Source organism: Ochrobactrum sp. 19YEA23, from assembly GCF_029909865.1.
GTDB classification, from domain to species: domain Bacteria; phylum Pseudomonadota; class Alphaproteobacteria; order Rhizobiales; family Rhizobiaceae; genus Brucella; species Brucella gambitense.
This window is the reverse complement of the sequence record NZ_JASAMQ010000010.1, coordinates 1-57,671: the sequence shown is the minus strand read 5'-3', so window position 1 is coordinate 57,671 and position 57,671 is coordinate 1. Positions and strand designations below refer to the sequence as shown.

The window sequence follows — 57,671 nt, the reverse complement described above, 5'->3', positions numbered from 1 at the left end:
TGAGAGACAGGTCCACCACGATATTCGGATAGGCGCTGAGAAATTCCGGCAGCACCGGCTCCAGCCCCAGTGTGCCCAGCGCAACCGATGTGGTGATGCGCACCGTGCCGCCCGTGCTGGCCGAGCCTTGCGACAGTTCGCGCTCGATCTCGTCAAAGTCGTGCAGCAGCCCCTGACTGCGCTCATAATAGATGCGCCCTTCGGCGGTCAGCGACAGGCGGCGGGACGACCGCTCCAAAAGCCGCACGCCAAGCCGCGTCTCGATACGCGAAATCAGCTTGCTGATGGTGGATGGATTCATGCGCAAAAGGCGCGCAGCCTCCGAGAAGCTGCCCGCGTCCACGACCCGCAGGAACACCTGCATCTCACCGGCGCGATTATCCATCCATGACCCCATCTGTGAAATTGTTTCATAGATAATGTGGAACGACAGCGGATTTTCAAGTGGGAATGTTGGGCCTATCTCTTTGTGCATCACAGGATTCTAATGGATTCCTGACTGGAAGCGTTTGCCTCCCAAGCTTCGTGCGCCTCCGCGCGAAACGCGTCCAGCCAGTCAACAGGAGTTACAATGAAGATCGTCAACGCACACGGCGCGGCTATTCCCGCGCTTGGTTTCGGCGTTTTCCGTATGTCGGACGCCGAAGTGGAAGCCGTCATTCCAGCCGCACTGGAAGCAGGTTTCCGCCATTTCGATACCGCTCAGATCTATCAGAACGAAGCAGCCCTTGGCCAAGCCTTGCAGAAGGCTGGCGCACGTCGCGATGATCTGTTCCTGACCACCAAAGTCTGGGTCGATAATTATAGCGAAGAGAAGTTCGCTTCTTCCGTGAGCGAAAGCCTCGACAAGCTGCAAGTCGATCAGGTCGACCTCTTGCTGCTGCACTGGCCAGCCCACAAAGTGTCGATTGCCGAACAGGTCGACTTGCTGAATGCGGTTCAGGCTTCGGGCAAGACGCGCTTTATCGGCGTCAGCAACCAGAATATCGCGCAGATGAAAGAATCGATTGAACGCAGCCAAGCGCCAATCGTGACCAACCAGATCGAGGTTCACCCTTATCTCGACCAGAACGCGATTGCTGCTGCCGCCAAGGAAGCAGGCGTTGCCATTACCGCCTATTTCGGCATGGCCGATGGCGCGGTTCCGCGTGATCCGGCTTTGCAGGCCATCGGCGCGAAATACGGCAAGACCGCCGCACAGGTTGCGCTGCGCTGGCTCATCGAACGCGGTTTCATCGCACTGTCGAAGACCGCCAAGCCGGCGCGTGTCGCGGAAAACTTCGATCTGTTCGACTTTGAACTCAATTCTGAAGACATGGCGGCGATTGCAAAGCTCGCCCGCCCGGACGGACGTCTCGTCAGCCCTCCCGAGCTGTCGCCTGTCTGGGACAAGTAACACGGAGATTTCGCTATGAGTGCTTCAAACGCTCAGGATAGCGCAACCAAAGCGGCCGGTTTCAACTGGCCGCTTCTTGCGCTTGCAATCGGTGCCTTCGGCATCGGCACCACCGAATTTGCGCCGATGGGCCTGCTGCCGGTCATCGCCGATGGCGTGAATGTATCGATCCCGACCGCTGGCCTGCTGGTCAGCGCCTATGCGATTGGCGTCATGATCGGCGCGCCGATCATGACTTTGGCCTTTGGGCGTTTCGGCAAGCGCACCGCGCTGATGCTGCTGATGGCGATCTTCACCATCGGCAACATCCTGTCGGCCTTCGCACCGGATTACTGGACGCTTCTGGCTGCTCGTCTCGTGACGAGCCTCAACCACGGCGCGTTCTTCGGTCTCGGCTCCATCGTTGCGGCCAGTGTCGTGCCGCCGGAAAAGCGGGCCAGCGCCGTTGCGACCATGTTCATGGGTCTCACCATCGCCAATATTGGCGGCGTCCCGGCAGCAACCTGGATCGGCCAGCAGATCGGCTGGCGCATGTCGTTTGCGGGAACTGCGGTTCTCGGCCTCGTCGCCATTGCCGCCCTGTGGCTTTCACTGCCGCGCGGTGAAGCGGGCAAGATGCCCGATATCCGTAAGGAAGTGGGTGTTCTGTTGCGTCCAACCGTATTGAAGTCGCTGGCGACAACCGTGATGGGTGCAGGCGCAATGTTCACGCTCTACACCTATGTTGCCGCCGTTCTGGCTGACCGCACCGGTGCGTCGGAAGGTTTCGTGACGCTGGCACTCGTAATCATCGGCGTGGGCTTTACCATCGGCAACGCGCTGGGTGGCCGTCTGGCCGACTGGTCGCTGAATGGCGCAACGCGGATCTTCCTCGGCCTGCTCGCTGCCATCAGCTTCGTGCTGCCGCTCGCGCTCAACAGCCATGTTGGCGCGCTCATCAGCCTGCTGGCCTGGGGTGCTGCTGCATTTGCCATCGTGCCGCCGGTCCAGATGCGCGTCATGCAGGCCGCAGCCGAAGCACCGGGTCTGGCTTCGTCGATCAATATCGGCGCATTCAACCTTGGCAATGCAGTGGGCGCGGCTCTGGGTGGCGCTGTGTTGAGCGCGGGCTACGGCTATGCTGCCATCCCGGTGGCCGGTGGCCTTCTGGCCGCGGCGGGTCTGCTGTTCACGCTGTCACGCCGCCCGAAAGCGGAGCTTGCCCCTTCGGCTTGCTGATAAAACTTGCCCCGGCGCGCGCCTGATCAATCGAGCGTGCGCCGGAAGCGCAACAAAGCCATCGTGGCAAAAAGAACAACGAACAGAATCAGCGCATTCACCTCGCCTGCAATATCGGCAAGGGTTGCGCCTTTCAGCATAACGGCGCGCACAATACGCAGGAAATGCGTGAGCGGGAAAATCTCGCCCAAGGTCTGCGCCCAGTCGGGCATGCCCCTGAACGGGAACATGAAACCCGACAGCATCAGCGATGGCAGAAAAAAGAAGAAGGTCAGCTGCATGGCCTGCATCTGCGTCCGCGAGGCGGTCGAAATCGTATAGCCGAGCAACACCAGCGACAAAACGAAGATCAGCACGCAAGCCAGAAGCAGCGCCAGCGATCCGACAAACGGCACGCCGAACAAAAGCTTTGCCGCAACCAGCACGACCACCACCTGCACCGCCCCCACAGCGAGAAACGGCAGCACCTTACCCAGCATGATCTCGGCAGGCGTGGCGGGCATGGCGAGCAGGTTTTCCATGGTGCCGCGCTCGGTTTCACGGGTCAGCGCCATGGCCGTCATCATCACCATCGTCATTTGCAGGATGACACCCAGCAGGCCGGGAACGATATTATACTGCGACACGCCTTCCGGATTGTACCGACGATGCACGATCACCTGTAGCTGGCTGCGTGCGGCCTCCGTCGCTTCGGCCTGTTTGCCCTGCTCGCGCAACAGCGCTTGACTGGCCACAGTGCTGAGCGTCGAAATCGCCCCGCTTGCCACAGAAGGGTCGGTCGCATCGGCTTCGATGAGAATTTGCGGTGCATCGCCTGCATCCACCCGCCGTGCAAAGTCGGACGGGATGGTGACCACGAAGGAGACCGTGCCGTTGGCAATCAGCGCTTCGGCTTCGGCGGCGCTTTGAACCACATGATCGAAGCGATAATAACCGGTCGTTTCCAACGCCGATATCATCGCCCGGGTGTAATGATCCTGACTGGTGACGACCACGGCGCTTGGCAAGCTTTTCGGGTCATTGTTGATGGCAAAGCCGAACAGCAAAAGCTGCATCAGCGGCACCACCAGCATCATGGCGAAGGTGATGCGGTCGCGCCGCATCTGGATGAATTCCTTCATCAGCATTGCGCCAAGACGCTCGAATGAAAACCAGTTGCCGGTCATCCTTTGCTACTCCCGGCCTTGTTGCTCCCGGCGCTGGCCGCTTTCGACATATTGTCCTGCGCATTGGCCATGAACTGGATGAAGACATCCTCAAGGCTGGTTTCGCCCGCCTCGACGGTAATCCCGTCACGATGTCTGATCTTGTCGAGCGCAGTTTCAAGCTTGGCCCGGTCGGAGCCGACAACGTGCAGCGTCGCCCCGAATGGCGCCACTTGCTGAACGCCCGGCTCATTCTCCAGTTCGCGCGCAACATCGCCCAACCGCTGGCCGCTGACGATGAAAGTCGTAAGACCCGCCTCGGCGATCACATCCCTGACCGTTCCCGTTGCCAGAAGCTTGCCGTAGGAAATATAGCTGATGCGGTGGCAGCGCTCGGCCTCATCCATGTAGTGGGTTGAAACCAGCACCGTCAGGCCGCCATCGGCAAGGCGATGGATCTCGTCCCAGAAATCACGCCGCGCCTTGGGGTCAACACCGGCGGTTGGCTCGTCCAGCAGCAAGAGCTTTGGCTTGTGCATGATACAGGCGGCAAGTGCGAGCCGCTGTTTCCAGCCGCCGGAAAGCGTTCCGGCCAGCTGATTGCCGCGCGATGTAAGCCCAAGCTCTTCCAGCGTGCGCGCCACATGATCTTGCACCGGCTTCAGACGATAAAGCCGCGCCACAAATTCAAGATTTTCGGCGATGGTCAGGTCTTCGTAGAAGGAAAAGCGCTGCGTCATGTAACCGACCTCGCGCTTGATCTTCAGTCCTTCGGTGCGCAGGTCAAACCCCAGCACCTGCCCCTCGCCTTCGTCAGGCGTCAGCAGGCCACACATCATGCGGATGGTCGTGGTCTTGCCGGAACCGTTCGGACCCAGAAATCCGACAATCTCGCCCTCCGCCACCGACATGCTCACATGATCGACGACGGTTGCATCGCCAAACCGTTTCACCAGACCTTTGACATCAATGGCGTTTGACATGATCGCCTCCGCCTATCGGGCGGCCAGATCGACATCGACGATCTGGCCCGGCTGGAGCGGCGAAGCCGGATCGACCGGATGCGCCTCGACGAGATAGACAAGCTTCTGGCGCGTTTCGAGCGAATAGATCACCGGCGGAGTGAATTCCGGGTCGGGCGACACATAGCTCACCTTCGCCTTGAGGTCTGCCGCGCAGCCGTCGCAACGCACCGACAGCATGTCTCCAACCCGGACGGAGGAGAACTTGGCTTCAGGAATATAGACCTTCAGCTTCACCGCACCGTCCGGCAACATGGTCAGCACTGGCGCCGTCGGCCCGGCAGTATCGCCCGGATTGCGGATGACATCGGTGATCCGCCCGGCAGCGGGCGCAACGATGGTGCGCTTGGTCAGATGCCAGCGTGCGGAATCGAGCTGTGCGGCAGCGCTCTTGACCGCATTCTCGGCAGCCTTGATTTCTTCCGGGCGGGCGGGCAAACGCCCCACGGCCAGATTGGCCATGCTCTGATTGATGGACGCTTCGGCCACTTCCACACTGGTTTTGGCATCGTCCAGCTGGGCCTGCGTCATGACCCCGCGCTTTGTCAGGTCTTGCGTGCGCAAAAGCGTGCGCCGCGCATCGTCGGCCTGCGCATTGGCGGTACGCACCGACGCCTCCAGAACCGCAATTTCATCCGGGCGCTTGCCAACCTGCAAATCGGCAAGCTGCGCCTGAGCCTGCGCCAGCGCGGCTTCTGCCTGCGCAACCGCGATCTTCGCATCCGTATCTTCGGTGAGCGCAATCGGCTTGTCCGGTTCCACACGGTCGCCGCGCTTCACCATGACGGATTGCACCTGCGCAACTTCCAACGGGGCAAGCTGTACGAACTCGCCTTCAACATAGCCAACGGCCAGCGGCTGGCTGCTGCATGCCGCGAACAGATAGGATGCGAACGGAACGATACAGAGAAGGCTCATTGCACTGCGTCCTTATTATGCTGATCATCGCGGGCGGCGAGAATGGCAAACAGATTCTGCCGTGCGATGGCTGCAACCGCCCTGGCTTCATCGGGACCGAAAGCCACCCAGCCCATGCGCCGCTTCACCGCCTCCTGCCCGATCCGGAAATAGACGACCTGTCCAAGCAGCGTGAAAACGGTGAGGCGGGTTTGCTCGCTTTCCGCCGGTTCGCCCGTTGCTGCTTCCCACACGGCGCAAAGCCGTTTGTGGGTCGGCTCAAAGACGCCGGAATAGATGCGGTCGAGCGCCGCTGTCGGATGCGCCAGCTCGCGCAACAGAAACTGAACAATTTCGCCGGATGCCGGTTGCGCCACGATAAACTGAACCATCCGCTCCAGTGCGAAACCCAGCTGCTGACGCGCAGCTTCCTTCGTCGTCGCGGGCGCACCAATTGCCCCGTAATGGCCGAGCGCCTGACCGGCAACACCTTGTATCGTCTCGACAATATAGTCGGCAGCGGCAAGCCGCAGCCCTTCCTTGCCGCCGAAATGATAGGCGATAGAACCGATATTCGCCTTGGCAAAAGCCGCGATCTCGCGCGTCGAGGTGGCGTCGAAGCCTTTCGATCCGAACAGCTGCAAAGCCGCATGGATCAGCGCCATGCGCGTCTGGTCGCTGGACAGTAACGGCTCGCTTTGGGCGGCGTTGGCAGGGGTGCCAGTCTGGCGCGATTTTTTCATAATCTGATTTAATCAATCGATTGATTAAATGTCAAGTTAACGAAAACTGCGTGAGGAGATCGCGCAGTTTTCAGTCAGATTCGCTGGGGTTTTACGAAAGGCTCTCGCCTGTCATTTCGCGCTGGCGATAACTTTCTCCAGCCGCGTCTGGACGATCTTCGGCTTCTTGGCGGCAACGATCTGTTCGAGATTGGCCGGATTGTCGCCGACAGCAATCACCGCAACCATGCCCATGGCGAAGTGCGGCGTGCATTTGACAAGGTAAGCGCCGGGCTCCGTGACGGTCAGCACATAGTTCTCGTTCATCTTGCTTTTGAACGGGGCCACGCCTGCCGGGAGCATGTCCTTGACCGACTCGACATAATGCCCCTTGTCCACCGAGATGAAGGTTACCGTGTCGCCGGGCTTCGCCTTTATATAGGCAGGCTCGAACACCATGACGCCTTCAGCGCCCTTGTTCAGCATGTGAACTTCAATATTCTCAGCGAAAGCAGGTGCAGCAAGCAGGCCTAAGACACCGGCAGCAAGTCCCAACGCGGTCATACGCATTTTCATCTCGATCTCCATCACGAGCGCCGCGGCTGCCCAAGCGAACAGGCCGAAAGCGCCCAAACATTGCGGGCAAAGCAGCCCGCAATCGGAAATCTAGTCCCTTCGTTTCAGGTTTTCCTTGATTGCAATCAAGGAAGTGGGATGACAAGCAGGTTCAGTGCAGGCCGAGATAGGCTTTGCGCACCTCGGCATTGTCCAGAAGCGAAGCGCTGTCACCTGACAGATGAATGCGGCCATTGACCATGACATAGGCGCGCTGTGACAGTTTCAGCGCGTGATTGGCATTCTGCTCGACCAGAAAAATGGTCTTGCCCATCGCGGCAATCTCTCCCAGCACCTCGAAGACGCGCTTCACGACCAGCGGTGCCAGCCCCAGCGAAGGCTCATCGAACAGGATCAACTCGGGCCGCGCCATCATGGCGCGCGCAATGGCCAGCATCTGCTGCTCGCCACCGGACATGGTGCCTGCAACCTGATTGCGACGCTCTTTGAGGCGAGGAAACAGTTCGAACATGGTTGCGCGGTCGGCGTCGAAATGCTCCATGCCGACAGGCGTGGTGCCCATCATCATGTTCTCCTCGACCGACATTTCCTGATAGATCTGCCGCCCCTCCGGCACCAGCGCCACACCACGCCTGGAAATGCGATTTGTCGCCAGACGGGAAATGTCCTCGCCACGATGAACGATCCTGCCTTTCGATGCGCGCGGCGAGCCGAAGATCGTCGAAAGCAGCGTGGTCTTGCCTGCGCCATTCGCGCCGATCAGGCTGACAATCTCGCCCTTGGAAATATGCACATTGACGGAGCGCAGCGCTTCCACCGCGCCATAATGCGCGTGCACATCCACCAGCTCCAGAAGCTTGTCGGTTGCGCCCTGCCCGTTTGGTTCTGCCGCCTGGCTCACGATTGCACCTCTTCTTCACTGACACCGAGATAGGCAGCGATCACTGCCGGATCGTTGGCCACCTGTTCAGGCGTTCCATCGGCAATGACCTCGCCGTGATCCAGCACGACAATGTGGTTCGATATACGCATCACCAGCCCCATATCGTGCTCAATCACCAGCACAGTCAGTTCCTGTTCGGCGCAAAGCCGCTGGATGATCTGCGAAAGCTCATGTGTTTCGGATGGGTTCAGCCCCGCCGCCGGTTCGTCAAGGCAGATGAGCTGCGGCCCGGTACACATGGCGCGGGCGATCTCCAGCCGTCGCTGCCGACCATAGGGAAGTTCGCCAGCCAGCCGGTTGGCGTCTTCAAGCAGGTTCATCTGGCCAAGCCAGTAATAGGCGCGGTCCACCGCCTCCGTTTCGGCCTTGCGAAATGCCGAGGTCTTGAAAATGCCACCCAGCAACCCGTTGCGGGTGACAAGATGCTGGGCAACCAGCAGGTTCTCCACCACCGACATTTCCTTGAACAGCCGGATGTTCTGGAATGTGCGGGCGATGCCCGCCCGCGTCACCTGATGGGAGCCGCCGGTGATCGGCTTATCCATATAGGCGCCGATGTCGCGCGGGCCTTCCGGACCGTTGAGCACAATGCGGCCTTCGCTCGCGCGATAAAAGCCGGTGATGCAGTTGAACATCGTCGTCTTGCCAGCGCCGTTGGGACCGATCAGCGCGGTAATGCCGCCTTTCGCCACCGAGAAATTGACGCCGCGATTGGCGACGATGCCGCCAAAGCGCATGGTAACATTCTGAACCTCGAGAATAGGCGCGCTCATCGGCTGGCCTCCATGGTCAATTGGTCCGGCTTGGAGGAAAGCCCCGCCGAGACCACCGCCTCCGAGGACGGGAAGAACGCCGGACGCGTGACCCGCACCAGACCGCGCGGCTTCCAGATCATCATGACGACCATCAGCACGCCGAAAATGAAGACGCGATATTCTGCGAAGTCGCGCAGCAGTTCCGGCAGGATGGTCAGGACCAGCGCGGCCAGAATGACACCGACAGTCGAGCCAAGACCACCCAGCACCACGATGGCGAGGATGAGCGCGGATTCGAAGAAGGTGAAGGATGTCGGGTTCACGAAGCCCTGATGCGCCGCGAAGAACACGCCTGCAATCCCGCCTGTCGATGCGCCAAGCATAAAGGCTGAGAGCTTGATGAAGACGTGATTGACGCCAAGCGACCGGCAGGCAATCTCATCCTCGCGCAGCGCTTCCCACATGCGCCCCAGCGGCATCACGCGCAGGCGCTCTACCGTGTAGATCACCCCGCAGACGACGAGGAACAGCACGAAATACAGGAACCAGAACTTGTAATCGGAATTATAGGCGATGCCGAAGAAGTCGTGGAACGGCGTGCCGCCCTGCTTTGCGGTCCGGCTGAACTCCAAACCGAAGAGCGTGGGAGCGGGCGCGGGGGCGCCGTTCGGTCCTCCGGTGAAGTCCAGCCAGTTGTTGAGCACAAGGCGGATGATCTCGCCGAAACCCAGTGTCACGATAGCGAGGTAATCGCCATGCATCTTGAGCACCGGAAAGCCGAGGATCATGCCGCAAAGGCCTGCGAGAAACGGCGCGATAACCAGCGCGCTCCAGAAGCCCAACCCCAGATATTGCGAGCCGAGTGCCAGAAGATAGGCCCCCACCGCATAGAAGGCCACGAAGCCGAGATCGAGCAGGCCAGCCAGCCCGACGACGATGTTCAGCCCCAGACCCAGGAGGCAGTAGATCAGCGCCAGAATGGCGATGCCGAGGAAATATTTGTCGGCCACGAAAGGCAGCATCAACCCTGCCAGAAAAATCACCGCCAGCAGCGGGGCTGCGGATTTTTCCTTGCCCGTTCTGACGGTGACGCCGCCGCTATTGCTGGACAAAAGGGCTTTCAGCCTTGCGCCAAACGGGCTCATGCCGATCAGCGAAAATATCAGCCGTCCGGCTGTGACGATGGCGGCAAGCGTGACGGCCCGCATCAACTCATTGCGGAAGGAGAAGCCGTCCAGCACGAGACCGGAAATCGGCCCAAGCAGGATCAGCGAAATCGTGAAGGTCAGCAGCGCTTCCTTGAAAAGCGCAAGAAGACGGTCGTTCAGCATGGTTTCCGGCCCCCTCAGACTTTCTGGATTTCCGGACGACCGAGCAGGCCGTAGGGACGGAAGAACAGAAGAACAATCAGCAAGGCAAAGGCAAAGACGTCCTTGTAGTCCGTGCTGACATAGCCGGCGAACAGTGCTTCGGTGAGGCCGAGCAATATGCCGCCGAGCACTGCGCCCGGCAGAGAACCAATGCCGCCAAGTACTGCCGCCGTGAAGGCCTTGATGCCCATCACGAAGCCGATGAAGAAATTGAACGAACCATAGTTGAAGGTCACCAGCACGCCGCCGACGGCAGCCGTTGCTGCACCGATCACGAAGACCGTGGAGATGGTGCGGTCGGTATTGACGCCGAGGATCGCAGAAATGCGGATATTCTGCTGGGTCGCGCGGCACTCACGGCCAATGCGCGTATAGCCGATCACATAGGTCAGAATGCCCATGGCGACCAATGAGGCCAGCAGGATCACGGTCTGCATATAGGTGATCTGGGCGAAGTGCTGTTCGGTGCCGAACCGGAAAGCGCCCTGGATCAGCGTCGGCACACCCTGATCGCGCGCGCCTTGCGAAATCTGGACATAGCTTTGCAGCATCAGCGATATGCCGATCGCCGAAATCAGCGGCGCCAGTTTGGTGGAGCCGCGCAACGGCCTGTAGGCCACGCGCTCGATCACCCACCCATAGACCGCCGTGATGGCGCAGGTGATGATCAGGATCGAGATCAGCGCGAAAGGAACCGACTGAACGCCGAAGAAGCCCAGCACCGCAAGCGTGATCGCGGCAATATAGGCCGACACCATATAGACGTCGCCATGAGCGAAATTGATCATGCGGATGACCCCGTAGACCATCGTGTAGCCGACGGCGATCAGTCCGTAGATAGCGCCCAGCGTGATCCCATTGATCAGCTGCTGGGCCAGAATATAGAAGTCCATGGCAACCCCTTTTGCATTCAGAGCGACATGCGATCTGAACTCTTGGTCCGACGCATCCAGCCAACCAGCGTGACGGGCTGCGGATGCGGTTCAGGCAAGGAGGAACCAGCCAGACCGCAGGGTCTGGCTGGAGCTGGCAGAGCCTTAATTGACGAGAACTGGGGTTCCCTTGTCGTCGAAATTATAGAAGACGAACTTGAAGTCCTTGATGTCGCCCTTCTCGTCCCAGGTGATCTTGCCAATGGCGGAATCAACCGTGTTGTTACGCAGCCAGTTGGTCTGGGCCTTGATGTCGTCACCCGCCTTCAAAGCAGCCACGATGGCCTGCGCATTGGCATAGCCATAGAGCGTGTAGTTGGCTGGCGTGATATTCGCCTTCTTCAGCGCATCCTGAACGCCCTTGGTCGACGGATCGGCCAGCGGGTCCGGCGTTGCGGAATAATAGACGTTCTTGAGGTTGCCCGCGCCGCCGGCTGCCGCAATCAGCTCGGCCTGCGCGAAGGAATCGCCGCTCACCACAACCACATCCAGCCCCTGTTCCTTGATCTGGCGGATCAGCGGGCCGCCTTCCGGAATAAGACCGCCGAAATAAACAGCCGTTGCGCCAGAGCTCTTGATCTTGGTCACCAGCGCATTGAAGTCGCGTTCGCCGCGCGTCAGCCCTTCATAGAGAACCGGCTTGATGCCGCGCGCTTCGATGGTCTTCTTGACTGCATCGACCAGGCCCTGACCATAGGTGTCCTTGTCGTGGATCAGCGCGATCTTGTCCCGCTTCAACGTGTCGAGAATGAACGCACCGGCGACGACTGCCTGCTGATCGTCGCGTCCGCAACCGCGAAACACGGTTTCAAGACCACGCTCGGTCACCGTTGGATTGGTGGATGCAGGAGCCATCTCCAGAATGCCCGCATCATTGTAGATTTCAGAAGCGGGGATGGTGCTCGACGAGCAGAAATGGCCGATCACCGCCTGGACCTTGTCCTGATCGACAAAACGGTTGGCAACGGCAATCGCCTGCTTCGGTTCGCAGGCATCATCGCCCTTCACCAGTTCGATCTGCTTGCCATTGATGCCGCCGTTTGCGTTCACATCGTTCACATAAGCGGAAACGCCGCTGTAAACCTGTTCGCCGAATGTAGCGTTGGGGCCTGTCATCGGGCCTGCAACACCGATCTTGATCGTATCGGCGGCAAAGGCCTGCGACAGCAGGAGACCGGATGCGATGGCCGATCCGGCGAGAAGTCTTGCGATGGATTTCATGGAGTTTCCCTCTGGTTTTAACCGTTGTTCTTATCGAAGCGATTTCTGTTCCGATGGAAGTGTTCGAACCGCTCCAACTCTTTGCTTGCATGCATTTTCGGGGCAAAATCGCTCTATATTCTCACTGGAAAGGTTCAGGCCTCTTTCGGCCCTCGCCATTTCCTCGCGACTGGTCGCATCGCGCCAATCGTCTGATTTTGCTTGCCTATTACCTCCACCAAACAAAAACCGGCCAGCCGAACCGCCGTTTTTGCGGCTTGTTTTCATGTTGACACATATATGATAAGTGACGTATTTAAAGATCGTCAAGTGGAAATACGAATGAGCGTGGCCCGACACCATTAAGACGCATCAATTCCAGACCCCGACGGCCCGATCTTCCACCCGCCTCCATACGACCCAGCACAAAGAAACGCCGTGATCGGCGACACGCCAGGAACCACAGGCCAGGGAGCCCAGACATGAACATGATCGCGTTCGAAAGCCGGCGCGCGGCGACCATCAAATCCTCACCGTCGATGGCAGTTTCGATGGCGGCCAAGGCCATGCGCGCCAGAGGCGAAAACGTCCTCGACCTGTCGCTCGGCGAGCCGGATTTTGATACGCCGTCGCATATTGTCGAGGCGGCAATCGGCGCGATGCGCAGCGGCATCACGCGCTATACGGCACCTGACGGCCTGCCAGAGTTGCGCCAGGCCATTGTCGATAAGTTCAAGCGCGAGAACGGTCTCGACTATGCGCTGGACGAAATCTCGATCGGCAATGGCGCAAAGCAGATCCTGTTCAACGCCTTTCTCGGCACGCTGGAGCCCGGCGATGAGGTGATCGTCCCGGCCCCTTACTGGGTGTCCTATACCGATCTGGTGATCCTGCATGGCGGCCTGCCGAAAGTGATCGCCTGCGGTGTGGAAAACGATTTCAAGATCACGCCGGAGCGACTGGAAGCGGCGATTACTCCGAAAACCCGCTGGTTTCTGTTCAACTCGCCATCCAATCCAACCGGCGCGATCTATACGGCGCATGAATTGAAGGCGCTGGGCAAAGTGCTGGCGCGCCATCCGCGCGTCGCGATCATGTCGGATGAAATCTACGAACACATCGTCTGCGGCGACACGCCGTTTACGTCGTTCGCCATTGCCTGCCCCGATTTGCGCGACCGCACATTGATCATCAACGGCGTTTCCAAGGCCTATGCCATGACCGGCTGGCGTCTTGGCTATGCGGCAGGTCCGAAGGAACTGACCAAGGTGCTCAACAAGCTCCAGTCGCAGAGCACCACCTGCCCCTCCTCCATCACGCAGGTTGCGGCGGCAGCCGCTCTCAATGGCCCGCAGGATTTCGTGCGGACGGCGGTTGCGGAATACAAGGCCCGTGGCGAACTGGTGACAAAGGGCTTTGGCGCCATTGCGGGGCTTGAAGTGCGCGCGCCGGAAGGTGCATTCTATCTCTTCCCGAAATGCGCTGCCTATATCGGTAAAGTGACGCCGGACGGCACTCTGATTGCGAATGATACAATGCTCGCTTCCTATCTTCTGACCGAAGGCAAGGTCGCCACCGTTCCCGGCGCGGCTTTTGGCGTTGAGCCTTACATCCGCCTCTCTTTCGCGACCTCCCGGGAAAACCTGACCGCAGCCATCGAGCGCACGTCCGATGCCCTCGCAAAACTTCGCTAATTAGGACCTCTTCATGACCCACTTTCAAAGAACGCTGTTGACCGGTGCTGCCGGTCGCCTCGGATCGGAGCTGCGCAAATCGGGAACGCGGCTGGGCCAGATCGTGCGCTTGTCGGCGCTGGAACCGTGTCAGGATCTCGCGCCGCATGAAGAGGACTTCCCCGCCGATCTCGCGGACTTTGACGCGGTTTCGCGCGCTGTCGAAGGCTGCGACGCCATCATACATATGGGTGGGCAGTCGGTGGAAGCGCCCTGGAAGACCATCCTCGATTCCAACATTTCCGGCGGCTACAATATTTACGAGGCAGCCCGCCGCCATGGCGTAAAGCGCATCGTCTTTGCAAGCTCCGTCCACGCCATCGGCTATTACGAGCGGACGGATACCATCGACGGCACTGTTCAGACGCGACCGGACAGCCTTTACGGCGTCTCCAAAACCTTCGTGGAAAATCTGGCCCGGTATTATTTCGACAAGTTCGGCATCGAAACCGTCTGCGTGCGCATCGGCTCGTCCTTTCCAGAACCGACCGATCGCCGCCATCTGATCACCTGGCTGTCTTTCGAGGATTGCCGCCAGCTCGTTGAGAAGTGCCTGTCGGCACCGCGTGTCGGTTTCATGGTCGCCTATGGCATGTCGAACAACAGCGAATCCTTCTGGGACAACCGCACAGCCGCCGTGCTTGGCTACAAAGCCAAGGACAGCGCCGACGATTATCGCGATGCAGTTTTCGCCAAGACGCCGCAGGGCGATCCCAACGATCCGGCAGTCCGGTTTCAGGGTGGCAGCTTCTGCGCCGCCGGTCATTTCGAAGACGAAAACAAGTAGGCTTACAATGCAGGCTTCCAAGACTTCCTATGATGTCGTCATTGTCGGCGGCGCGGTTGTGGGCAGCGCGACTGCCTATTTTCTGGCGACCAACCCCGATTTCAGCGGCACCATACTGGTGATCGAAAAAGACTGGACCTATCAGCGCTCGGCAACGGCGCTGTCGTCCAGCTCCATCCGTCATCAGTTTTCCAACGCCATTAATGTGCAGGTTTCGCGCTTCGGCACGGAATTCATCCGCAATTTCCGCGAAAACGTGGCCGTCGATGACGACACGCCGGAAATCGGCTTTCACGAAGCAGGCTATCTGTTCCTCGCCGCCGATGACCGCGGCGATCAGGTTCTGCGACGCAATCATGAAACGCAGGTTTCCTGCAGCGCGGAAGTTTCGCTGCTGGATGTGGATGGCCTTGGCCAGCGCTTTCCCTGGCTCAATCTTGAGGGTCTGACGCTTGGCAGCACCGGCGAACGCGGCGAAGGCTGGTTCGACAGTTCCGCGCTCATGCAGGGTTTTCGCAAGAAGGCGCGCTCGCTTGGCGTCGAATATATCGAGGACGAGGTGGTGGCCGTCAATCGCGAGGGCGACCGCATTGTCTCCGTGACCACCAAGAGCGGGCAGACGATTGCCTGCGGCACGATGGTCAACACGTCCGGCACCAACGGCAAGAACGTCGCCCGCATGGCCGGGCTAGACATTCCGGTCGAACCACGCCGCCGTTCGCTGTTCGTCGTCGATTGCCGCACACCGCTGGAAGGCAAGGTGGGCCTCACCATCGACCCAAGCGGCGTGTTCTTCCGGCCTGAAGGCAAGTTCTATCTGATGGGCACCTATCCCAAGCACGACCCTGAAGTCGACCCGAACGATTTCGATGTCATGCATGACGAATTCGACGAGGAAATCTGGCCGACCTTGGCCAATCGCGTTCCGGCCTTCGAGGCGATCAAGGTCGTCAACTCATGGGCTGGCCATTACGACTATTGCACGCTGGATCACAATGTCATTCTGGGACCGCATACCGAGGTGAACAACTTCCTGTTCGCCAACGGGTTTTCCGGTCACGGATTGCAGCAGTCGCCAGCCATGGGGCGCGGCCTGAGCGAGCTGATCATCTATGGCGCGTTCAAGACGCTCGACCTCTCGCCCTTCGGCTTTGAGCGCGTGACGGCTAACCGTCCATTCCTGGAAGATGCCGTGATCTGACCGGCCTTCCGGACACAATCAAAAAGCCCGAAACCGTCACCGGTTCCGGGCTTTTCTTTTTATCTTCGCTGTTCAGTCCGTCAGCGCATCGCTGGCTGGTTCTTCCAGCAAGGAGCGATAACGATTGAGGCTTTCCTCCAGATGCGCGACCAGCGCATTGCGCGCCGCCTTTGCATCGCCCTGCGTGATAGCGGCAAGGATCATCGCATGTTCCTTGTTGATCTTCTTCAAATAGGACCGCGAAGCCCGCACGGGCTGGCGATGTTTCAGGAGAAGATCGAAGTTGATCTCGCCGATCACCGCTTCCAGAAAGCTCGGGAAATGCGGATTACGGGTTGCCCGCGCAATTGCAAGGTGGAAATCGAAATCGGCGCGTGCCTCGACTTCAGGATCGTCGGTTTCGAGATTTTCCAGATGATCGTAAGCGCGGGCGATTTCCGCCAGCGCCTCCGGCGTGCGGCGGGTGGCGGCAAGCGCCACCGACTGCATTTCCACGCCGAGCCGCAATTCGAGAATCTGCATTGCGGAGCGAATATCGTCGATCCGGCTGATCTCGTAATTGAGCGCCTTCACGTCCTTGTCGGTGACATAGACGCCCGCGCCCTGCCGCGTGGTGACACGTCCGGCCACCTTGAGCGAGGTCAGCGCCTCGCGGATGACAGTTCTGCTGACGCCAAACTCTTCACATAGCTGGGCGCTGGACGGCAACTTGTCGCCCGGACCATAGAGACCCGAGTCTATCCGGGTCGTCAGTTCCGCGACGACAATTTCCGCCAGATTTCCGCGTTGGGTAATGATTGACACGACATTTAACTCCAGCGCTGGTTATTTGATTTTATAAATCACGTGATGACTAACTATAGAGGCAGTACCATTTCATTGAGTATCTGAACAGGATGCCGGATGGACCGGCGTTCAATCGCCTTGACCTGAGAACGGCAAGAATAGCCGGTGGCCATGACTATATCCTCCTCACCGGACGATGCGAGAATACCATTCCAGCTCGCAGCGAACAGCTTTTCCGAAATCGGGCGATTGCGGACCTCGTGGCCGAAAGTGCCCGCCATGCCGCAACAGCCCGTTTCCGGCACATCCAGTTCCACGCCGATCTGCTGGAACACGGATTTCCATTGCTTCATTGATGATGGAACATTGCTGCGCTCCGTGCAGTGCCCCAGCAGACGCAGACGCTTTTCACGCGCCGCATTGTCGAGCCCGTGCAGACGGTCGCGATTGGCCTCCAGCCATTCCTGCACCAGATTGACCTCTGCTTTGATCTGCGTCGTCTCGACACCCTTATATTCGCTGCGATAGGTCAGCGTCATCGAAGGGTCGAGACCGACCAGCGCAATGCCCATCTCCGCCAGTTCATTGAGATAGCGGATCGACTTCGACGCGGTTTTCTCGAAAGCGCCCAGATAGCCGTGGACGTGCAGCGCCTTGCCATTCTGGTTGGGCGCGGCGAGATAGGGCGTGAAGCCCATCTTGCGGGCGAGTTGCAGAGCCGATAGCCCGACAGCCGGATCGAAATGGGCCGTGAAGGCATCCAGAACGAACACAACCGCCTCTTGTCGCTGCGCATCCGAAAGTTTGCGCATCCGCTCCGGCGTTGCTACAGCCACGCCCATGCGCTGCGCTTCACGTGTCAGCGACAGAGCGGGCATCTCCGGCAAGGCCGTCAGCCCGGCCCGGCGCATGGCAGCGCGACCCAGACCGGAGCGCACCCATGCATTGTAAGCAGGCTTCAGCCGCGCGAACAAAGGCAGCGTGTTCTCGATGCTCGCCACCATCATGTCCTTGATCGGGCGGGCATAGCGTCCGTAGTAAATCTCAAGGAACTTGGCCCGGAACGCCGGAACACTGACCTTCACCGGACATTGCCCGGCACAGGCCTTGCAGGCGAGGCAGCTATCCATCGCCTCGCGCACTTCATGCGAGAAATCGTTGCGATTGGCGGGGTTGATCGAGTTCCACAGCCGTGCAGGCAGCGTGCGAATGGCACCGGCGTTGCGGGCCTGTCCGGCTTCCTTGCGCGGGTCTTTTCCGCTCTCCGCCATCAGCCGCAACCATTCGCGCATCAGCGAAGCGCGGCCTTTCGGCGAATAACGACGGTCGCGCGTTGCCTTGTAGGAAGGGCACATCAGGCTGGCATCGTCGAAATCGAAACACGCGCCATTGCCGTTGCAATAGGCGGCGTTGTCGAAAGCCTCGCGGATTTCCAGACCGATGATCCGGTCGAACTGACCGCGCAGCGGCACTTCATCAATCTTCAACAGTGCATGCGAAGAGGGCGTCGCGATCTTGCCGGGATTGAGCCGGTTGCGCGGGTCGAACAGACCCTTGATTTCCTGCAGGCTCGGATAAAGCGCACCGAAGAATTCGGGCACATATTCCGAACGCACACCCTTGCCGTGTTCGCCCCACAGCACGCCGCCATATTTGCGCGTCAGCGCAACCACGCCGTCGCTGATCTTGCGTACCAGCGGCTCGTGATCGGTCCGCGTCAGATCAAGCGCCGGGCGCACATGCAACACGCCCGCATCAACATGGCCGAACATGCCGTAACTGAGGCCTTCCCCGTCCAGAAGCGCCCGGAATTCGCGAATATAGGCGGCAAGGTTTTCCGGCGGAACCGCCGTATCCTCGACAAAAGGCACCGGACGCACCGGCCCGTCGACATTGCCAAGCAGACCAACCGAGCGCTTGCGCATCGTCCAGATCGCCTCGATGTCCTTCGGATCGCGCGCAATGGTGTAAGGCTTGCCACCGCCGGACTGATCGGCATCGAGCGCGGCGATCACGTCGCGGAACTTGCTTTCCAGCTCATCTGCGTCATCGGCCACCAGCTCGACAATGTTGATACCATTGGTCGGGCTGCTGGCATCATCCGGGAAGAACCGAGCAATGCCCGGCCAGACAATATCCTTCTTGGCGAGACCCAGCACCTTCTCGTCGATGGTTTCGACCGAGGCGACCTTCAGCGCCACCAGCGCGCGGGCATGTTCCAGCGCTGTGTTGAAACTGTCGTAGCGGATATTGATCAGCAGCGCATGCGCCGGGATCGGCAGAAGATTGACCTCGATCTCCGCGATCATGGCCAGTGTGCCTTCCGACCCGCACAGAATGGCGTTGAGGTCGAAGCGACCATCCTCGCGCCACAGATGCTTCAGATCATAGCCCGTCATATAGCGGTTGAGATTGGGGAAAATCTCGTCGATCAGCGCCCGCTTCTCGGTGGCGATGCGTTCGACGGCGCGATAGATCTCACCGACACGGCCGGGCTTCGCCTGAGCTTGCGCCAGCGCCGGTCCGTCGAGCGGGCGGGACCACAATTCCTCACCATTGGTCAGGACGACATGCAGCCCCAGAATGTGATTGCTGGTCTTGCCATAAAGGCACGAGCCCTGCCCGCATGCATCGGTGCTGACCATGCCGCCAATGGTGGCGCGGTTGGAGGTGGAAAGCTCCGGCGCGAAAAACAGGCCATAAGGCTTCAATGCCTTGTTGAGCTGATCCTTCACCACACCGGATTGAACGCGGGCCACGCGCCTTTCCGTATCGATTTCCAGAATGCGGTTCATATGGCGCGAGCAGTCAACCACGATGCCGGAGGTCAGGGACTGGCCATTGGTGCCGGTGCCGCCGCCGCGCGGCGAAATCACCACGTCACGAAATGCAGGCTGTTCCAGAACCGTTGCAAGGATTTTCAGGTCGTCGGTTCCCTTGGGAAACACGATGCCGGTCGGCTCCACCTGATAGATGGAATTGTCGGTGGAATAGACGGTACGCGAGCTGTCACCCGCCTCCACTTCACCTTGAAAGCCCGCCTGGGCCAGGTGTTGCGAGAGTTCGAGTGTCAGGCCATTGAAGGGCTGTTTCCTGATCAGGGACGGAATCATGTGGGACTCAAAAAACCTCTTGCATCGCCTTCAACTTGGCATATAAGTGATAACATACAATTCTTCCCACGCAAGACCAATAAGAGGCGGAACGTGAAAGATCAGACCATTATCATTGTCGGCGGCGCTTCGGGACTGGGTTTGACGACAGCAAAGCTGATGGTGGAAAACGGAGCGGCCAAAATCGGCCTCATAGACCGCAATGCGGAACTACTCGCCAGCTCCGCGGAAACCTTGCGCGGACTGGGCGTTGAAGTCGCGACTTCGGTCGCAGATATTTCGCGAGCCGAATCTGCCCATAAGGGCTTCAACGACGTCGCCGGCAAGCTAGGCCGCGTGCATGCGCTCGTCAACAGCGCAGCCATCTATCCGCGCAAGCCAATCCTTGAAATCACAGATGAAGACTGGGATCTGGAAAACGCCATCAACGTCAAGGGCACCTATCACATGATGGTGGCCGCCGTTCTGCATATGCGGCAGTTCGTCGATGTGCCGCACGTCACGGGCCGCATCGTCAATGTCACCTCGGTTGACGCCTTCAAGGCGCATCCGCAAAACGCCCATTATGCAGCCACAAAGGCAGCCGTCGTCAGCCTGACCAAATCCTTCGCGCAGGAATGTGCCAAGGACCAGATTCTGGTCAATTCCGTTGCACCGGCGGGCTTTGCCACCGACCGCGCCAAAGAACTGGGTTTCCTGCCGGAACTGGCCAAGGCAAGCGCGCTTGGACGTGCCGCCGAGCCGGTGGAAATGGCTCAATGGATCGTCATGATGGCCTCCGGCCGCAATACCTATGCCACTGGCGAGAATGTGGTGGTCAGCGGAGGCTATATCTATGTCTGATCCCTACCGCGTTGCGCTTGTCACCGGCGCCACGAGCGGCATCGGCAAGGCCACCGTCGCACGGCTGCGCGAGCGCGGGCTGACCGTCTATGCCGTCGGTCGCAACAGTCAGGCGCTGGCAGCACTTGCCGCAGAAACTGGCGCGCTCACGGTTGAGGCCGATGTGCGCGACACGAAGGCAATCGAGGCAGCACTTTCTGGCGTCGAGGTCGACATCCTGATCAACAATGCGGGCATTCTTTCCACCCGCGCTTTGTTTCACGAGATTGACCCCGACGAGATCGACGCCATGGTCGATATCAATCTCAAAGCGCCGATGCATCTGACCCGCGCCTTTCTGCCCGGCATGGTGGCGCGCAAGCGCGGCCACCTCATCTATATCGGATCGAGCGGCGGTCAGGCGCCTTATCCGAATATGGGCGCATATGGTCCCTCGAAAGCAGGCTTGAGTCTGTTTTGCGACAATCTGCGTTGCGACCTTCTGGGCACGTCTGTTCGCGTCAGCGAAATCGTACCGGGCCGGGTGCAGACTGCGCTCTACCGGACATCAATCCCCGACAATCAGGCACAAGCCGTGCTTTACGATGGCTATCGCCCGATCCAGCCGGAAAACATTGCCCAGATCATCGGTCAGGTGATCGAACTGCCGGTCTTTGTCGATGTTTCCCGCGTCGAAGTCTTCCCGACCGATCAGGCGACCGGCGGCGGCTCCATGGTCAAATTTCAGGAAAACTAAGGCGAAGGCGACGCTCTGCGTCGCCTTTGTCGTTTCATCACCATCATACCGGGCATGGCTCGCAAGAGCCGCGCACCGAACAGCTATGCGCGCGCGAAAAGCCCACGTCATAGCCCTACCGATAGACAAGTAAAAATTGCCAATTGCCGGATTATCTTGATTTCGTGAAAACGCTCCGGCTGGCATGATCATTCACAAGGTGATTGCCGAAAAGGCGCACAGGAAGGAATCAGGGATGCGTAACGGAGGCCAGCTTCTCGTCGAAAGCCTCGTCGCTTTGGGAGTCAGAAAATCTTTCGGCGTGCCGGGAGAAAGCTATCTCGCCGTGCTCGACGCATTGCACGATACCAAGGGCGCGCTCGACTTCGTTCTGTGTCGCAACGAAGGTGGTGCTTCCTTCATGGCAGCAGCCTGGGGCAAACTCACCGGCGAACCGGGCCTCTGCTTCGTTACACGCGGCCCCGGCGTTACCAACGCTTCCATCGGCATTCACACCGCCATGCAGGATTCCGTGCCGATGCTGATCTTTGTCGGTCAGGTCGGAACCGATATGAGGGGCCGCGAAGCCTTTCAGGAAATCGATTACCGCGCAGTCTTCGGCACCATGGCCAAATGGGCGACCGAGATCGATGATATCGACCGTATTCCAGAAATTCTGGCCCGCGCCTGGGCGACGGCGACCACGGGACGCCCCGGGCCGGTGGTCATCGCCCTGCCGGAAGATATGCTGACCTCGGCAACAGATGCAGCCCCCCTTTCCGGCCCCGCAAAGATCAGCGAAGCCGCCCCTTCCGCCGCCGCTCTGGACGACGTGCAGACCTTGCTCGGCGCAGCCAGGCGGCCTGTCATCCTGATGGGCGGCATCAACTGGACTGAGGCCGGACGCGACGCCCTGCATAGCTTCGCCGAAGCCTCCGACATTCCGGTGGTCGCAGCCTTCCGCTATCAGGACCAGTTCGACAATTTCTCGCCCGCCTTCGTCGGCGAGGCCGGCGTCGGCATGCTGCCGCATGTCAAGGCGCTGATCCGCGATGCCGACCTGATCCTCGCGATCAATGTCCGTTTCGGCGAAATGACGACGGATGGCTATACGCTGCTTTCCGTGCCGGTTCCGGCGCAAAAGCTCATCCATGTCCACGGTTCGGACCGGGAAATCGGCAAGATCTACCAGCCCACACTCGGCATTCAGGCTGGCCCCAATGCTTTTGCTACGGCCTTGAAGCCAATCAAAGGCGACTGGAACAAGTGGCGGGCGGATGCCCGTGCCGCTTTCGAGGCGAGTTTTTCGGCGCCTTCGCAGCCCTCGCCAGTCGATATGGTGGTGGCCATGGAGCATGTCCGCGATGTGCTGCCCGAAGACGCCATTCTTACCAATGGCGCAGGCAATTTCACCGTCTGGCCCAACAAGTTCTTCAAATTCGGCAAGAAGAGCCGCCTGCTCGCACCGCAATCGGGCGCAATGGGCTATGGCCTCCCCGCGGCTGTCGCGGCGAAAGTGGCCTTTCCGGAACGCACCGTTGTCTGCTTTGCCGGTGACGGTGATTTCCAGATGAATTGCCAGGAGCTGGCGACCGCCAAGCAGGCTGGCGCGCAACCCATCGTGCTCATCCTCAACAACGGCATCTATGGCACGATCCGCGCCCATCAGGAGCGCAACTATCCGGGTCGTGTTTCCGGCACAACGATGGACAACCCCGATTTCGTGGCGCTTGCCAAAGCCTATGGCTTTCACGCAGAGCGCGTTGAGCGGACGGAAGACTTCCCTGCCGCTTTTGCCCGGGCCCGCGCATCGCGCAGCGGCGCAGTGCTCGATCTCGACATTTCGCCCGAAGCGCTGACACCGCGCCAGACGCTCAGCCAGATGCGCGCCGCAGCCCTCGCTAAAGTGCCGGTCTGATTGGATCAGATCAGCAATTTAGCTGCTTATTTTAACGCGCATCGTTTCCGAAAACCGTTTCGCACTTTTCGGGATGCGCACTAAAAAGGAACCAGCATGAGCCAGACCATCCGCCTTGGCGCTGATATCGGCGGCACCTTCACCGACATTGCGCTCGAATGCAAAGGTGCGCTCTATTCCACGAAGGTTCTGACCAATTACAGCGCGCCCGAACAGGCGATCCTCGACGGCATTGCCATTGTGACCCGCGATGCGGGGATCAGCCCTGCCGATCTCGACATTGTCATTCATGGCACCACACTGGCCACCAATGCTCTGATCGAACGGCGCGGCGCGCGTACCGCCTTTGTGACGACGGATGGTTTTCGCGATGTCATCGAAATGCGCACCGAAAGCCGCTTCGAGCAATATGATCTCAATCTGCGCCTGCCGAAGCCGCTGATCCCGCGTGAGGATCGCTTTGCGGTCAAAGGGCGCATCGGCGCACAGGGGCAGGAACTGCTGGCCCTCGACGAGGTGGCGCTGGAGGCCATTGCCGACACCATTGCCGCAGGCGGTTTCGGCGCGGTGGCAATTGGCTTCATCCACTCCTACATGAATCCGGACCATGAACGCCGCGCCCGCGATATCATCGCGCGCAAGGTTTCGGTTCCGGTCTCCATTTCCTCCGAAGTCTCGCCGCAGATGCGCGAGTTCGAGCGCTTCAACACCGTATGTGCCAATGCCTATGTGCGTCCGCAGATGGCCGATTATCTCTCCCGCTTGCAGGTGCGTCTGGCGGAGATGGGCGCGAAGTGCCCGGTCTTCCTCATCCACTCCGGCGGCGGGCTGATCACCGTCGAGACCGCATCCGAATTCCCCGTGCGTCTCGTTGAATCCGGACCGGCAGGCGGCGCAATCTTTGCTGCCGATGTGGCGCAGCGCTTTGGCCTCGACAGAGTGGTAAGCTATGACATGGGCGGCACCACCGCCAAGATCTGCCTGATCGAAGATTTTGCTCCCAAGACTGCCCGCACGTTCGAAGTGGCCCGCACCTATCGCTTCTGCAAGGGATCGGGCATGCCGATCTCCATTCCGGTGATCGAGATGATCGAGATTGGCGCGGGCGGCGGTTCAATCGCATGGGTAGACGCCATGGGCCGTATCCAGACCGGCCCGGAATCGGCAGCTTCCGAACCCGGCCCGGCCTCCTATCAGCGCGGCGGCGAACGCCCCGCCATCACCGATGCCGATCTGCTGCTCGGCAAGCTCGACCCGGACAATTTTGCCGGTGGCGCAATCCGGCTATCGGTGGAGAATGCCGCCAAAGCCGTGGCGCGCGATGTGGGAGACAAACTCAACATCGCCGTGGAGCCCGCCGCCTTCGGCATCTGCGAAGTGGTGGACGAGAACATGGCCAATGCCGCCCGCGTTCACGCGGTGGAAAACGGCAAGAACATTTCCGACAATATCATGATCGCCTTTGGCGGTGCTGCCCCCCTGCATGCGGCGCGCCTGTGCGAAAAACTCGGCATCGACCAGTGTCTGATCCCTGCTGGTGCAGGCGTCGGCTCGGCCATCGGCTTCCTCAAGGCGCCATTCGGCTATGAGGCGCTGGCCTCGAAGATCGTGCGCATGTCGGACTTCAAGGCTGCCAGCGTCAACACGCTTCTGGACGAATTGAAGACGACGGCGGAAGGCTTTGTCCGCGCAGGCACGAACGGTAAGGTGCTGCGTGAAATCACCGCTTTCATGCGCTATGTCGGCCAGGGTTGGGAAATCCCGGTGACGCTGCCCGACCGCAGCTTTACCGAAGCCGACGCAGAACTGATCCGCGACAGCTTCCGGCAAAACTATGCCCGTTTCTTCGGTCGCGCCATTGATGGGTTGGATGGTCTCGAAATCGAGATCGTGACCTGGTCGGTCAAGGCGCAGGACGAGCGCCCGGCACCGGAACGCCATGCGCTGACCTTCGGTCGCTCGACCATTGAAACGCCGGTTACCCGCGCCGTCTTCGACCCCGCACAGGCCGCCAATCTGACGACCGCCATTGTGGAGCGCCACACGCTTGCCCCCGGCGCGCGCGTCAGCGGCCCGGCCGTGATCGTCGAACGGGAAACCTCCACCGTCGTCACCTCGCCCTTCGATGTGGTCATGCAGGATGACGGCGCCCTTCTTCTCCTGCGCAAGGAAACAGCAGCATGAGCGACGCGACACAGGAAATTCGCATGCAGGTCATGTGGAACCGTCTGATCTCGGTTGTCGAGGAACAGGCGCTCACCCTTCTGCGCACGGCCTTCTCCACCTCGGTTCGCGAGGCGGGCGACCTGTCCGCCGGTGTGTTCGACCCGCAGGGACGCATGCTGGCGCAGGCCGTGACCGGCACGCCCGGACATGTGAACACCATGGCCGAGGCCGTGCTGCATTTCATGGCCGAAATTCCACGCGAGGAGATGTATCCCGGCGACACCTATGTCACCAATGATCCATGGAAGGGCACCGGTCATCTGCACGACATCACCATGGTGTCGCCATCCTTCCTCGGCGACACGCTGGTCGGTTTCTTTGCCTGTACGGCGCATGTGGTCGATGTTGGCGGGCGCGGCTTCGGCGCCGATGGCAAGTCGGTCTATGAAGAGGGCATCCAGATACCGATCATGAAGTTTGCCGAGCGTGGCGCGGTGAACAAGGATCTGGTGCGCATGCTGCGCGCCAACGTGCGCGAGCCCAATCAGGTTGTCGGCGATTTCTATTCGCTCGCGGCCTGTAACGATGTCGGCCATAACCGCCTCATCGACATGATGCAGGAAATCGGCCTGACATCGCTCGACACGCTGGGCGAATTCATCTTTGCGCGCACCCATGCCGCGACGCTGGAACGGATCCGCGCATTGCCGAAGGGCCAGTGGTCGAACGAGCTTGTGACCGATGGCTATGACAAGCCGATCAGCCTCGCAGCGAAGGTCGAGATTGAAGGCGATACGGTCAATGTCGATTTTGCGGGCAGCGATGCCGTCAGCCCCTGGGGCATCAATGTCCCAATCATCTACACCAAGGCCTATGCCTGCTATGCCCTGAAATGCGTGATCGCGCCGGATATTCCCAACAACTGGGCCTCGCTGGAACTGTTCACGATCTCCTCGCCGGTCAACATCCTCAATGCCGAGCGCCCGGCCCCGGTTTCGCTGCGCCACGTCATCGGCCATATGGTTCCAGACCTCGTTCTCGGTGCGCTGGCCAAGGCCCTGCCCGGCCAGATTTTGGCCGAAGGCGCTGCCGCATTGTGGAATATCCACATTTCGGCGCGTCCCGTGGCGGGCCAAACCGGACGCAAGGCCGAAATCCTGATGTTCAACTCCGGCGGCATGGGCGCACGTCCCGAACTTGACGGCCTGTCGGCAACCGCTTTCCCGTCCGGCGTGATGACCATGCCGATTGAGGCAACCGAACATACCGGCCCGATTGTCGTCTGGCGCAAGGAACTGCGTCCTGACTCCGGCGGCGACGGCGAATATCGCGGCGGCCTCGGTCAGACAATTGAAATCGAGGCCATTCCCGGCCACGAATTTGATTTTTCGGCGATGTTCGACCGCGTGCACCATCGCGCCAGAGGCCGCAATGGCGGCGGCGAGGGCGCGCCGGGGGTGGTGGCTCTGGATGACGGCACCAAGCTGAAGCCGAAAGGCTGGCAGCATGTCCCGTCAGGCCGCAGGCTGGTGCTGCAACTGCCGGGCGGCGGCGGTTATGGCGAGCCGCAGAACCGCGACCCGCAAGCTCGCGCCGAAGATATTTCGAAGGGCTATGTCTCGGCCAAGTGAAATAAAATGCAACATCGGCCCGAAATCAGTTCTGATCTTCGGGCCGATGACATAGAAAATAGCGTTTCCAGCAAAACCGAATAGATGACCAGCTGGCATTCGTGATGGAGCGATATGAGCGAGCGGACAATCAGACTGCCCCCTCTCAACGCGCTGCGTGTGTTTCACGCCGTGATGCGCCATCGCAGTTTTCGCAGCGCCGCCGACGATCTTCTGGTCAGCCCGCAAGCTGTCAGCCAGCAGATCAAGCAGCTTGAAGAAACGACCGGCGTTCAGCTCTTTGAGCGGAAGGGACGCACGGTCGAACCGACCGAGAATGCCATTCTGCTCGGTCATTATGTCCAGTCCGGCTTTGCTGAATTTGCCGAGGGTATCCGCCGCATCAGCAAGACCGGCCAGCGCGACCGGATCAATATCAATGCCAGCCCCTATTTTGCGACACGCTATCTGCTCGAAAAACTGGGGGGCTTTCGCGACATTGTGCCGGGCGCCGATCTGCGCCTGACGACCATGGTCGAGCTGCCGGATTTTGCCCGCGACGACGTGGATGTTGCCATACAATGGGGTTTTGGAGGCGATGTTCAGGGCAGCTGGAAAAGCTATGAGACCCGGCTGCTGACCCGCGATGTGAAGGTGATCTGCTGTACGCCCGATCTGGCGCGCCAGATCGCGTCACCCGCCGATCTTCTCCCTATGACGCTGCTGCATCCCGTGCTTTCGGGCGATCTGTGGGCCGATGTTCTGGATCATATGGGCGTCGCGTTCGATCCGGCGGCGGGCAATATGCGCCTTCAGGACGCCGCCACCATGCGCCGCGCAACCGTGGCGGGCCTGGGCGTCGGGCTGCTTTCCATCGCCGATGCGGAGGAAGACCTCAAGCTGGGGCGTCTCGTCGCGCCTTTTGGGCGCGAGATCATGAGCACCATGCCAGAAGCAAAAGTGCCGGGCTTTTATCTTGTCTTCCCGAAAGCGCATCTGCGGATTGCCGCCATTGCAGCTTTCTGCAAATGGCTGCAACAACAGGACTGGGATTCTAGAGCGGTTCCTGTTTCCACGGAATCGTAGGAACCGCTCTATCTTTTTTCACACATTATCCGACGCATCGAAGCGGGATGAGAAATCAGTCCAGTGGACTGATTTCCCCGCGTAGGCGCTGCGCACTTTTGCTGGAAATGCTCTAAACCCGTTCCAGTTTGATATGCGGCAGAGGCGGCAGCTCGACCTCAATCGGATCGTCGGCCCGCACATGCCCACCGGACAGAACGATGGTCATGACGCCCGTCTTGCGGATTACTTCCCCATCGGGCGTCTTGTCGAGCACAGCCGAGAGAAGCCCCTTCTGGAAGTTTTCGATCTGCGGGCACGGATTGCGCAGGCCTGTCACCTGCAACACCACATCCTTGCCGATTTTCAGCAATGCGTCCCTCGGCAGGCCCAGCAGATCAACGCCGCGCGTGGTGACATTCTCGCCAAGATCGGCAGGCGCAATGTGAAACCCTTTATCCGCCAGCTCGTCAAAAAGTTCGGCCTGAATGAGATGAACCTGTCGCAGATTGGGCTGGGTCGGATCCACTTTCACGCGCGAACGGTGCTTCACCGTTGTGCCCTGATGCGCATCGCCCTCGACACCCAGCCCGGTCAGGATATGGATTTCCGGCACGGACTGCTTGGAAAAGCGATGTTCGCCATCGCGTGCAACGGCCACGACAAATCCAGCACCCATGATCCTCATCCCATCTATCGCTTTGGTCGCCCTTTTGTTAGGGAGCCAATTATTGTTCAGGAGAATATTTCTCGAAGGGAAAAAACTCTCCTGGCCTGCTATCATAGGTTATAAGACATTTATGTGAATGCAGGCAGGACGAGGCGCAGATTGCAACAGAAAAACGCGGGAGACGAGTTCCGCTGGGGAATATGGGGAACAGGCGCCATTGCCAGCGCCTTTGCAGCCGATATTGCGGCAATTGACGGCATGCGCGTTTCCGCCGTGTGCTCGCGCACGCTGGAAGCAGCGGAGGCATTTGGCAACCGCATTGGCGCTGACAAGACCTTCAACGCTGTGGGCACATTTCTTGCCGACCCGGATATCGATGCGGTCTATGTCGCGACGCCCAGCGCCATGCATGTCGCCCAGACCTTGCAGGTCATCGCCGCAGGCAAGCCCTGCCTGACCGAAAAGCCGCTTGCGCTTGATGCAGCCGGGGCGGCGCGCCTTGCGGCGGCCAGCGAAATCAGCCGGACTTTCGTGATGGAAGCGATGTGGTCCCGGTTTCTGCCTGCCATACAGGCGGCGAAACGGCATATCGAGACCGGCACTATCGGCAAGGTCACGCGCATCGAAGCAGATCTCTCCTATCTTCGCGCCTATGACCGGCAGAGCCGCTTCTTCGATCCGGAACTTGGCGGCGGGGCGGCATTCGACCTCGGCGTCTACCCGGTCTCGCTGGCGCTGTTCTTCATGGGAGCGCCCGAGCGCTCGCAAGGTCGCTGCAAACGCGCGGACAATGGCGTCGACCTGCGCACGGAGATTGAACTGTTCTGGCCCGATGCAGAAGCCCGGCTTTCCTGCGGCTTCGACCGGGACGGCGACAATCGCATGCTGATCACGGGAACGAAGGGCGCTCTCTTGCTGCACGGACCCTTCCTGAAAGCCCAACGTCTGTCGATCTATTCCGCTGGTGCATTGAAATCGCCGTTCGGTCCGGGCAAAGGCTCCGGCCTGATCGGCAAGATCATCAACCGCCTGCCTCTGCCGGGCCGTAAAATCGAAAGCCACGCCTTCTCCGGCAACGGTCTTCGGTTTCAGGCGCTTGCCGTGCGCGATGCCGTGCGAAATGGCGCGATTTCAAGCCCCGTGATGCCGCTGGCGGACAGCACAGCTGTGGCTGGTATCCTGCATCGGATCGTATCGCGGGATTAGAAACTGCTCTTCATCCTGTATGGAACAGCGCTATCGCCAGCATTGTTGAGCGCCAATGCAATTTCGGTGATGTGCAGCGCCACGTTGCCGGAAAAGAACGCCGTCTCTCCCGTTTGGATGGCGCGCGCCTGATCGGCGATCCCACGCGCAAAATCGATCTGCGACGGAAAGGACGGCAAAGCAGCTTTGCTGCCCTTCGGATAGGGCAGCTTCTTGCCCGCGACGGGCTTCCACGACAGGAACTTGCCGATCCGCACTTCGAGAATGATGAACAGCCGCGCCCAGAACCGGGTATTTTCATCCGCCTTTTCAAGACGCACGGCAGAGCGATTGTCCCACAGATCGTCAACGCTGATCGAGCCCTTGTCGCCCACCACCGTCAGGCTGCGATCACGCGGCATGGCAAGACCCGATGTCAGCCGCGCCACGAGGCCCGACTTGAAACGCAGGCAACCGACCGAGAAATCAGGAGCCATCTGAAGATGCTCGGTGCCCGGCCCCTTGTCGGGAAAGGTGATCGCGGAAAACGCCGTCACGCTTTCCACCGGACCGAACAGCGAAACCAGCCATGACAGCGCATAGCCTGCATGTTCGAGCGTACAGCCGATTTCAAATTCATGTAGACCGGGCCAGACCGCGCCGGACTGCGAGCGCCATGTCGACCATTTGTCGCGAAACACAGGGCCGTCTTCCATCTGCGCATAGACGAGGCGCGGTGTGCCAACAGCGTCGATTGCGGACGAGACCAGCTGCTGCGCATCGCTGAGACCATTGGCAGGCGCGGCAGCCATTGTCAGGCCACGGCTCGCGGCAAAATCGACCAGCGCCTTGGCCTCATCGAAACTCATCGCAAGCGGCTTTTCGGAATAGACATGCTTGCCCGCTGCCAATGCCGCCCGCGATATCTCGTAGTGGCTCTCCGGCGTCGTCAGATTGACGACGATCTGTACCTCCGGATCGGCCAGCACGGCGTCGAAACTGTCATAGACCTGCGCGCCATAATGCGCTGCGAACGCCTTGAGCCGTTCCGGCGACCGATCATAGACACCGCGCAGCACAAGTTCGGGATAATTGCGCAAGGTGGTCATGTAATAATCGGCAACGAAACCTGTGCCGACAATCGCAATATTCATGAATGATCTCCGATAGAGGCGGCTCGCATTGTCAGTCCTGCTTTTTCGGTATGCTGACTCTGGATGTCAGACGCAGCCCGAAAATCCCGAACAGGGTGGTTAGCCAGACCGGATCGACACGCCGGAAGAAGAAACTCTCCATCATCGCGTTCAACGTGCAGAAGAACACGATCATCAGGAAGTAATCGGCAAGAAGCAGGTTCTCGCGTTGCGGCCTGCACCGGATGTAATTGACCAGCGGCATCACGATGATCACCGTCACGCCGCAGATCAGCCCCGGAATACCCATGGCCACCACCAGATCGAGATAGCCATTATGGGCATGGACCATGTTGCGCACGTCCCAGCCGAGATAATAGGGGCTGGCCGCTTCCAGCGCGATGGGCGACTTCCAGAAGCTTTCATAGCCGTAGCCCGTCCACCATCGGCCAGGCAGATTTTCGATGGCGAACTGCCAGATCGACACACGTCCGGTGAAAGTGGCATCGATACCGAGACCCTCGACAAAGATGCGGATCGGCTCGAACAGAACCGAGCCGAAGGTCAGCAGCGCGAACATGAACTGAATGGAAAAGATCGCCGCGACCGTCACAAATCGCAGGCCAAATGCACCCGGCACCATCACCAGAAGCATGGCCAGCGGCACCAGCGCCATGGTGGTTTTGGACCCGGTCTGCGCAACGAAGAACAAGGCCGACAGGCCGATCAGCAGGCCGCTTGCGCGCCAGCCGCGTCGCCAGAGATAGAGCCCTGAAAAGGCGAAAGCCGCCATGACCGGACCGGCGACATTTTTGTGGCTGAAAACACCGCGCCAGAGATAGGAATTCTGCGGTTCAATCGGGTCTGCCCCATGCGTGCCAAGCGATGGCAACAGCACGACACCGGCATAGGAAATGACCAGCACAACGGTGGCTACAGTCATCAAAAGCCGCGCATAGCCATCACCGTCTTGCGGCAGTGCGAGAACCGCGACGACACAGCAAACGCCGATCATCGTGAAAACGGCGCCGCGCATCACCACGCCGGGATAGATGCTCTGCATGAGCGACGCGAACAACAGAAGAAACATCAGCGACCAGCCGAAGCCGACGATCCGCGCCACTTTTCGCGGGTCGGCCAGCGTGACAAGCGCCGCCATGGCCCCAATGCCCAGAAGGCTGAAGCCGAGCTGATTGACGATATCGCCGCTGCCGCCGCCATCGCTTTCAGGCTCGGGCATGAAAGGACGAAACGAAATCATCAGGACGCACATGATGATCACAGCGACAACCAGCGCGACCTTGCGCATCTGCGCGCGGTGCGCTCCCGCAACCCCGGCGGCAACAGCACTGGGCGCGCGGTCGTCAGTTTTTGTCGGGGTTACGATACTGCTCATGCTCATATCCAAAATGCGCCATGACCCGGCCCAATCCGACATGGATATAATAGGCGCCGACGGAAACCGACCGCGCCTGTACTCCCTTGTACAAGGCCTTGACCGGCGAGAAGCCAAGCAGAAGCGCACTCTTCAGAAAAACCCGCGCTGCGCTGAACGGTTCGTCCTTGCGCTTGCGCCGCTCCATCATGGTTGAAATCATGCCGTTGCGCAAACCGCGCGCCCGGATCCAGTCGCCCTCCAGCCGCCGCGCCGGGACGGTTTCATGCACCGGGGCTTCCGCGCACCAGCCCGTTTTGAAACCCTTGGCAACCGAACGGCTGATGAAATCGGAATCGCCGCCGCCGGTGAAGTTGAACATCGGATCGAGAAACGGAAAACCCGCCGCTTCCAGTACAGGCCGGGCGACGGCCAGATTGCCCGACGAATAGAGCGTGGGCACCGGCCCGCTGCGCTGATAGGTCGGCAGGAACACCGGATGACGCGCCCAGTCCTCAGAGCCCGGGCGATCGAAGACCGGCACCTGCGGACCGCCAACGAGATCGACGCGATAGCGTTCTGCCGCCGCCATCATGTTTTCCAGCCATGACGGATCGGCCAGTTCGTCATCGTCGATCACCAGAACATGTTTCATGTTTGGGAAGTAACCGAGCGCGGTCAGCCAGGCGGCATTATAGGCGTTGCAATTGCCGCGCTGCGTTTCCACGATCACCAGACCACGATAGGTTCCAGCCGCGAAAAGTGGTGCTGCAACCTTGGCGCCCGCCTGTTCTTCCGCCTCGTTTTCGACAACGATGATAGCGAATTGCCGCCCGGTCACCTGCGCCTTCAGGCTCTCCAGCGTTCGCAGAAGATGCTCGGGGCGGCGAAATGTCGGCAGTGTCACCACCACCTCGACATCCGCAAAATCCAAATGGGGTGTTTGCGTGATGACTTGAACATGATCAGGAAGCTTCGGCGTCGTGTTGTCCATTATAATTTCAACCGCGCCCTATCATCCGATGCAAAACCAATTGGCACTTTTGCCGGAAATGCCCTAATTTTGACACGTAAACTTCCCTATGCCACATCAATTCTTCAATTGGTGCGGTTGTACTCAAAGACAGCGCCCAACTCGATACAAATAATTTATTTCAAGCCTTATTATCAGGCGAGCGTTTAAGGATCATTTACACCGCGCCGCTATGAATCATGGCATAGGAAATACGGCATATCCGCAGGAGTCGAATTGCTACCGTTGCGTCTTGTCTTCGTGACCTCCCTTGTACCCCACGAAGATGCTTCGACTGGATATGAAGTCGCCAACGCCGCCGTCATCAACGGGCTGCGTCGGGCTGGCGCACATGTCACCGTGATCGGTTTCACATGGCCGGAACGCAAGGCTGCCGCCGACGCGGATGTCATGGTGCTGGGTGAGGTGGAAGTGCGTACCGAAGGCGCAAGCGCCACGCAGAAAATCGGCTGGGTCGTGAAATCCTTCCTCACCGGCCTGACGGTTTCCTCCGCCAAGCTTCGCGTCATTCCTCCGATGAAACTGCATGAAGCCATTGCTGCTTGCGGCGATTTCGATGCCTATGTGCTGAACGGCGTCGCACTTGCGGGCGCGTTCGAAGCCGTATTTCGCGACAAGCCATCGCTTTTTGTTGCCCATAATGTGGAACACCGCTCGGCGCGTGAAAACGCCGAAGATGCCAGGGGCATCATCCAGAAGCTTCTGTTCGCCCGCGAAGCGCGCATTCTCAAACGGCTGGAAAAGCGGCTTTGCGACAATGCGGCCTTCGTCTTCACCTTTGCCGAGGATGATGCGCCCGCGCTTGGCCTTTCCCCGGAGAAAACCGCAACCTTCCCGCTGGTCATGCCAGCCGGACGCAGATCGGCCAAACGCGATATCGAATATGACCTTGCTTTGATTGGCACCTGGACATGGCATCCGAACCGGATTGGCCTCGAATGGTTCCTCCGAGAGGTCAGATCGCTGCTGCCATCGGATGTAACAATCGCGATTGCCGGCAGCACGCCAGCCGATCTGATTGCCGCCTGGCCGGGCGTAAACTTCGTCGGCAAAATACCAGACGCCACTGCCTTTGTCGAAAGTTGCGCCGTCGTACCGCTGATCAGCCGCGCGGGCACCGGCGTTCAGCTCAAGACTATCGAAACCTTCGAGTTGGGCATGCCGAGCGTCGCCACGCCGCATTCCGTGCGTGGCATCGCGCGCATTCCCGAAAACTGCACACTTGCCGACACGCCAGCGGAATTTGCAGAAGCGATCAAGACACGCATTGCGACGGCCCGCGCGGGCGACCGCCAGATGCTCGACGGCAAGGCCTTTACCCGCGCGCAGATTGAAGGCATGAATCGGGCGCTGAAACGCGGGCTGGAAGCGCTGCGTCAGGCGGCGAAGCGCGCGGCAGGAACCCAATGATGCTGGAACGCAGTTCTGCCCCAACCCGCAATATTCTTGGTATTGACGTCGCCTGCTTCGACTGGAGTGAAGCGCTCGACTTTTTCGACAAGACACTCGAAGGCGGGCAGTTCCAGCGCGTGGCATGGCTCAACGCCCATTGCGCCAATGTTGCGCATGTCGATGCGACCTATAAGCAGGCTTTGCAGGGTTTTCTCGTGTTGCCCGATGGTGTCGGCGTCGATATTGCAAGCAAGATCGCCTATGGACTGAAATTCCCTGCCAATCTCAACGGAACGGATTTCGTGCCGCGCCTTCTCGGCCATATCAAGCGCCCGCTGCGCATTGGATTGATCGGCGGGCGGCCCGGCATTCCTGAAAAGGCCGCAGAAGCATTTCATGTGCTTGCGCCGCAACATGACTATCGGGTCTATGCAGACGGATTTTTCACTGCGGACCAGTTGACTGCCATCCTCGACCGGCTTGCAGCCGACAGGCCGGATATCCTGCTGGTTGCCATGGGCGTACCGTTGCAGGAACTTTTCATCGAGACACATATCACGACAGCGCATTGCGCCATGGCCTGCGCGGTTGGCGCGCTGTTCGATTTTCAGGCTGGCGCAACGGAACGCGCACCGCAATGGGTGCGCCAGATGCGGCTGGAATGGGCTTACCGGCTAATGCGCGAGCCCGTGCGACTGGCGGGACGCTATCTGGTTGGCAATCCGCTCTTCCTGTGGCGCGTCATGGTCCATGGACTTCCGGGATATTTCAAGCGAGGCAATCGATGAAAAACGCTATTGTCACGGCAAGCTACGACAAGGATTTCGAACGCTGCAAACTGCTGTGCGAGACGGTGGACGAATATGTGAGCGGTTACACCAATCACTACCTCCTCGTCGAACCGCGCGATGTCCCGCTTTTTCGTCAGCTGGCCGGACCACGCCGCATCATCATCGATGAGCGCGAGCTGCTGCCCTCATGGCTTCATGTTTTTCCCGATCCGACCTCCCTCGGCAAACGCCGCATCTGGCTATCGCTGAAGACAAGGCCGTTGCGCGGCTGGCATGTGCAGCAATTGCGCCGCATCGCCGTGGCGCAAGTGCTGAAGGAAGACAGTTTTCTTTATACCGATTCCGACACGGTCTTTCTCCATCCGTTCGACTGCAACAGTTTCTGGCACGAAGACCGGCTGCGCTTCTTCGTGCGTCCCGATGCGCTGGCCGACCCGAAATGGACGGAGCATCCATTCTGGTCCGCCAATGCGGCAAAGATTCTGGGTATTCCCGAGACCAAACCCTCGCTCAACGATTATGTCGGCCAGCTCATCGCCTGGCGGCGCGACACGATGCTTTCCATGTGCGAGCGCATCGAACAACAGACGGGACGCCACTGGGTGGCAGGCATCGGGATGGACCGCCGTTTTTCGGAATGTTTCATCTATGGCCGCTATGTGGAAGATGTGTTGAAGGGCGCGGGGCACTATACCGACACGCGGGATCTGTGCCGGGTGATGTGGTTCGAGCCACCACCGAGCGAGGCGGAATTCCGCGCGTTCATCACCGAAATGGAGCCCTATCAGGTGGCCATCTGCATGCAGTCTTTCCTTGGCCTCTCGGTCGACGATATTCGCCGCATTATCGGCGGTTGATGCTGAGCCCGAATCTAAAGGCGGCATGTGCGTGCGAAAATGGTGATTTTCGAGTACCGGAGCGGAGCGTACTTAAAGGTACGTGAGCACCGGAACGGAGAAAATTGCCATTTGCAGCCGCATAGGGCGACTTTTGGAACGGGCTCTTATATCCGCTTGGCGGGCAACCGCAAGCTCGTATAGGTGAAAACCAGCGATAGAACATAAAGCGCGCCGAACACGAGATTGAGGCCTGCAATCCAGTCATTGCCGCTGGCGGCATGGCGCAGCAGCAACCAGACAAACAGAGCCTTGGCTGCCGTCATGATGACGAGGCTGAGCGTGCGCAGACCTGACTGGCCGCGCGCATAGAGAAGCTCGGTCTGGTATTCGATGAGATTGCGAAAGCCCGGTACCAGCAATACCAGCGGCAGCAGGCTGACAATCGCCGCCACATTGGCGCCGAGCGCATTTGGAAACACCCAGAGGAAGATTGCAAGCGCCGCAAGGCCACCCACCGAAACAGCGAATACCGCCGCTTCCAGTCCTGCGCGCAGGCGCAGGCTCGACAGCATGTCCGGCTTGCGCATCAGTTTTTGCACCAGCATCATGTTGAAGGAGCGCACCGGCAGCGCCGTCAGATCGACCAGCCGCATGACGATGGCATAAAGCCCGGCGATTTCCGGTCCGCCGACACTCAGCACCAGCAATTTGTCCAGCTCGCTTTGCACATAGAAGAGCAGCTCCGCCCCGGCGACGGCAATCGAATCCGCGATGCGGCGTATATAAAGTTTGGGCCGAAAACGGATTTTCCTGCGCGGATAGAAATAAATCGACACGGCAAGTGCCACAACATTGGCCGCGAGATACCACCATGCCCAGTGGGCAACATCGTGCACCGTCGACATCCAGGTGAACAGCACCGCTGCAACCGCCCGCGTGACCGTGCCGAAAATGACGAGGCCCGCCGAAATGCCGAACCGGTTGAGGCCATTATTGACGATGATGATGACTTCCGCCGAGCGCCAGAACAGGGCTTCCGCCACGATGATGACGGCGAAGGGCAGAAGCGTGATATCCCGGCTGAAGAAGACCAGATAGACCAGCCATGAGCAGACGGCGAACAACGGCAGCGACGCCACCACCGCCATGAGATATCCGGCGCTATAGGTGCCGAGCAGATGCGGCTTGACGGTGGAGATGCGGTAAAGCGGCGAGGTGAAGCCCAGCGAAACGATGCGTGACAGCATGACGCCGGTGCCCGATGCGGTCGCGAAAATACCGAAATCGCCAGTCGGCAGCGTGTTGGCGAGCGCGATGAAATAAACGAGCGACACCACGAGCCGCCCGACCGAACCGGAGATGAGCGAGAGATAATCCCTGAGCATGCCGGACTTGAGACCAGAAATTTTTTGAATTGCTTTCGCTATCACCAACGAGCCTTTGTGTTCGTCGCATCGCTCACAATCTGGCATGTTTCACGGGCCGAAGCGAAAAGCCAGCGCAAAACTTGGAATGGTTAACGGCCAGCATATTGCATAGGGCGATTTTCTATAACATTAACCATTTTTTTCCCGTAGGCACTTACAGTCTCAACCCAAACGGGTTTTCAGAGTTCGGATATTTCAGGCAATGAGCAGCGATGATAAGCGTCATAATGAGGAGAGCGGAAAACCTCTTCTTTCATTCTCCGACGCGCCAGCTGCCGCAAGCCGGACGCCCGCCTCCCCGACATCTGCCCAAACACCTCCCCAATCACCCCCATGGACGCCGCCTGCATCGAAAGAAGAGCGCGAGGATTTCAGCCGCACGCACGATCTCAGCCCGGAACGGTTGACCGAGGAAGAACTTGCTGCCTTGCAGGAGCGTCTTGCGGCCATCGAAACCGAACTTGACCGCAAGATCGTCGCGCGCGAGCGGCGCAGGCAGGAACTGGTTGAGGACCAGCCCTCACCTCAGCCGCTCCCCGAAGAGACACAGCTGACACCGGAAACACCTGTTTCCACAGATCGCGCGGCTAAATCGCCGGATAAGGATCGCGCCGATGACAATAGCTGGCGTCCGCTGATCGACCCCTATGCGGCGATTGACGTGATCAAGGGATCGCGCAAGCTGCTGCTCGTCACGACCGTTCTTGGCGGCATCGCCGGTGTGCTGATCGCGCTTTCCGTGCCAACCATGTATGTCGCGACGACCGATGTTCTGGTCGATCCGCGCAATATCAAAACCGTTGGTACCGAACTGACCCCCGGCCAGTTGCCGACGGACGCTTCGCTGGCCGTGGCCGAAAGTCAGGCGCGCATTGTCGGTTCCAGCAGCGTGCTTTTGAAAGTGATCGACCAGACCAAGCTTACGCAAGATCCCGAATTCAACGGAACGCTGGCGCCAACTGGCGTGGCCGGCTTCTTCGCGCAGATCCGCGACATGCTGTCAGCCAAGAAGACGAGCGACGGGCAGGCGCTGGAAACGCGGGTGCTCAATAATCTCTACAAGGCGATGAAGATCGACCGCGATGCCAAGACCTTCATCTATTCGATTTCGGTCAAGACCCGCGATCCGCAAAAATCGGCTTCCCTGGCCAATACGATCAGCACAGTGTTTCAGAACGAGCTTGTCTCGATGCAATCCGATGCGACCCGTCGCACATCGGAAGAACTGTCGACCCGGCTTGCCAGCCTGCGCGCAAGCGTCGAGCAGGCGGAAACAGCGGCGGCAGATTTCCGCGCCGCGCATGACCTCGTGGATGTCGACGGCAAGCTCATCAGCGACAGCGATCTTGGCCGTCTCAACGAACAGCTTTCCAACCAGCGCGCCGAGACGATGCGGTTGCAGGCGCGCATCGCGGTGATGAACAGCGCGACTTCGGACAATGTGGTTGCCGGTACATTGCCGGAAGAGTTCCGGTCCAACACACTGACCGCCTTGCGCGCGCAATATGCGCAGGCAAGACAGGCAGCAAACGGCATGTCCTCGCAGCTTGGGCCGCGCCATCCGCAATTGATCCAGGCGCAATCGCAGGCAGGCGCGATCCTCGGCGATATCGACGCAGAGCTGCGCCGCATCCGTTCCTCGCTTCAGGTCGAGGTTCAGCGATCAGTTCAGCAGGAAAAGGAATTGTCGGCTCGTCTGGCGCAGCTGAAAGCGCAACAGGCCAATAATAATGGCGATCTGGTCAAGCTGCGCGAACTGGAACGCGAAGCAGCAGCCCGCCGCTCCGTCTATGAAGCATTCCTCCTGCGCTCGCGTGAAACCGGCGAACAGGAAGGCCTCAACACGGTCAATATCCGCGTGCTTTCGGAAGCCCGTCCGCCGCTTGATCCTTCGGGCACATCGCGCAAGCTGATCGTAATTGCTGGATTGATCGCCGGTTTGCTGGCGGGGCTGGCCATTACAGCCGTCCGCAATTTCGGACGGCTGCTGCGCCTTTCAAAATAGTTCGGGCAAAACAATCCTAGGCGGTGCGCGCAATCTCGGCGCGCGGCACCTTGCGGCCACTCGCGCGCAGAACGCCGTGGGCGCCGTCGAGGTGACCCGGCTTCAGTTCAAGCGCCAGAAAACGACGCTTTTCATAAGGGCCGGGCATCGCCAGTTCGCCGGTCTTTGCCGCCGTGAAGCCGAAACGCTCGTAATATTCGGGATCTCCGACCAGCAGGATCGCGCCGTGGCCAAGCATTGCTGCCTGTGCAATCGCGTGACGCATCAGGGCTGAACCAATACCGCTCCCGGCAGCCGACGGATCGACGGCCAGGGGCCCGAGCAGCAGCGCGGCAACCGGAAAGCCGAAGGCATCAATGCCAGCCTGAACATTCCACAGACGAACGGTGCCGGAGAGAGCGCCATCAGCACTCTCGGCAGCAAAGGCCAGCCCTGCGGCGGGAAGACGACCGCGACGCAGCTTTTCCGAAGACTTTCTGCGACGGCCTTCACCCATTGCGCGGTCGAGCAGCGCTTCGCGCGCCAGCACGTGCTCCACCGTCTCGCCCGCTATTGCAAAAGCAGACGCAGCAACGGGGGCAAAGCCCTGCACGAAGCCAGCGGCGTCATTGTCCTGAAAATCGAGAATTGCATTCATCACATCTATCCCCGCAAAGCGGCAGCAGCACACCCCGTCCAGTGCCTTGCGGCACCGGACAGATTGAGAGGATCATTCAGGTCTCTGACGGTATGATCTTATCCGAAAACCGGTTCCCACTTTTCGGGATCATACCGAGCCTGAAAGATCAGATGACGTAGGATCGGAGCGGTTCGAAGCCGTTGAACGCCACCGCCGAATAGGTGGTGGTGTAAGCGCCCGTGCCTTCGATGAGGATTTCGTCACCGATGGTCAGCGAGACCGGCAGCGGATACGGCGTCTTTTCGTAAAGAACATCCGCACTGTCGCAGGTCGGGCCAGCCAGCACGCAAGGCTCGGTTTCGCTACCGTCATGCGGGGTCACGATCTGATAGCGGATCGCCTCGTCCATGGTTTCGGCGAGACCGCCAAACTTGCCAATGTCGAGATAGACCCAGCGCACATTGTCGTTGTCCGCCTTGCGGGAGACCAGAACCACTTCGGTCTTGATCACGCCTGCATTGCCGACCATGCCGCGGCCCGGTTCAATGATAGTTTCCGGAATGCGGTTGCCGAAATGCTTGGACAGCGCGTCGAAGATCGCCATGCCATAGGCCTGAGCGGTCGGCACGTCCTTGAGGTAACGGGTCGGGAAACCACCGCCCATATTGACCATGCGCAGCACGATGCCTTCATCGGCAAGGGTGCGGAACACCGATGCCGCATCGCCAAGCGCGCGGTCCCAGGCGGAAAGGTCCGTCTGCTGCGAGCCGACATGGAACGACACGCCATAAGCGTCGAGGCCGAACACCTTGGCATGGCGCAACACGTCCACAGCCATTGCAGGCACGCAGCCGAACTTGCGCGACAGCGGCCATTCGGCGCCTTCACCGTCGGTCAGAACGCGGCAGAAGACGCGGCTGCCAGGAGCGGCGCGCGCGACCTTCTCGACTTCTTCCACGGAGTCGACCGCATAGAGGCGGATGCCCAGCTCGAAAGCGCGCGCAATATCGCGCTCCTTCTTGATGGTGTTGCCGTAGGAAATACGGTTCGGCGTTGCACCGGCTTCCAGCGCCATTTCAATTTCGGCAACCGAAGCGGTGTCGAAGCAAGAACCGAGCGAAGCGAGCAGGCGCAGGATTTCCGGCGCAGGATTGGCCTTCACCGCATAGAAAATGCGGGAATAGGGCAATGCCTTCTCAAAGCTGTGATAGTTCTCGCGAACCACATCGGTATCGACGACGAGGCACGGACCGTCCGGGCGACGGGTGTTGAGGAAATCAATGATGCGCTGTGTAGCCATAGTCGTTCTCCTGCGGCGACCCTAACCGGGCCGTTTTTGGTGCACAATCGCGAAAAGTTGCTGCCTTTTCTGCAAACTGCACATAAAAACAAATACTTAGAGGACCACCCCTAGCTTATGGGAATGAAAATTCTCTAAGAGACAAAGGTGCATGAGACCCTCGCCGCGAAGTCAGCCTTTGGAGGCGCTGATATCACACGAAAGAACATGCGGCGATGGAACAACGCTAAACCCGCGTTACTCCGCTTTGTCTGCCTTGGATTGGAATTGGAGAACCGCATCCGCACTACCGGCAATGAAGGTGTGCCTCTTCAGTAATTTCGGCTTTTGGACAGCCGAAAGACACTAGAAAGGCCCGCACCGTCGTTGCTTCAAGATGTCCTCGATCTGGCGGTTGGCCAACAGATCGACTGGAGCGGTTAGGTCCAGGTACCGTACCGAATTCCTCACCATTCGAGGATCGGCGGACACCCACAGGCACGTGCGACTTTGGGCAAGGGCGATATAAGCGCAAAGCCGTGACCATTCAATGACAAATCTTTGTCGAAACGAATTTATTTTTCCGCTGTTTCAGCGGGTCTGTGTGCTTGCCATTGTTCAGCAATAGTGAAACATTCCACCGGAAATTTTCACTTTCTATTCAGCATAATGGCAGATTTCTGCACCAAGCGGTGAACAATGACCACCTTCGATCCCTTCAATGCGATCATCGCGAAGCCCGAAAATCCCCTTCCCCATGCGGAAAATGGCCCGCTTTTCGGCGAGCGGCTGGCGGTCAAGGACATCTATGATCTGGCTGGAATGGTCACCGGATGCGGCAATCCGCAGATTCTGGCCGAATCAGTACCCGCTAAAAAATCCGCGACCGTGGTCGAAAAGCTGCTGGCTGCTGGCGCTGAAGTCATCGGCAAGGCCCAGACGGATGAGCTTGCCTTTTCGCTGATGGGACAGAATTCGCATTACCCTCACCCGGTCAATCCTGCCGCGCCGGATCGCGTGACCGGCGGATCGTCATCCGGTTCGGCGGCAGCGGTCGCCGCCGGGATCGCCGACATTGCGCTCGGCTCCGATACGGGCGGCTCCATCCGCGCCCCTGCAAGCTTCTGCGGCCTTGTCGGCCTGCGCACCACCCATGGCCGCATCCCGCTTAAAGGCATCATGCCCCTTGCACCGTCGCTTGATACAATCGGCTGGTTTGCACGCGACATCGCGCTTTATGAAAAAGTGGGCGCGGTCCTGCTGGGTGAAGACAACCAGTCGTTTCAGCTGAACCAATTGCTGTATATGCCGGTTCTGGAGCAACTGCTGCTCGGACAGGACGAAACCGATGCCTATCGCGCCATGTTCGGGGCGATCCGCCCGCATTTCTCCGGCCTGAAGGCGGCCAGCCAGCCGACCTTGTCTATCGACGAGCTTTATCTCACCTCCCGGCAGATACAGGGCGCCGAAGCATGGGCCACCCACGGCGCATGGATATCGTCCGGCGAGCGTCAGCTGGGACCCGGCGTTGCCGATCGCTTCGTTTTCGGTTCGCAGATCACACCCGACACACTGGCGCAGCAGCGGACACGGCGGGCGCGTTTCACGCAGGAGCTTGAGGCGATCATCGGCGATCATGCCGCGCTTGCACTCCCCACCGTTCCGGGTGCTGCACCGCTGGCAAACCTGCCGTTCGAAGCCTTGCAGGCCTATCGGGAACAGGCCTTGCGCCTGCTCTGTCTTTCGGTGCTTTCGGGCTTGCCGCAGATCACTTTGCCGCTCGGTCGCGTTGACGGCGCGCCATTCGGTATCTCTCTCATCGGACCACGTGGCAGCGATCGGGCGCTGATCGCGCTTGGCAAAACCATTCTTGAAACGCGGGGCTAGAACAGATGGACACGCTGACACGTATGCGCGCCTTTATCGACGTGGTCGAGGCGGAAGGATTTTCCGCCGCGGCGCGAAAGATCGGGCGCTCCAAGGCCCTGCTGTCCAAATATGTGCGCGAGCTGGAAGACGAGCTGGGCGCGCGCCTTCTCAACCGCACCACGCGCCAATTCTCACTGACCGAGGCGGGCCACACCTATTATCATCGCGCCGTGGAAATCATCCGCGAGATCGATGCGCTTCAGGATGCTGTCAGCGAAACCAGCTCCGATGCGCGCGGGCGCATAAAACTGTCTGCCCCACGCACCTTTGCCGATGCGGTGATCGGCCAGTCGCTGATCGACTTCTGCCTTGCCCATCCTGAAATCGTGCTCGATGTTCGGCTGGACGACCGTTTCGTCGATCTGGTCGAAGAAGGTTTTGACCTCGCCATCCGCATCACGCGCCTTCAGGACTCTTCCCTGATTGCAAAGAGGCTTTCGCCCTTCCATTCCATCCTGTGCGGCGCACCGGAGTTGATTGCCCGCGTCGGCAAGCCGGAACGCCCGGAAGATCTGGCAGACCGGCCCTGCATCATCGACACCAATGCCCGCTCGCGCAACAACTGGCACTTCCGCAATACGGACGGCTCGATGATGACCGTGCCAGTCAATGGTCCCATCGAGGTCAACAGCCCGGTTGCCACCAAGAATGCGGCGCTGGCGGGCCTTGGCTTCAGCATGCTGCCGGTGTTCATCGCAGAAGAGGAAATCGAGCGCGGCAGGCTGGTGGCCTGTCTGGACGAATTCATCGTCAAGGATGGCGGCATCTATGCGGTCTATCCACATCGCCGCTATCTGCCAGCGAAAATTCGCGCGCTTGTGGATTTTCTGACCCAGTGGTTCAAGGACCGCGAGCAGAACACGTCCACAAAGCCCCAGACTTCATAAAACTATCGTCGTTTTTGGGCTAAGCGTCCCACTTTCGCCGTCTTCAGCTTTGAGCATTAGATAACTCTCACGGAAAGACTATATGCAGGCTTCGTCATCACGGTTCAAAGGCCGGCTCGCCCGGACCACCGCAGCTGCACTTACTGCTGCTTGCTTTGTGCCGACGGTTGCGCTTGCCCACCCGCATGTCTTTGCCGAGGCGCGTCTGGAACTGACCATTGCGCCGGACGGAACAGTTCAGCAGCTCGCCCATGTCTGGCGTTTTGACGATGTGTTCTCGTCGACCGTGCTGATGGAATTCGACAAGAATGGCGATCTCAAACTAGACCAAAAAGAGCTGATCGATCTCGGCCATGTCATCAATGAATCCATTGCGGAGTTCAAATATTTCCAGAGCGTTCTGGAAGATGGCAAGGATGTTGCAATGGCAAGGCCCAACGATCTTGCCGCCGACTTTACCGACAATCGCCTGCTGATCGTCTTCACCAGCAAGCCTGCCAAGCCGCTCAAGGTACAACCCGGCCACAAGGTCAGTTTCGGCATTTATGACCCGACCTTCTATACCGCCATCGACTATGTGAGCGACAAGGATCTGGTCGTCAAAGGAATGCCCAAGGGCTGCAAATCGACCGTGGTGCGACCCGATCCCGATCAGGCTCTCGCGCAGAATCAGGCGACGCTGACCGAGGCCTTCTTCAACGATCCGGCAGGCACCAACATGTCGAAGATTTTTGCCACCCGTCTTGAAATCGAGTGCGCAGCGAAAGGATAGACGAGCAGATGAAGAGAACGGCGACGCTCATACTCACCTCTTGCTTGATGGTCATTGCTGCGCAGGCGCTTGCGCAATCATCTCTTGGCATCGGTGCAAATGAAGTGGCCATGACGCCGACCGGACCCTTCGCGCATATCATCCTCTGGATGAACGAGCAGCAGCGCTCGTTCTATCTCGCCATGACCACCGCGCTTAAAGCCATGCGTGAGGACCCGTGGCAGGCCTCCATTCTGATCGGTCTTTCGTTCATCTACGGCATCTTCCACGCGGCTGGCCCGGGCCATGGCAAGGCGGTGATCTCGTCCTATATGATCGCCAATGAAACGGCGCTGCGGCGCGGCATTTTCCTGTCCTTCATCTCGTCGCTGCTGCAGGCCATCATGGCGATTGTCGTGGTTGGCCTTGCATGGCTGGTGCTGCGCGGCACCGGCATTTCGATGAACCAGACCGCCCGCTATATGGAAATTACCAGCTTTGCGCTGGTGCTGTTCTTCGGCCTGTGGCTTCTGGCCCGCAAACTGCCGCTCCTGTTCCGCAAGCCCAAAGGCAACGTATCCGGGGCAAGCCCGGCCGCAGCCCTTTTTGCGGGCACGCCGCAACCGGCTATGGCAAGCGGCCCTGCCTGGCAAGGCAGCATTTCACAAACGACGCGCGCGGCGGCAGGCGGCAGCACGGTCAAACTCAATTACAAGCCAGCCGCGGCGGCGGCAGTGGCAACAGACCACGTCTTCATTGGTGAAAGCGATGTCTGCGCTGCCTGCGGCAATGCCCATATTGCCGACCCTTCGACGCTCGGCGACGAATTCAACTGGACGACCGCCTGGTCTGCCATTTTCTCGGTCGGCCTTCGTCCATGTTCCGGCGCGCTGATCGTGCTGACCTTCGCCCTGCTCAACGGCTTGCTGATGGGCGGACTGCTCTCGGTTTTCGCCATGGCCTTCGGAACATTTATCACCGTGGCGGTGCTCGCCACACTGGCCGTCACGGCCAAGAATGCCGCCCTGCGCTTTGCGGGCAGCAGCGCCATGTCCGGCAGGCTGAAAGCGGCAATTGAAGTCTGCGCCGCCCTCTTTATCGCACTCACCGGTGCGCTTTTGCTCAGCGCATCGCTGGTAGGATGAAAGCACTGCTTCGCCGCCATGGACGAAAGAGCCGAAAGCAGCTTCAAAACTAAATTCGGAAAGCGTGCTTTTCCGTTTTAACCACGGAAAAAATCCTCACTGAATTTGGAAAATCGTACCATATGGCGACTTGCTGTAAAATAATATTCTAATATTTCAATTGGATCGGCGCTCCGAAATACCCATCAAATGAACCGTTTCGATGGCTCATAATTTCAAGAGGACATCCCTCAACATTAATTCATTTCAACGTGTACGCCTCGTTTTTCCATAATCCGAAAACCAATCAACACAGAAAGGATTTTTGGTTATGAAAATGAACGGGCAGCGCATTTTCTCTGCAGTCATCGCTCTGGGAATGCTCGGCGCAGCATCAGGTGTTTCCTACGCACAAACGGCAGCAAGCGAGACGGCGGCAGCGGAGGTAACTGCACCAGCTGGCACCTACAAGCTTGATCCGACACATGCGGCCCTGCTGTGGTCCCTGAAGCATAACCAGATTTCCAACTATACGGCCCGTTTCAACAAGTTCGACGCAACCTTGAAGCTTGACCCGGCCAAGATCGAAAACTCTTCAATCGAAGTGACCATCGACCCTACCTCCGTCGCCACCGCCTATCCGGCAGATTACAAGGCCACGCATGCCGATTCCGGCTTTGCAACCTGGGACGAAGATGTCAGCCGTTCGCCAAGCTTTTTGAACAGTGACGCCCACCCGACAATCACCTTCAAGTCGACCAAGGTCACGTCGACCGGCGACACGACAGCCGACATTGTTGGCGACCTGACACTTCTGGGCGTGACCAAGCCCGTCACGCTGAAAGCCACGCTTATTGGCGCAATCGACAGCCATCCCTATGCTGGCGTTCCCGCACTCGGCTTCGCCGCAGAAGGAACCTTCAACCGCACCGAATTCGGTCAGGCGCTCGGCCCCGTCGGTCCGGATATCACCATCCGCTTCGACGGTGAGTTCATTCAGGAAGCAAGCTAAACTACGCTTGATCGACTAAATCGAATGCCCCACCGGCTGCGCCTCCTCCTAGAGCAGTTCCTGTTAAAACGGAATCGTGGAACCGCTCTATCTATTTGTTTTACGCATTATCCTACGCAAAACCGCTATGCACTTTTGCTGGAAATGCTCTAAGCCGCGCCGGTGGGTTTGCGCCATTTGAATCACGAAATCTTTGTCCGAAGCCGCATTGGCGGCATTCGGCCTCGACCCGTCAGGATGACAATGAACACTCATCCCCAAGCTCCCAATCTATCGTCGCCCTCAACATCCAATAGCCACGGACAGGCCAAGGCCAAACGCTACAGCACGGTGGCCATATTGCTGCATTGGGCCATAGCCATTCTCGTCATCTCCATGATCCCGATGGGCTGGTGGATGGTCAGGGCTATCAACAATCCCGACACACAGCAGCTCGCCTATCAGCTGTTCCAGCTCCACAAGTCCATCGGCTTTGCCATTCTGGCCTTGACCCTGTTTCGTGTGATCTGGCGTCTGACCCATCCGGTTCCGGCACTACCATCCGACATGAAGGGCTGGGAACGCATGCTGGCGCGCGCGACCCACATTGCCTTTTATGCCCTCCTGCTTGCCATTCCGCTGACCGGTTGGGCCTATGTCTCAACCGGCTGGGCTATCAGCACGGATCGCCCGCTGATGGTGGCCACATCGTGGTTCGGCCTGTTCGATGTTCCGGCTATTCCGGCCATGGACGGCATGCGCGACGTAGCCTTCGGGGCCATGGGTGCCCATGCCTATATGGCCTATGGGGGTGCTGCTCTTATTGTCCTGCATGTTGCCGCCGCACTGAAACACCAGCTGATCGACCGCGACGGCGTGCTAGCCCAGATGCTGCCCTTCCTGCGCAGCAAAGACCATGGCGACGCGGTGCTCCCGGGCAGAGCCATGTTGCCGCGCGGTCTCGGCATTGCTTTTGTCGTCATGATCGGGCTTGCAGGCTACGCCATGCATCTGCCAACCACGCCTCTGCCTTCTGAACCTGTTGTGGCACAAGCGGAGCCGGTTGAAGCGGCGCCACAAACACCTGCCTCTCCCGCGCCAGCCACCGCAACAACAGGCGAAGCAAATGCCACCGCATGGGCCATTGACCCGGCTGCGTCTGCCATCCGCTTTACCGGCACCCATGCGGGCAAGAATTTTGCCGGACAGTTCAGCCAGTGGAGCGGCGATATTCGCTTCGATCCCGACAATCTCACCGGTTCGAAAGCCGTCATCACGGTCAATACCGGCTCGGCGACAACCGGCGACTCCACGCAGGAAAGTTCGCTCAAAAACGGCGAATGGTTCAATGCCCGTCGCTTCCCCGATGCGCGTTTCGAGACCAAAAGCTTCCGGTCTCTTGGCGGCGAGCGCTATGAAGCCGACGCTATCCTGACGATCAAGAACAAGGCCGTGCCAGTCGTCCTACCCTTCACCTACAAGCCAGAAGGCGACATGGCTGCGGTGGAAGGCAGCATCGAGCTTGATCGCGCAGCGCTTAATCTCGGCATGTTCTCAGACCCGGCTGCCGAATGGGTATCCAAGACGATTGCCGTCACAATCAATGTCACGGCAGCAAAGAGCTGACGCCAAAACAAAAATCCCGGCACATGTGCCGGGATTGATCTGCCTGTCTAAACTGACCGCCTATTCTGGGCGGAACTGTTCGGGAGCCGCTGCCGCAAAGGCCGGCAACTCTGCGCAGGCCTTTGCCACTGCCGCAATACGCGGAAGATGCTGCCATTCGACGCCCCAGCGGCTTGCATTGTAAAGCTGGGGAACCAGCACGCAATCGGCCATGCCCGGCGTGTCGCTATAGCAGAAGCGGCCTTCGAAACCCGGATGATCAAGCAGCTTTTCAAACGCTTCCAGACCACCACGGATATTGTCGCTGTTCCACGTCGTGCGAGCTTCCTTGCCGCCGATGGCTTCGACCTGCGCCAAGACCCGAAGGTTTGAAACCGGATGGATTTCGCAGGCGATGGCTTCAGCCAATGCACGGACATGCGCCCTTCCCGCTGCATCGCGCGGGAGCAAGGCGGGGTCGGGCCGCGTCTCATCCAGATATTCGATAATCGCCAGCGACTGGACCAACACCAGCCCGTCGATTTTGAGAACGGGCACAAGCCCCTGCGGTTGCAGCGCCAGATGCTCCGGCGATAACTGCGCACCCGCAGTCAGATCCACCGGCACATGCTCATAAGCGATCTCCTTCAGGGCCAGCGCAAGACGCACGCGATAGGCCGAGGAGGAGCGCCAGTAATCATATAAAGTCACCGTCATGGCTGCGCCGGGAGAATCTGGCCGATACAGGGCCCAAAGCCGATGCGATAGCCATCGCCTCTGGCTTCCGCAAAAAGGCCAACCTCGTCGCCATCCTCAATAAAGGTGCGGCTTTCGCCATTCACCGTAACGGGGTTCTTACCGTTCTGCGTCATTTCCAGAAGAGCGCCGGTCTGATCGAGGCTCGGCCCGGAAATTGTGCCGGAACCAAGCAGATCGCCAACCCGCATCGGGCAACCGGTTTCGGTGTGATGCGCGAGCTGCTGTGCGCTCGAATAATACATGACATTGTAGTTCGTCTCAGCCATCTGCTGACCGTTCATGGTCCAGCCGATAGCAAGATCGTAGAAGCCCGGACGGTCTTCATGCAGATAGGGCAGAAGCGGATTGACGCGCTCTGCGCCTTCGCTGCGGAACGGTTCAAGCGCGGCCTGCGTCACGACCCACGCGCCGATTGTCGTTCCCAGAGCCTTCGACTGGAAGGGTCCCAGCGGCTGGTATTCCCAGGCTTGAATGTCGCGGGCCGACCAGTCATTGAGCAGAACATAGCCGAAGATCATATTCTCCGCCTGTTCGACGCTGATGCGTTCGCCCATAGCACTGTCGATACCGACAATGGCACCCAGCTCCAGCTCCAGATCAAGCTTTTTGCAATGGTCCCACACCGGCCCCTGTTCACCTTTGGTTTGACCCATCGGGCGACGGATCGGTGTGCCGGTCACCACAACCGAAGAGGCGCGCCCATTATAGCCGATCGGCATATGGGTCCATTGCGGCGGCAGCGCATTTTCGGGTCCACGAAACAGCACGCCCACATTGAAAGCATGGTTTTTCGATGCATAAAAATCGGTGAACTCCGTCACACGAATGGGCAAGTGCATCTGTGCATCGGCCATCGGCACGAGAGGCAGGCTTGTATCACCGCCTTCGCGCAACAGCTCCGTCAGCGTTGCGCGCACCTCGTCCCATTTGGCGCGGCCCAATGCCATAAAACCATTGAGCTGCGCTTCAGCAAAAGTGCCGTCAGCATCGATGAGGCCAGCCGCTTCGCATTTATCGAGATCGAGTATCATATCGCCAATGGCGACGCCGCAACGTGGCGCGTCTCCGCCCACCGAAAACACACCATAGGGCAAATTGTTCAGGGGAAAGGGGCAATCCGCATGATTGGCGCTCTCTACCCAGGACCGGATCAAAGCCAATGTCCATCTCCTCGTTTCAGATCATACTCGTGGAGTACCGGCGCATAAAGCGCACAGCATCCGGTTGATTGACATCACTTCATGCCGGGCGTGCCGTCGAACTTCTTTTCGAGATGGTCCCACACTTCGATATATTCCTGCTGCATGGGGGCCTCGCGCGCGGCGAATTCTGTCAAATGCTGCGGGAAGCGGGTCTCGAACATGAAGCTCATCGTATTATCAAGCTTTTCCGGACGCAGCTCCGCATTCGACGCGCCTTCAAATGCGTCGCGGTCAGGACCATGCGGCAACATGCAATTGTGCAGGCTGATGCCACCCGGCGCAAAGCCCTGCGGCTTGGCATCATAGACACCGTAAATATTGCCCATCAGCTCGGACATGATGTTCTTGTGATACCATGGCGGACGGAAGGAATGTTCCGCCACCAGCCAGCGTTCGCGGAACAGCACGAAGTCGATATTGGCCGTTCCTTCCTGACCCGACGGCGCGGTCAGCACCGTGAAAATCGACGGATCGGGATGGTCGAACAGAATGGCGCCAACCGGCGAATAAGTGCGCAGATCATATTTATAGGCACAGTAATTGCCATGCCACGCCACAATATCGAGCGGCGAATGGTCAATCCAGCTCTCGTGGAACTGGCCGCACCATTTGATGACAACACGCGAGCGCGCCTGTTTATCTTCATAAGCCGCAACGGGGGATTTGAAATCGCGTGGATTGGCAAGGCAGTTCGCGCCGATAGGACCACGACCCGGCATATCGAATTTCTGGCCGTAATTCTCGCAGACGAAACCGCGGCACGGTCCCTCAAGCACCTCGACGCGATAGACAAGACCGCGCGGGATAATGGCAATTTCCTTGGGCTCAAGATCGATGATGCCAAGCTCGGTGCAGAAGCGCAGGCGGCCCTCCTGCGGCACGACCAGCAATTCGCTGTCGGCAGAGTAAAAATACTCGTCCTCCATCGAGCGCGTGATCAGATAGACATGGCTTGCCATACCGATCTGGATATTCACATCGCCCGCCGTGGTCATGGTGCGCATGCCGGTGATCCACGTCAGATCCTCATCCGGCCCCGGCAGCGGGATAGGGTCCCAGCGATACTGGCCGAGACTGGTGATATTGCGCCGCTGCGGATCGCCGACCGGCAGATTGGGCGCGGTCTTCCAGTACGGCACATCTATCAGCTGGAATCGGCCCGTATGATGGACCGATGGGCGAATGCGATAGCACCAGGTCCGCTCGTTTTGACCACGCGGCGCGGTGAAAGCGGTGCCGGACAGCTGCTCGGCATAAAGCCCGTAATTGCATTTCTGCGGTGAATTCTGACCTTGCGGCAAAGCGCCCGGCAGCGCCTCGGTTTCAAAGTCATTGCCGAAACCGGGCATATAGCCCTCGACCGTTCCAGTCGTTACCGATGCGCGGACCATGCCCTGCGGGATCGTGTGAGTGGTCATGATTATTCCTCCCGGCAAATTCGTTGCTCTAACAACGATATTAACGTTGCGAATGCAACGAAGTCAATGCTTCTTGCGTGACACGTCTTTTTCCGTTGTATTTGCAATGAAACTCTGCTCCTTTCCTGCAAAAAGGAGACGTGCATGGCATTCGAACTCGATAGCTTCCTGCCCTATCGGCTCAGTGTGGTGGCCGCGCGGATCAGCGAGCGATTTGCAAAACGCTATGCCGCCGAGGCGGGGCTGACCATCCCTGAATGGCGCGTATTGGCGCATCTCTATCGTAGCGGCGAAGTCAGCATCCGGGATATCAATACCCGGGTCAATCTCGACAAGTCGATTGTCAGCCGGGCCGCAACCCGTCTGGAAGGTGCGGGCTTACTGCGTAAATCCGACAACAATGTCGACCGTCGATTGATTGTACTCGCACTCACCCCCAAGGGGGAAGAACTGATGCACCGTCTCGGCAAGATTGCCGACGAGTTTCAGGCGGAGATCCTTAAAGATCTAGGCCCGGACGCCAAACATTTTCTCGATGGGCTGACCCGCCTTTCCAGCGCCCACCCTTCGCGATAGTTGCGAACCTCACTCGGCTTCAGTCACCTGTTTGACGGCCTTGTGCAGAGCAGCAATGCCCGTTTCCAGAGCCAGCCGGTCCTGCTCGGACATCGCACCCAAGATGGCATTGGCCTTGGCATCGACTTCGCCAAAGGCCTTTTGAAACAGGGCTTGGCCCGCATCCGTGACAGCATAGTGCCGCAAACGTCGGTCTTCTTTCGATACAGTCCTGACAATCAGGCCTTTCTCTTCCAGACGGCTGGCGGCCCGACTGACCTGCACCTTGTCGAGGGAGGTGCGCTGGGCAAGCCGCACGGAATCGATGGAACCTGCCTCCGCCAGCAGAAACAGCAGACGCCATTCCTCACGCATCAGCCCATATTCGTGACCATAAACAGCAACCAGCTGCCGGGAGAACGCTTCCGCGACAATCGCGAGCCTATAAGGAAAAAACGTCTCCATGCGCATTGCATACCCCTCACAAAGTCTTTTCATTTCAATCATTTTCCCGGAATGGACGGACAATTTCAAAGGCTTTTTCAAGAGCGAGATCTAGTCGGAGCGAAACGCGGTCTGATAAGATTGCGCCTCAATGAAAACTACCCGTACACCACTGTTATCCTGTCCGTTCGAACTGCCTTTTGAATTGATCCTCGCACCTCCTGCAGATTGTAATCCCCAGAAACTGATGGCCACTATTTCATTGCATATGTAACGTTGCTATTGCAATGAACTTGACTTCGTTGCAAATGATACGATTATAGGGAGCCGGTAGCGAGGAACCGGCATTTCAAATGCTGGGCAGCGGAGGAGCAGCCATGAACACATCAGCACCGGCGGGCACAATGGATGCCGCGCAGACGCAAAAATCATCGATACGGCTTCTTTTCGCGGCCAGCACCGGCACGATTATCGAGTGGTATGACTTCGCGGTTTTCGCTTTTTGCGCCGCACTTGTTTTCAACACCGCGTTTTTTCCGGTGGTCGATCCGATCACCGGCCTGATTGCAGCCCTGTCTACGCAGGCCGTCGGCTTTATCGCTCGTCCCGCTGGAGGCTGGTTCTTCGGTGTTCTGGGTGACAGGATAGGGCGCAAGCAGGCACTCGTGATCAGTCTTTTCCTGATGGGCGGCGCGACTGTCGCCATGGGCCTGCTCCCCACCTATCAGCAGATTGGCGTGTTCGCTCCCCTGTTGCTGCTCCTAATGCGCCTGTTGCAAGGTTTTGCCATCGGCGGCGAATCCACTGGCGCGCTGGTGCTGATCGCCGAAAGCCTTCCGGCCAAGCAGCGTGGGCTCTGGACCGGATTTCCCATGATCGGCGGACCAGCCGGGAATGTACTTGCCACCGCCGTTATCGGTTTGGTCATCGGGCATTTCGGATCGGACGCTTTTGTAGAATGGGCGTGGCGTATTCCCTTCATCGCCTCCATCCTGCTGATCGGTCTCGGTCTATGGGTCCGGCGCAAGGTCGAGGAATCGCCTGCTTTCATCCATCTGCAGGAACAAAAGACCGAAGCCATCAAAGCACCCTTGCGCGAAGCAATCACGACCCAAGGCGCTAATATGCTCCGCGTCCTGTTCGTCAAGGCTGGCGAAAGCGCGCTTTTCTATCTCTTCTCCACATTCTTCGTCGTGCTGGCGACCGTGTTCCTCAAAGTGCCGCGTGAAGCTGCCCTCGGCGCACTGTTCGTCGGTTCCATTGCCGAAGTCGCGGTCATACTCGCGGCAGGCGCCACCGCAGACCGTATCGGACGCAAGGCCGTTACGCTGGTGGGTCTCGTGGGCGGTATCGGCGCAGGCTTCTGGCTATTCAGCCTGCCGCCCGGCGCAGACACCGCGACGCTCACTTGGGCAACCGTGCTGACGCTCTCCTTCCACGGCATTATCGTGGGTGGCATGTCGGCCTATTTCACCGAACTCTTCCCGGCGCGCGTTCGCTACACGGCTATGTCGACATCCTATTCCGTCGCCACGGTGTTGGGTGGAGCGCTTGCCCCGATCATCGGCACGTGGCTGCTCGAGATATTCGGCACGCCCTTCGCGGTCGCGATCTACGCTACATTGATGGCAATCCCGGCGATCTATGTGATGATCACCACACCGGAAACCAAAGGCAGGGATCTGGTGAATTAAAGCGCTTCGGATTTTCAAAAAGCCGCATCAGTGATGATGCCAAATGGAAAAAGAGAAGCCAAGCTTCACCGTTTGTTTTACGTCCATGGTCGGGAATAGAAACACGCGCGCAGCCAACCGGTCTTGACGACCAAAACTGCCCGTGCATAATTTTAAGCATTCACCAGGGGAGTCCCGGCAAGGGGCTGAGATACTGCTAGCGTGCGCAGTGACCCGTTGAACCTGATCCAGTTCATACTGGCGTAGGGACGGTGCAAATGCTGGAATGCGAGCGTCCACTGGATGCTTCCTGATGGCGTTTTTTCATCCTTCCAACACTGGAACTGGGTCTCCAACGTCACATCTTGGAGCCTCAACCATGTCTATTATTACTGGCAACACAGCCCCGACTGTTACCACTGGCCCTCTCCCCGCGTCCCGAAAACTAAGCATACCAGGAACGCTTTATCCGGATATCCGCGTCCCGATGCGAGAAATTGCGCTGCATCCCAGTTCCGGGCTGCCACCCGTTACGGTCTATGACCCGTCTGGCCCCTACACCGACGATCACGCAACGATCAATATCGAAAAAGGGTTGCCCCGACTGCGCGAAAGCTGGATCAGCGGGCGTGGCGATGTCGAAGCCTATGAAGGGCGCTCGGTTCAACCCGCAGATAACGGCTTTGCGACAGGTGAACGACTGACACCGGAATTCCCTTTTCTAAATGCACCGTTGAAAGCAAGGAATGGCAAGGCGGTTACCCAGCTTGCTTATGCCCGTGCAGGGATCATCACTCCCGAAATGGAATTCGTCGCCATCCGCGAAAACCTTGGGCGACAAGCTGTCCAGCATGAATTGCCGCGCGACGGGCAAGGTTTCGGCGCCAACATTCCCGACTATGTAACACCGGAATTCGTTCGCCAGGAGATTGCAGAGGGACGCGCTATTCTTCCTGCCAATATCAACCATCCTGAATCCGAGCCGATGATCATCGGGCGGAACTTTCTGGTTAAGATCAACGCTAATATCGGCAATTCTGCCGTAACATCTTCTATGGGCGAGGAAGTTGAAAAGATGGTATGGGCGATCCGTTGGGGTGCCGATACGGTCATGGACCTTTCAACCGGACGAAACATTCACAATATTCGAGAATGGATCATCCGGAACTCGCCAGTTCCAATCGGTACGGTACCGCTCTATCAGGCTCTGGAGAAGGTCAATGGTATCGCCGAAGATCTGAACTGGCAGATCTATCGCGACACATTGATCGAACAGGCCGAACAAGGCGTTGATTATTTTACCATACACGCTGGCGTGCGGCTTTCTTATATCCACCTCACCGCCAATCGCGTAACCGGCATCGTTTCACGCGGCGGTTCGATCATGGCGAAGTGGTGCCTACACCACCACAAAGAGAGTTTTCTCTACGAACATTTCGAAGAAATTTGCGATATCTGTCGGGCATACGATGTCTCATTCTCCCTTGGCGACGGTCTGCGTCCGGGATCGATCGCAGATGCCAATGACGCGGCACAATTTGCCGAACTCGAGACGCTTGGAGAACTGACCCAGATAGCCTGGTCCAAGGATTGCCAGGTAATGATAGAAGGACCCGGCCACGTTCCTATGCACAAGATCAAAGAGAACATGGACAAGCAATTACACACGTGCGGAGAGGCGCCGTTCTACACGCTCGGACCGCTGACCACTGATATCGCACCCGGTTATGACCATATAACCTCGGGAATTGGTGCAGCGATGATCGGCTGGTTCGGCACCGCCATGCTTTGCTACGTTACCCCGAAGGAGCACCTCGGCTTGCCCAACCGCGACGATGTTAAAATCGGTGTCGTCACCTACAAGATAGCCGCTCATGCCGCAGACCTCGCAAAAGGGCATCCGTCAGCGCGTATCCGTGATGATGCGCTATCGCGGGCTCGGTTCGAATTCCGCTGGGAAGATCAGTTCAATCTTTCACTGGATCCAGAGACAGCACGTTCTTATCATGACGAGACCTTACCCAAGGAGGCTCACAAGGACGCTCATTTCTGCTCCATGTGTGGTCCCAAGTTCTGTTCAATGCAAATCTCACATGAGATACGCGCAGGATCGCAGGAAGAGAGCATGAAGGTGTGAGGCTGAAGCCGGCTAATGAGTGCAACTTCTAAATAGCTGCAGTAGCGCTATAAGTCTTACACAGACAAAGCAGGGGCACCCGCATCTCGATCATGTGGAGCTTGGCGGCGGTCATTTTGTGTGGCGTGAGGCCGGGGCCTGACTACAGGAGAGTGCCCTCCTCTCTCATCTCGAACATTAAACGCCAAAAGCCCCGGTACTCATGCGCTGGGGCTTTTCTGTGTCGTGTTTTGCTCAGGCTATAGCGCGACAATCAGGATGAGACGCTTGCGACAATCTGGATGAGATTCTTAGGTCGCGGTCGGGATCAAATTATCATGCTGATTGCCGGTGAC

General features: G+C 58.9%; 49 protein-coding genes and 1 riboswitch (1 of these 50 running past the window's edge). Of the genes, 25 read left to right on the top strand and 24 right to left on the bottom strand.

Annotated elements, in window-relative coordinates; genetic code table 11:
- Positions 1-385 carry the beginning of a LysR family transcriptional regulator gene (locus QBD01_RS21355; protein WP_280994441.1) on the bottom strand. It extends 518 nt beyond the left edge of the window, so only the first 385 of its 903 coding nucleotides appear in the window; the start codon lies at positions 383-385; its stop codon lies beyond the left edge, outside the window.
- A gap of 186 nt (positions 386-571) precedes the next feature.
- Between QBD01_RS21355 and QBD01_RS21350 the strand changes: the two genes are divergently transcribed.
- Positions 572-1,396, top strand: coding sequence for an aldo/keto reductase (locus QBD01_RS21350; protein ID WP_280994440.1), 825 nt, complete (start codon positions 572-574; stop codon positions 1,394-1,396).
- A 15-nt stretch (positions 1,397-1,411) separates the two neighbouring features.
- Positions 1,412-2,614, top strand: coding sequence for an MFS transporter (locus QBD01_RS21345; protein ID WP_280994439.1), 1,203 nt, complete (start codon positions 1,412-1,414; stop codon positions 2,612-2,614).
- A 26-nt stretch (positions 2,615-2,640) separates the two neighbouring features.
- On the opposite strand, the gene QBD01_RS21340 is transcribed toward QBD01_RS21345, so the two are convergent.
- From QBD01_RS21340 to QBD01_RS21295, 10 genes are all read right to left on the bottom strand, one after another.
- Positions 2,641-3,780 (bottom strand): ABC transporter permease, encoded by a 1,140-nt coding sequence (locus tag QBD01_RS21340; RefSeq protein WP_280994438.1) that lies wholly within the window; start codon positions 3,778-3,780, stop codon positions 2,641-2,643.
- On the bottom strand, positions 3,777-4,742 hold the full coding sequence (locus QBD01_RS21335; RefSeq protein WP_280994437.1) for an ABC transporter ATP-binding protein: 966 nt from the start codon (positions 4,740-4,742) through the stop codon (positions 3,777-3,779). The genes QBD01_RS21340 and QBD01_RS21335 overlap by 4 nt, the downstream gene beginning before the upstream one ends.
- 12 nt (positions 4,743-4,754) lie before the next feature.
- Positions 4,755-5,699 carry an HlyD family efflux transporter periplasmic adaptor subunit gene (locus tag QBD01_RS21330; protein WP_280994436.1) on the bottom strand — a complete coding sequence of 315 codons (945 nt, stop codon included), beginning with the start codon at positions 5,697-5,699 and terminating at the stop codon, positions 4,755-4,757.
- Positions 5,696-6,421, bottom strand: coding sequence for a CerR family C-terminal domain-containing protein (locus QBD01_RS21325; protein ID WP_280994435.1), 726 nt, complete (start codon positions 6,419-6,421; stop codon positions 5,696-5,698). The genes QBD01_RS21330 and QBD01_RS21325 overlap by 4 nt, the downstream gene beginning before the upstream one ends.
- Before the next feature lie 111 nt (positions 6,422-6,532).
- A complete protein-coding gene (locus QBD01_RS21320) occupies positions 6,533-6,970 on the bottom strand; it encodes a pseudoazurin (protein WP_182520037.1) in 438 nt (145 codons plus the stop codon).
- Positions 6,971-7,127: 157 nt separating this feature from the next.
- Entirely contained in the window at positions 7,128-7,877 is a 750-nt protein-coding gene (locus QBD01_RS21315) for an ABC transporter ATP-binding protein (protein WP_182519478.1), read from the bottom strand.
- A complete protein-coding gene (locus QBD01_RS21310) occupies positions 7,874-8,692 on the bottom strand; it encodes an ATP-binding cassette domain-containing protein (RefSeq protein ID WP_280994434.1) in 819 nt (272 codons plus the stop codon). Before QBD01_RS21310 ends, QBD01_RS21315 begins: the two co-directional genes overlap by 4 nt.
- A complete protein-coding gene (gene livM, locus QBD01_RS21305; protein ID WP_280994433.1) occupies positions 8,689-10,005 on the bottom strand; it encodes a high-affinity branched-chain amino acid ABC transporter permease LivM in 1,317 nt (438 codons plus the stop codon). Before livM ends, QBD01_RS21310 begins: the two co-directional genes overlap by 4 nt.
- Before the next feature lie 14 nt (positions 10,006-10,019).
- Positions 10,020-10,937: a branched-chain amino acid ABC transporter permease LivH gene (locus QBD01_RS21300; RefSeq protein WP_078339029.1), complete on the bottom strand. Its 918-nt coding sequence runs from the start codon at positions 10,935-10,937 to the stop codon at positions 10,020-10,022.
- Positions 10,938-11,081: 144 nt separating this feature from the next.
- A complete protein-coding gene (locus tag QBD01_RS21295; protein ID WP_280994432.1) occupies positions 11,082-12,197 on the bottom strand; it encodes a branched-chain amino acid ABC transporter substrate-binding protein in 1,116 nt (371 codons plus the stop codon).
- Positions 12,198-12,658: 461 nt separating this feature from the next.
- Between QBD01_RS21295 and QBD01_RS21290 the strand changes: the two genes are divergently transcribed.
- From QBD01_RS21290 to QBD01_RS21280, 3 genes are read left to right on the top strand one after another with little or no spacing between them, the layout of a single operon-like run.
- The gene (locus QBD01_RS21290; RefSeq protein WP_280994431.1) at positions 12,659-13,870 is read left to right on the top strand and encodes a pyridoxal phosphate-dependent aminotransferase; all 1,212 of its coding nucleotides are present in this window, start codon (positions 12,659-12,661) and stop codon (positions 13,868-13,870) included.
- A gap of 13 nt (positions 13,871-13,883) precedes the next feature.
- Positions 13,884-14,696, top strand: a complete 813-nt coding sequence (locus tag QBD01_RS21285) for an NAD(P)-dependent oxidoreductase (RefSeq protein WP_138783419.1) — start codon at positions 13,884-13,886, stop codon at positions 14,694-14,696.
- Positions 14,697-14,703: 7 nt separating this feature from the next.
- Positions 14,704-15,897: an FAD-binding oxidoreductase gene (locus QBD01_RS21280; RefSeq protein ID WP_280994430.1), complete on the top strand. Its 1,194-nt coding sequence runs from the start codon at positions 14,704-14,706 to the stop codon at positions 15,895-15,897.
- A gap of 72 nt (positions 15,898-15,969) precedes the next feature.
- Here QBD01_RS21280 and QBD01_RS21275 read toward each other — a convergent pair whose 3' ends face one another.
- Together QBD01_RS21275 and QBD01_RS21270 are read right to left on the bottom strand one after the other, a co-directional pair.
- On the bottom strand, positions 15,970-16,701 hold the full coding sequence (locus QBD01_RS21275; protein WP_078339034.1) for a FadR/GntR family transcriptional regulator: 732 nt from the start codon (positions 16,699-16,701) through the stop codon (positions 15,970-15,972).
- A 53-nt stretch (positions 16,702-16,754) separates the two neighbouring features.
- The gene (locus QBD01_RS21270) at positions 16,755-19,796 is read right to left on the bottom strand and encodes an FAD-binding and (Fe-S)-binding domain-containing protein (protein WP_280994429.1); all 3,042 of its coding nucleotides are present in this window, start codon (positions 19,794-19,796) and stop codon (positions 16,755-16,757) included.
- Positions 19,797-19,889: 93 nt separating this feature from the next.
- Here QBD01_RS21270 and QBD01_RS21265 point away from each other — a divergent pair, with 93 nt between their 5' ends.
- From QBD01_RS21265 to QBD01_RS21240, 6 genes are all read left to right on the top strand, one after another.
- Complete coding sequence (locus QBD01_RS21265) at positions 19,890-20,639, top strand: SDR family NAD(P)-dependent oxidoreductase (protein ID WP_078339036.1); 750 nt, start codon at positions 19,890-19,892, stop codon at positions 20,637-20,639.
- Entirely contained in the window at positions 20,632-21,375 is a 744-nt protein-coding gene (locus tag QBD01_RS21260; RefSeq protein WP_138783416.1) for an SDR family oxidoreductase, read from the top strand. Before QBD01_RS21265 ends, QBD01_RS21260 begins: the two co-directional genes overlap by 8 nt.
- A 235-nt stretch (positions 21,376-21,610) precedes the next feature.
- Positions 21,611-23,272 (top strand): thiamine pyrophosphate-binding protein, encoded by a 1,662-nt coding sequence (locus QBD01_RS21255; protein ID WP_280994428.1) that lies wholly within the window; start codon positions 21,611-21,613, stop codon positions 23,270-23,272.
- A gap of 96 nt (positions 23,273-23,368) precedes the next feature.
- On the top strand, positions 23,369-25,456 hold the full coding sequence (locus tag QBD01_RS21250; protein ID WP_280994427.1) for a hydantoinase/oxoprolinase family protein: 2,088 nt from the start codon (positions 23,369-23,371) through the stop codon (positions 25,454-25,456).
- Positions 25,453-27,069: a hydantoinase B/oxoprolinase family protein gene (locus QBD01_RS21245; protein WP_280994426.1), complete on the top strand. Its 1,617-nt coding sequence runs from the start codon at positions 25,453-25,455 to the stop codon at positions 27,067-27,069. Before QBD01_RS21250 ends, QBD01_RS21245 begins: the two co-directional genes overlap by 4 nt.
- Positions 27,070-27,183: 114 nt before the next feature.
- The gene (locus QBD01_RS21240; protein WP_280994425.1) at positions 27,184-28,134 is read left to right on the top strand and encodes a LysR substrate-binding domain-containing protein; all 951 of its coding nucleotides are present in this window, start codon (positions 27,184-27,186) and stop codon (positions 28,132-28,134) included.
- A gap of 112 nt (positions 28,135-28,246) precedes the next feature.
- On the opposite strand, the gene QBD01_RS21235 is transcribed toward QBD01_RS21240, so the two are convergent.
- Positions 28,247-28,792, bottom strand: a complete 546-nt coding sequence (locus QBD01_RS21235; RefSeq protein WP_280994424.1) for an MOSC domain-containing protein — start codon at positions 28,790-28,792, stop codon at positions 28,247-28,249.
- Positions 28,793-28,942: 150 nt separating this feature from the next.
- Here QBD01_RS21235 and QBD01_RS21230 point away from each other — a divergent pair, with 150 nt between their 5' ends.
- Positions 28,943-29,989, top strand: coding sequence for a Gfo/Idh/MocA family oxidoreductase (locus QBD01_RS21230; RefSeq protein WP_280994423.1), 1,047 nt, complete (start codon positions 28,943-28,945; stop codon positions 29,987-29,989).
- Here the strand turns inward: QBD01_RS21230 and QBD01_RS21225 are convergent.
- Genes QBD01_RS21225 through QBD01_RS21215 form a run of 3 tightly spaced genes read right to left on the bottom strand, consistent with a single transcriptional unit; the run spans position 29,986 to position 33,470 of the window.
- The gene (locus tag QBD01_RS21225) at positions 29,986-31,122 is read right to left on the bottom strand and encodes a Gfo/Idh/MocA family oxidoreductase (RefSeq protein ID WP_280994422.1); all 1,137 of its coding nucleotides are present in this window, start codon (positions 31,120-31,122) and stop codon (positions 29,986-29,988) included. The genes QBD01_RS21230 and QBD01_RS21225 overlap by 4 nt on opposite strands.
- 31 nt (positions 31,123-31,153) lie before the next feature.
- On the bottom strand, positions 31,154-32,497 hold the full coding sequence (locus tag QBD01_RS21220) for an O-antigen ligase (RefSeq protein WP_280994421.1): 1,344 nt from the start codon (positions 32,495-32,497) through the stop codon (positions 31,154-31,156).
- Positions 32,466-33,470, bottom strand: a complete 1,005-nt coding sequence (locus QBD01_RS21215) for a glycosyltransferase (protein ID WP_280994420.1) — start codon at positions 33,468-33,470, stop codon at positions 32,466-32,468. Before QBD01_RS21215 ends, QBD01_RS21220 begins: the two co-directional genes overlap by 32 nt.
- A gap of 255 nt (positions 33,471-33,725) precedes the next feature.
- On the opposite strand from QBD01_RS21215, the gene QBD01_RS21210 reads away from it, so the two are divergent.
- The 3 genes from QBD01_RS21210 to QBD01_RS21200 are packed head-to-tail and all read left to right on the top strand — an operon-like array spanning position 33,726 to position 36,549.
- Positions 33,726-34,919 carry a glycosyltransferase family 4 protein gene (locus QBD01_RS21210; RefSeq protein ID WP_280994419.1) on the top strand — a complete coding sequence of 398 codons (1,194 nt, stop codon included), beginning with the start codon at positions 33,726-33,728 and terminating at the stop codon, positions 34,917-34,919.
- Complete coding sequence (locus QBD01_RS21205; protein WP_392391462.1) at positions 34,919-35,689, top strand: WecB/TagA/CpsF family glycosyltransferase; 771 nt, start codon at positions 34,919-34,921, stop codon at positions 35,687-35,689. Before QBD01_RS21210 ends, QBD01_RS21205 begins: the two co-directional genes overlap by 1 nt.
- Positions 35,686-36,549, top strand: coding sequence for a DUF6492 family protein (locus tag QBD01_RS21200; protein ID WP_280994417.1), 864 nt, complete (start codon positions 35,686-35,688; stop codon positions 36,547-36,549). Before QBD01_RS21205 ends, QBD01_RS21200 begins: the two co-directional genes overlap by 4 nt.
- 146 nt (positions 36,550-36,695) lie before the next feature.
- On the opposite strand, the gene QBD01_RS21195 is transcribed toward QBD01_RS21200, so the two are convergent.
- Positions 36,696-37,961, bottom strand: a complete 1,266-nt coding sequence (locus tag QBD01_RS21195; protein ID WP_280994416.1) for a lipopolysaccharide biosynthesis protein — start codon at positions 37,959-37,961, stop codon at positions 36,696-36,698.
- 199 nt (positions 37,962-38,160) lie between these two features.
- On the opposite strand from QBD01_RS21195, the gene QBD01_RS21190 reads away from it, so the two are divergent.
- Positions 38,161-39,963 (top strand): GumC family protein, encoded by a 1,803-nt coding sequence (locus tag QBD01_RS21190; RefSeq protein ID WP_280994415.1) that lies wholly within the window; start codon positions 38,161-38,163, stop codon positions 39,961-39,963.
- Between the two features lie 16 nt (positions 39,964-39,979).
- Here QBD01_RS21190 and QBD01_RS21185 read toward each other — a convergent pair whose 3' ends face one another.
- Together QBD01_RS21185 and odc2 are read right to left on the bottom strand one after the other, a co-directional pair.
- Positions 39,980-40,600 (bottom strand): N-acetyltransferase, encoded by a 621-nt coding sequence (locus tag QBD01_RS21185; RefSeq protein WP_280994414.1) that lies wholly within the window; start codon positions 40,598-40,600, stop codon positions 39,980-39,982.
- Between the two features lie 148 nt (positions 40,601-40,748).
- Complete coding sequence (odc2, locus tag QBD01_RS21180; RefSeq protein WP_280994413.1) at positions 40,749-41,882, bottom strand: ornithine/lysine decarboxylase; 1,134 nt, start codon at positions 41,880-41,882, stop codon at positions 40,749-40,751.
- A 678-nt stretch (positions 41,883-42,560) separates the two neighbouring features.
- Between odc2 and QBD01_RS21175 the strand changes: the two genes are divergently transcribed.
- The 6 genes from QBD01_RS21175 (at position 42,561) to QBD01_RS21150 (ending at position 49,169) form a co-directional block, all read left to right on the top strand.
- Positions 42,561-43,748 carry an amidase gene (locus tag QBD01_RS21175; protein WP_280994412.1) on the top strand — a complete coding sequence of 396 codons (1,188 nt, stop codon included), beginning with the start codon at positions 42,561-42,563 and terminating at the stop codon, positions 43,746-43,748.
- 5 nt (positions 43,749-43,753) lie between these two features.
- Positions 43,754-44,677 (top strand): LysR family transcriptional regulator, encoded by a 924-nt coding sequence (locus QBD01_RS21170; RefSeq protein ID WP_280994411.1) that lies wholly within the window; start codon positions 43,754-43,756, stop codon positions 44,675-44,677.
- An 82-nt stretch (positions 44,678-44,759) separates the two neighbouring features.
- A complete protein-coding gene (locus QBD01_RS21165) occupies positions 44,760-45,449 on the top strand; it encodes a DUF1007 family protein (protein WP_280994410.1) in 690 nt (229 codons plus the stop codon).
- 8 nt (positions 45,450-45,457) lie between these two features.
- Positions 45,458-46,573: a nickel/cobalt transporter gene (locus QBD01_RS21160; RefSeq protein WP_280994409.1), complete on the top strand. Its 1,116-nt coding sequence runs from the start codon at positions 45,458-45,460 to the stop codon at positions 46,571-46,573.
- 310 nt (positions 46,574-46,883) lie between these two features.
- Complete coding sequence (locus QBD01_RS21155; RefSeq protein WP_280994408.1) at positions 46,884-47,564, top strand: YceI family protein; 681 nt, start codon at positions 46,884-46,886, stop codon at positions 47,562-47,564.
- A gap of 243 nt (positions 47,565-47,807) precedes the next feature.
- Positions 47,808-49,169 carry a cytochrome b/b6 domain-containing protein gene (locus tag QBD01_RS21150; RefSeq protein WP_280994407.1) on the top strand — a complete coding sequence of 454 codons (1,362 nt, stop codon included), beginning with the start codon at positions 47,808-47,810 and terminating at the stop codon, positions 49,167-49,169.
- Positions 49,170-49,229: 60 nt separating this feature from the next.
- Here the strand turns inward: QBD01_RS21150 and maiA are convergent, their stop codons facing one another.
- The 3 genes from maiA to hmgA all read right to left on the bottom strand — a co-directional run bounded on the left by maiA (position 49,230) and on the right by hmgA (position 52,527).
- Complete coding sequence (gene maiA / locus QBD01_RS21145) at positions 49,230-49,865, bottom strand: maleylacetoacetate isomerase (RefSeq protein WP_280994406.1); 636 nt, start codon at positions 49,863-49,865, stop codon at positions 49,230-49,232.
- Entirely contained in the window at positions 49,862-51,067 is a 1,206-nt protein-coding gene (fahA, locus tag QBD01_RS21140; RefSeq protein WP_280994405.1) for a fumarylacetoacetase, read from the bottom strand. Before fahA ends, maiA begins: the two co-directional genes overlap by 4 nt.
- A 74-nt stretch (positions 51,068-51,141) precedes the next feature.
- On the bottom strand, positions 51,142-52,527 hold the full coding sequence (gene hmgA / locus QBD01_RS21135; RefSeq protein ID WP_392391461.1) for a homogentisate 1,2-dioxygenase: 1,386 nt from the start codon (positions 52,525-52,527) through the stop codon (positions 51,142-51,144).
- Positions 52,528-52,671: 144 nt separating this feature from the next.
- Between hmgA and QBD01_RS21130 the strand changes: the two genes are divergently transcribed.
- A complete protein-coding gene (locus QBD01_RS21130) occupies positions 52,672-53,103 on the top strand; it encodes a MarR family winged helix-turn-helix transcriptional regulator (protein ID WP_280994404.1) in 432 nt (143 codons plus the stop codon).
- Between the two features lie 9 nt (positions 53,104-53,112).
- Here QBD01_RS21130 and QBD01_RS21125 read toward each other — a convergent pair whose 3' ends face one another.
- Complete coding sequence (locus QBD01_RS21125) at positions 53,113-53,547, bottom strand: MarR family transcriptional regulator (protein WP_280994403.1); 435 nt, start codon at positions 53,545-53,547, stop codon at positions 53,113-53,115.
- Positions 53,548-53,903: 356 nt separating this feature from the next.
- Here QBD01_RS21125 and QBD01_RS21120 point away from each other — a divergent pair, with 356 nt between their 5' ends.
- Together QBD01_RS21120 and thiC are read left to right on the top strand one after the other, a co-directional pair.
- Positions 53,904-55,220, top strand: coding sequence for an MFS transporter (locus QBD01_RS21120; RefSeq protein ID WP_280994402.1), 1,317 nt, complete (start codon positions 53,904-53,906; stop codon positions 55,218-55,220).
- A 155-nt stretch (positions 55,221-55,375) separates the two neighbouring features.
- A riboswitch (TPP riboswitch) is annotated at positions 55,376-55,487 on the top strand.
- 91 nt (positions 55,488-55,578) lie between these two features.
- Positions 55,579-57,336 carry a phosphomethylpyrimidine synthase ThiC gene (thiC, locus tag QBD01_RS21115; protein WP_280994491.1) on the top strand — a complete coding sequence of 586 codons (1,758 nt, stop codon included), beginning with the start codon at positions 55,579-55,581 and terminating at the stop codon, positions 57,334-57,336.
- Positions 57,337-57,671 lie beyond the last annotated feature (335 nt).

Bases quoted from the DNA above. Each gene is read 5' to 3' on its own strand.
- QBD01_RS21330 (WP_280994436.1), bottom strand. From the start codon at position 5,699: ATGAGCCTTCTCTGTATCGTTCCGTTCGCATCCTATCTGTTCGCGGCA.
- QBD01_RS21285 (WP_138783419.1), top strand. From the start codon at position 13,884: ATGACCCACTTTCAAAGAACGCTGTTGACCGGTGCTGCCGGTCGCCTC.
- QBD01_RS21200 (WP_280994417.1), top strand. From the start codon at position 35,686: ATGAAAAACGCTATTGTCACGGCAAGCTACGACAAGGATTTCGAACGC.
- QBD01_RS21245 (WP_280994426.1), top strand. From the start codon at position 25,453: ATGAGCGACGCGACACAGGAAATTCGCATGCAGGTCATGTGGAACCGT.
- QBD01_RS21165 (WP_280994410.1), top strand. From the start codon at position 44,760: ATGCAGGCTTCGTCATCACGGTTCAAAGGCCGGCTCGCCCGGACCACC.
- QBD01_RS21270 (WP_280994429.1), bottom strand. From the start codon at position 19,796: ATGATTCCGTCCCTGATCAGGAAACAGCCCTTCAATGGCCTGACACTC.
- QBD01_RS21255 (WP_280994428.1), top strand. From the start codon at position 21,611: ATGCGTAACGGAGGCCAGCTTCTCGTCGAAAGCCTCGTCGCTTTGGGA.
- livM (WP_280994433.1), bottom strand. From the start codon at position 10,005: ATGCTGAACGACCGTCTTCTTGCGCTTTTCAAGGAAGCGCTGCTGACC.
- QBD01_RS21175 (WP_280994412.1), top strand. From the start codon at position 42,561: ATGACCACCTTCGATCCCTTCAATGCGATCATCGCGAAGCCCGAAAAT.
- QBD01_RS21160 (WP_280994409.1), top strand. From the start codon at position 45,458: ATGAAGAGAACGGCGACGCTCATACTCACCTCTTGCTTGATGGTCATT.
- QBD01_RS21295 (WP_280994432.1), bottom strand. From the start codon at position 12,197: ATGAAATCCATCGCAAGACTTCTCGCCGGATCGGCCATCGCATCCGGT.
- QBD01_RS21345 (WP_280994439.1), top strand. From the start codon at position 1,412: ATGAGTGCTTCAAACGCTCAGGATAGCGCAACCAAAGCGGCCGGTTTC.
- QBD01_RS21350 (WP_280994440.1), top strand. From the start codon at position 572: ATGAAGATCGTCAACGCACACGGCGCGGCTATTCCCGCGCTTGGTTTC.
- QBD01_RS21325 (WP_280994435.1), bottom strand. From the start codon at position 6,421: ATGAAAAAATCGCGCCAGACTGGCACCCCTGCCAACGCCGCCCAAAGC.
- QBD01_RS21290 (WP_280994431.1), top strand. From the start codon at position 12,659: ATGAACATGATCGCGTTCGAAAGCCGGCGCGCGGCGACCATCAAATCC.
- QBD01_RS21250 (WP_280994427.1), top strand. From the start codon at position 23,369: ATGAGCCAGACCATCCGCCTTGGCGCTGATATCGGCGGCACCTTCACC.
- QBD01_RS21320 (WP_182520037.1), bottom strand. From the start codon at position 6,970: ATGCGTATGACCGCGTTGGGACTTGCTGCCGGTGTCTTAGGCCTGCTT.
- maiA (WP_280994406.1), bottom strand. From the start codon at position 49,865: ATGACGGTGACTTTATATGATTACTGGCGCTCCTCCTCGGCCTATCGC.
- QBD01_RS21340 (WP_280994438.1), bottom strand. From the start codon at position 3,780: ATGACCGGCAACTGGTTTTCATTCGAGCGTCTTGGCGCAATGCTGATG.
- QBD01_RS21335 (WP_280994437.1), bottom strand. From the start codon at position 4,742: ATGTCAAACGCCATTGATGTCAAAGGTCTGGTGAAACGGTTTGGCGAT.
- QBD01_RS21150 (WP_280994407.1), top strand. From the start codon at position 47,808: ATGAACACTCATCCCCAAGCTCCCAATCTATCGTCGCCCTCAACATCC.
- QBD01_RS21185 (WP_280994414.1), bottom strand. From the start codon at position 40,600: ATGAATGCAATTCTCGATTTTCAGGACAATGACGCCGCTGGCTTCGTG.
- QBD01_RS21260 (WP_138783416.1), top strand. From the start codon at position 20,632: ATGTCTGATCCCTACCGCGTTGCGCTTGTCACCGGCGCCACGAGCGGC.
- QBD01_RS21170 (WP_280994411.1), top strand. From the start codon at position 43,754: ATGGACACGCTGACACGTATGCGCGCCTTTATCGACGTGGTCGAGGCG.
- QBD01_RS21220 (WP_280994421.1), bottom strand. From the start codon at position 32,497: ATGAGCAGTATCGTAACCCCGACAAAAACTGACGACCGCGCGCCCAGT.
- QBD01_RS21280 (WP_280994430.1), top strand. From the start codon at position 14,704: ATGCAGGCTTCCAAGACTTCCTATGATGTCGTCATTGTCGGCGGCGCG.
- QBD01_RS21300 (WP_078339029.1), bottom strand. From the start codon at position 10,937: ATGGACTTCTATATTCTGGCCCAGCAGCTGATCAATGGGATCACGCTG.
- odc2 (WP_280994413.1), bottom strand. From the start codon at position 41,882: ATGGCTACACAGCGCATCATTGATTTCCTCAACACCCGTCGCCCGGAC.
- QBD01_RS21215 (WP_280994420.1), bottom strand. From the start codon at position 33,470: ATGGACAACACGACGCCGAAGCTTCCTGATCATGTTCAAGTCATCACG.
- QBD01_RS21240 (WP_280994425.1), top strand. From the start codon at position 27,184: ATGAGCGAGCGGACAATCAGACTGCCCCCTCTCAACGCGCTGCGTGTG.
- hmgA (WP_392391461.1), bottom strand. From the start codon at position 52,527: ATGACCACTCACACGATCCCGCAGGGCATGGTCCGCGCATCGGTAACG.
- thiC (WP_280994491.1), top strand. From the start codon at position 55,579: ATGTCTATTATTACTGGCAACACAGCCCCGACTGTTACCACTGGCCCT.
- QBD01_RS21205 (WP_392391462.1), top strand. From the start codon at position 34,919: ATGCTGGAACGCAGTTCTGCCCCAACCCGCAATATTCTTGGTATTGAC.
- QBD01_RS21225 (WP_280994422.1), bottom strand. From the start codon at position 31,122: ATGAATATTGCGATTGTCGGCACAGGTTTCGTTGCCGATTATTACATG.
- QBD01_RS21125 (WP_280994403.1), bottom strand. From the start codon at position 53,547: ATGGAGACGTTTTTTCCTTATAGGCTCGCGATTGTCGCGGAAGCGTTC.
- QBD01_RS21190 (WP_280994415.1), top strand. From the start codon at position 38,161: ATGAGCAGCGATGATAAGCGTCATAATGAGGAGAGCGGAAAACCTCTT.
- QBD01_RS21235 (WP_280994424.1), bottom strand. From the start codon at position 28,792: ATGGGTGCTGGATTTGTCGTGGCCGTTGCACGCGATGGCGAACATCGC.
- QBD01_RS21120 (WP_280994402.1), top strand. From the start codon at position 53,904: ATGAACACATCAGCACCGGCGGGCACAATGGATGCCGCGCAGACGCAA.
- QBD01_RS21130 (WP_280994404.1), top strand. From the start codon at position 52,672: ATGGCATTCGAACTCGATAGCTTCCTGCCCTATCGGCTCAGTGTGGTG.
- QBD01_RS21155 (WP_280994408.1), top strand. From the start codon at position 46,884: ATGAAAATGAACGGGCAGCGCATTTTCTCTGCAGTCATCGCTCTGGGA.
- QBD01_RS21310 (WP_280994434.1), bottom strand. From the start codon at position 8,692: ATGAGCGCGCCTATTCTCGAGGTTCAGAATGTTACCATGCGCTTTGGC.